The organism is Enterococcus crotali (genome assembly GCF_000633635.1).
Taxonomy (GTDB): Bacteria; Bacillota; Bacilli; order Lactobacillales; family Enterococcaceae; genus Enterococcus_L; species Enterococcus_L crotali.
In genome coordinates this window covers 1-57,671 of sequence record NZ_AYPQ01000008.1, presented here as the reverse complement: position 1 = coordinate 57,671, position 57,671 = coordinate 1, and the positions used below count along the sequence as shown (strand labels likewise).

The window sequence follows — 57,671 nt, the reverse complement described above, 5'->3', positions numbered from 1 at the left end:
ATGTATGTGCATATCGTAGAAAATAAAACCTATGGCAATTTAGCTTTCACAAATTTAAGTGAGCAGATGTCAAAAATTTTGCGGATGGGTGCCAATGATGAAAGTGTGATTGAACGCTTGATTTGGATGCGAGATGTTTTTGGACCGATCTTACGTGATGCAATGAAGCTGTGTACAGAAGGGATCGATTTGAAACACATGTTAGCACAAGCATTGCATATGGGTGATGAATGTCATAACCGTAATAATGCTGGAACGACCTTGCTGATTCAAGCCTTGACGCCATATATCATCCAAACAGACCATTCTATTGAAGAAATGAAAGAAGTTTTTGATTTTGTTGCTAGTAGTGATTATTTCTCGGGGCCAACTTGGATGGCAATGTGTAAAGCAGCTTTAGATTCTGCTGTTGGGATTCCTTATAGCACAGTTGTAACAACAATGGCCAGAAATGGAACGGAATTTGGGATCCATATCAGTGGTATTGAAGGGAATCCTTGGTTTGTTGGTCCATCTCAAAAAGTCATCGGCCCAATGTTTGCAGGATATAAACCAGAAGACGCAGGTCTTGATATTGGGGACAGTGCGATTACAGAGACGTATGGTATAGGCGGTTTTGCAATGGCTGCAGCACCTGCAATCGTCGCTTTAGTTGGTGGAACAATTGAAGATGCTTTACGTTTTTCTATGGAAATGCAAGGCATCACAACTGCGGAAAATCCGAATATCACGATTCCTACATTAGACTTTATGGGGATTCCATCAGGGATCGATAGTTTAAAAGTTATTCAAACGAACACATTACCGATCATTAATACAGCAATCGCTCATAAAGAAGCGGGAATCGGCATGATCGGAGCGGGTATCACTCATCCGCCGATGGAGGCTTTTGAAAAAGCTATTATTGCCTTTAGTGAACAACTATGAAAAACAGAAAGGAGGGAAATCATGGATACAGTAAAAGTAGATCAGCGCTTATTTCAAGCAATCAAATCTGGGCAAGTAGAACAGGTTCAGCAATTATTGAATGAAGGGTATACTGTTTCAACGACTGATGAGTTGGGGCGTTCTCCATTAATGTTGGCGGTGCAGTGTAATTCTTTGCCCCTGGTCAAAGAGCTATTAGCATTTGGTGCGGATGTGAATCAGCGTGATAATACACAACTTACTCCTTTCATCTGTGCTGCAGCAAACGGATTTGACGAAATAGTCAGCGAGATTCTTCAATCTGGACGTGCCGATTTAGCTTCAGTCAATCGCTTTGGTGGTACAGCTTTACTGCCATCTAGTGAAAAAGGCTATTTAAGAACGGTTCAATTATGCTTGGCTGCAGGTGTACCGGTCAATCACATCAATCGTTTAGGTTGGTCAGCCTTGTTAGAAGCGGTAATTTTAGGCGATGGCGGTTTCTTGTATCAAGATGTGATCCGTGAATTAGTTCAGCATCAGGCAGACATTACCCAAATAGATAATACTGGTAAAAATGCGCTTGACTATGCTAAAGATACAGCAAACGAATCATTGATTGCGATTGCGGAGAAGCAGGAAGTCGAAGCAATGATTTTCCGTGAGGTACGAGCTTATTTAAGAAAAGGAGAGTTGATGCAGGCGTTAAAAGTGTTAGAAGCGCAAGATCAAACGGATATAGAAGTTCTGTATTATCTTGGCTATACCTATCAACGCTTAAAAGAGTATCCGACAGCGATTTCTTATTATAAAAAAGGGTGGGTAAAAAGTGAGCAGTTTGCTTTCTATGTCGGAAATAGTTACCGTATGATGGGAGATATAGACCGCGCATTACAAACCTATGATCAAGCAATCAGCACAGATCGAAGCTTCTTTTACCGCTATCATAAATCTAATTTTTTAAGAGAATTAGGACGTCATGAAGAAGCTGTTAAAATGATGGATGACTTGTTGAAAGACTACCCAGAACGAGTTGATTTTTATTTCCATAAAGCAAATAGCCTTCGGAGCTTAAGTCGGCATCAAGAAGCCGTCGAAGCAATGGAACAAGCGATTCAACTCGATCCAGAAAATCCATTATTTTCAGAACACCTTGCACAATCACTTCAGTTAGTAAAAAACTAAAGAAATGTATTGGAGGAAAATACAATGGAATCAGTAGAAAAACAAGCCATCACGGATTCGCCGACCTATTCAGCAGAATTACTGCCAAAAACCGGGGCAGATAAAAACTGGGGAATCTTCAACTATGTGACGTTATGGATGGGTGCGGTGCATAATATACTTTCTTATATGACCGTTGCAGGCTTTTTCTTACTAGGTTTAAATACAAAGCAAGTGTTGGCGGCTGTTATGTTATCGGCTGTAATTGTGTCGATCTTCTATGTATTGAATGGTGTTGCATCGGCCAAGTATGGGTTGCCGTTTCCAATGTTACTACGTTCAGTTTTTGGCGTAAAAGGAGCGATCATTCCATCGTTATGCCGTGGGTTGATCGCAGGTGTTGTTTTCTTTGGGACTCAAAGTGTGGTGAGTGCTCAATCGTTAGATGTCTTGTTTAGTCGGATTTTTCCTAATTATATGACTATTGGCGGAGGAATGACGATTCTAGGAATGCCTGCGCCAACGATGCTGAGTTATTTGATTGTTTGGTGTGTGACAGTTGCCTTGTTTTTAGGTGGGACAAAAGTCTTGGACAAATTTGGTAACTGGTCTTCGCCAATCGTTTACGTGTTTATTATTGGAGCAGCTGTTTGGACGATTCAAATTGCTGGCGGTTTCGGTCCGATATTGGCTTATTCTCCAGCAAATGCGACAACGAGTCCGATTGTCTTTATTGCCTGTGTAAGTGCCTTGGTTTCAAATTGGGCAGGTCCGATCGTGAATATTGGTGACTTTACACAAAAGGCTAAAACACCGAGAGACATGATCATTGGACTGCCGTTAGGTTTTATTCTTTCATATATTTTGTTTGCGGTTACATGTGTTGGCTTGATTGCTGGAACGCAAATTGCATTCGGTGAACCGATCTTCAATATTGTGAATGCCTTTGATAAAATCGAGAATACATTTGCCGTATTCGTCTTGATTTTGGCCTTGAATATGGGGGCACTCGCTTTCGTTGTCTTCGGTAATTTATTTCCTGCAGGATTGCAAATGTCATCGTTATTTCCTAAGTTTCTAGATGTGAAAAAAGCGGGAGTTCTAACGGCTATCATTGGTACGATGATCCTACCATGGAAACTAGTGGAAAATGCCTCAACATTATTTTATTTCTATAGTTTTATTGGTTCAATGTTTGGACCGATCGCTGGAATCATGTTAGCTAGTTTTTATATTGAACATAAACAAGTCATCAAGCTAGAGGATATTTATGTTGAGAATGGTGACCTTGGCGAATTTAAATCTGGTTATAATAAAAAAGCGATGATCACTTTAGCAACTAGTTTTGTAATTACGATGTCAGGTGCATTTTTACAATCTGTTCCATTATTGAAAACGATCAATGATTTTGCTTTCTTTTCAGGATTGATCTTTTCGTTTGTTGTGTATAGCGTACTTAGTAAAGTGATGAAAGGAGAAAAATCATGAATTATATGAAAATGGCAGCAGATGCAACCGTTGCTGGGATGGAAAAGAAATTTGGAGGACCCTTTGGTGCAACGCTAGTTAGAAATGGTGAAGTGATCGTTTCAGTTAGTAATACAATGATGAGAGATACTGATCCGTCAGCACATGCAGAAATGGTTGCAGTGCGTGAAGCGTGTAAAAAGTTAGATACGATGGACTTATCCGATTGTGAAATTTATGCGACTTGTGAACCTTGTCCAATGTGCGTTGGGGCAATTTTATGGGCTGGAATCAAAACCGTTTATTATTCAAATACTAGAGAAGATGCGGCAAAACACGGCTTTTCGGATATGCATTTACGAAACTATTTAGATGGGACGGATCAGTCGCCGCTTGCGATGGTTCATACAGGAGGATGCCCTGAATGCGATTCGTTATGGCAAACATTTGATGAAATCAATTCAAACGATGTGGAGAAAGTTGGCGAAAAATGAAACGTGTAGTGGTAGCCTTAGGCGGAAATGCGATTTTGGAAAGTGATCCAACAGCAGCGGCACAGCAAAAAATCGTTCAAGAGACAGCTGAATCGTTAGCAAGTTTATTGACGGATGAGATGGAACTCGTGATTGTTCATGGCAATGGTCCTCAAGTTGGAAATTTAATGTTGCAACAAGCAGCAGCTGATTCGGTAGAAAACCCAGCAATGCCTTTAGATACTTGTGTCGCTATGACAGAAGGGAGTATCGGGTATTGGTTAGTCAATGCATTGACTAATGCCTTAGAAAAAAGAAAAATCACTCGTGAGGTTGCAGCGGTCGTGACGCAAGTTGAAGTATCGCAAGATGATGAAGGGTTTGCTCATCCAAGTAAACCAATCGGACCCTTTTTATCAGAATCCAAAGCGCAAGAATTGATGGAAATGACAGGTGCCTCATACATGGAAGACGCTGGAAGAGGATTTCGTAAAGTGGTGCCTTCACCAAGACCGATCGCAATCAAAGAGAGTAAGACCATTCGATTATTGCTTGAAAATGGAGTTGTAACGGTTGCTGGAGGTGGCGGAGGAATTCCAGTTGTTCAATCAGGAGATGGCTTACAAGGAATTGAAGCAGTCATCGATAAAGATCTTACAGCAGAAAAACTGGCGGAGCTAATTGAAGCTGATACGTTGATTATTTTAACTGGTGTAACCAACGTGTTTGTTCACTATAATCAGCCAAATCAAAAAGCTTTAGAAACAGTCAGTATTTCTGAAATCGAACACTATATCAAAGAAGGTCAATTTGCCTCGGGGAGTATGCTGCCAAAAGTTGAAGCAGCGGTTCAATTTGCTAAAAGAAGACCAATAAATAAAGCCGTAATCACGTCACTTGAGAATCTGAAAAACTTGGGTAAAGGTGAGCTCGGAACCGTTGTTGTTCAAAAAGAGCAGGTATTGAACCCTTAATCTACTGATGTAAAAAAATTGTGGGGATGTTACTATTTATCTAGAGTTCATGTGATTGGGAGATAGCTCAAAGAGTTATATTCCAATCACTTTTTTTGCTAAATTGAATTTTACAAGTTTTTACCACAAAAAAAGATACTCAGATAACGTATTCTCTAGAATATCCGCTTGTAATCTGCTACAATGGTTGAGAAGAATTTTTTAAGAAGTCTCTCTAGCTTAGAGGCACTACACTAACGTTTCGATCAGATGTTTTGGTCGAACCTTAAAGAAAGAGGAGAAAACAACATGATAGCAGTAAGCGATCTTAAAGCAGGTATGACTTTTGAGCAAGACGGCAAATTAATCCGTGTAATGGATGCTAGTCACCACAAACCTGGTAAAGGAAATACCGTTATGCGTATGAAATTAAAAGATGTTCGTACAGGAACAACCACGGATACTACAATGCGCCCAGATGACAAAGTAAAAAAAGCATTTATCGAAAACAAACCTGTACAATACCTATACAGCCAAGATGATACAGCCAATTTTATGGATTTAGAAACATATGAGCAATACGAAATTCCAACTTCTGTGATCGAAGAAGAACTAAAATATCTTTTAGAAAATATGGAAGTAAAAATTCAATTTTACGGATCAGAAGTAATCGGAATCACATTGCCAACAACGGTTGTTTTAAAAGTAAAAGAAACACAACCATCGATCAAAGGCGCAACTGTTTCAGGTTCTGGAAAACCAGCAATCATGGAAACAGGCTTAGTAGTCAATGTTCCTGATTTTATTGAAGCGGATGAATCATTAGAAATCAATACACAAGAAGGTACGTATTTAAAACGTGCTTCAAAATAATTAAATGCTATGCGCTGACAGGTGGTAAGTGACCTGTCAGTTTTTTGTTCTGCTTATAATAGGTGAATCTTTTTGTAACTACTAAATTTAGTTGCCATGGTACAATAAGTTATATGTTTTTTATAGTAGAGAGGGAGAGAAATATGGGTTTTTTGTTAACGTTGTGTCTGGTCTTATTATTTACTAAACTTGCTGGACATTTTTGTAATCGAGTAGGTATTCCTTCGGTGATTGGAGAGTTATTGGTAGGAATTTTAATTGGGCCAGCAATTTTAGGCTGGATCAAGCCAGATGATTTTATGCATTATTTTTCTGAAATCGGCGTTATTATTTTAATGTTTATTGCAGGTCTGGAAAGTGACTTGGAATTATTGAAAAAATATTGGCGGCCAGCTTATCAGTTGCCCTTTTAGGGATACTCTTTCCTGCGGCGATGGGTTTTGGCGTTGGAGAAGCCTTTCAGTTTTCCGTACAGAATTCAATTTTTTTAGGGGTACTTTTTAGTGCAACTTCTGTGAGTATTTCAGTACAGGTATTAAAGGATTTAAGAAAGATTGATAGTGAAGAAGGCGCGACAATTCTTGGTGCAGCTGTTGTGGATGATATCGTTGTGGTTTTGATCTTAGGGATCATGTTGAGTTTAATGAACCGCTCGACACCTGGTGGAAGTTTGCCGATGTGGGAAGTTTTACTGCTGAAGGTTTTCTTCTTTATTGTGATTTTTGCGGCTAGTAAATGGTTGGTCCCTTGGTTACTGAATTTGAGTAAAAAATTGATTGCGATCGAAGCAGTTTCGGCAATCTCTTTAGTTATTTGTTTAGGCTTTGCTTATTTCGCAGAAATGCTGGACATGGGTGCTATCATCGGAGCGTTTTTTGCAGGTGTGGCAATTGCACAGACAGATTATCGTAAGCGAGTAGACGAAAAATTAGAGACAATTGGCTATACTGTATTTATTCCGATGTTTTTTGTTTCTATTGGTCTAAATATGACCTTTGTTGGTATGTCGAAGCATTTTTTGTTTATCATTGTATTAACTGTAGTTGCAGTTTTATCGAAATTGCTAGGCGGTGCTTTGGGTGCACGCGTAACAGGTTTCAAAGGTGTTTCTACGTTGATCATTGGGTCAGGTATGGTTTCTAGAGGTGAGATGGCCTTGATCATTGCTCAAGTGGGCTTGACTTCAAGTTTCCTTTCAGAGGAATATTATTCTTCTGTGATCATTGTGATTATTGCGACAACGATCATTGCGCCGTTATTGCTAAAAGCAACGATCATGAAACAAGAAAAACAACTTAATTACTAGAATAAAAATAGTTTCCGTCAAAGCTTGTTTCATACGGCTTTGACGGAAACTGTTTTTTTAGTGGATAGATCCCATTAATTTTTTGATAGGATTTTTAGAAAGAATCAGGATAATACCAGCAATCACAGCTACGAATCCTACAATTCCAAAATACGCTGATTCAGTTTGTGGAGTATAAAAACGAGCGATTTGAGCATTGATTGCTTGTGAAGCAGCGTCAGCCAATAGCCAAATTGCGACCGTTTGCGATTCAAAAGCTTTAGGTGCAAGCTTTGTTGTAATCGACAATCCAACTGGAGAAATACACATTTCCCCTACGATCATAATGAAGAAACTAAAGAACAACCATAACGGACTAACTCTTGTATCAGTACCATAAAGCAATCCCGGCAGCATCAAAAGTACAAAAGACAGACCAGCAAAAACTAATCCCAATGAAAATTTGACCACTGTTGAAGGTTGCTTTTTCCCTAATCTTGTCCATAAAGTCACAAACACGGGGGTCAAAACAACAACAAAAATTGGATTTAATGATTGGAACCAACTAGGTGCAATGGAAAAACCGAATAAGGTGTCATTTGTCCGTTCATTCGCAAATAATGCTAAAATTGAAGAACCTTGTTCTTCAAGTGACCAAAAGACGATTCCTGCTAAAAATAATGGAATGTAACCAAGTACTTTTGGTTTTTCTTCAGCGGTCACATTTTTTGAAGTCAGCATCTTAATAAAATAATAGACAGGCAACAAAATTCCCAGCACACTAACGCTATTAATAAAGAAGCCAATCGTTAAGTGGCCCATAATATAGGCGCCGCCAAAAAGAACGATAACAAAAACAAGAGCAAGTAATAATGAGCGTATGAACTTTTTCCGTTCTTCTGTCCCGATGGGATTCGTTGGTTTTAAACCAATACCGTCTAGTGATTTTTTCCCTTGTAAATAATATTGTAACAAGCCGAAAAACATACCGAAAGCAGCTACTGAGAAACCAACATGATAGTTATACGTTTGACCTAATGTTCCAACGATAAACGGTGCCAGTAACGCACCGATATTGATTCCCATATAGAAAATAGAAAAACCAGCATCACGACGTGTGTCTGTTTTTGAATAAAGATGTCCGACCATGCCAGAGACATTAGGTTTTAGCATTCCTGTACCGATCACAATCAGAAGAATGGAAAGGAATAATGCAGCAATTCCAAACGGTGTCGCTAGAACAATGTGACCGACCATGATGAATACGCCGCCGAAGAAAACCGTTTTTCTAGCGCCTAACACTCGGTCAGAGATCCAGCCACCAACGATACTGGACATAAAAACAAGCGATCCATAAATCGACATAATTGCCAAAGCAGTTTCTTTTGGTAAACCTAACCCACCATTTGCGACCGTATCATAAATATAATACAGTAAAATTGCCCGCATACCATAGTAACTAAATCTCTCCCACATCTCAGTAAAGAAGAGTGTAGACAATCCTTTGGGCTGTCCCAAAAACGACTTGTCTAACTGCTGATCATCCATAAATAATAACCTCAATTCTTTTTAATATTCAGAAAATTCATTTAACCTAGTGTTTCTGAAAAAAGTATATAGCATATATTCTAAACTTTTACTCTTTTAAATATCATAAATTTTCATGAATAGACTATAAGAAAATTGATGTTTTTATTCATTTTCTTTTCATATAAGAATAGAAAGGAAGAGTTTTATTGAAAATAATAGCTCAAAGACAGCAAGAATGGCGTTCATTAAAGTATTTGATCTTATCAAAGTCCCAACCAGATTATAAAGCGATCAGGAGATTGTTTACGGATAATGAGTGGGATGAAAGAAAAGAACAGGCCTTTCGAGGGTATCTGCAGCACGCATTAGCTGAGCCGCCAAAAAAAGGTAATCTCTTAAATGCGTATCAACATGTTTGGGGGTATTTTAAAAACAAAGCAACAGAGACAGAGCGACAAAAATATGAAGAACTGATTGAAACATTTTCTATAGATCAGGATGAATTACGCCCTTTTTTAAAAGAACTCACGTTAAAATACCAAGAGTCATATCTACTACAGTCAAAACTTCTCTTTCCTTAATAGAACAAATAACTAAATAATCAGAAAAAAGTGATTCAAATAGCGGAATATAGTTTTAAGTTCGTTATAAGTGTTTGAATTCGCTTTTTTGTTTGTATAAATACGATTGTTTGTCAATACACGAATATTTATTGTTCAAATTGAAAAAACATATTGAAATTAGTTTATAAAATGAGTATACTGAATCAGTGGAAAAACGAACGAGGAGTGTATAAATGAACAAGAATGTTCCGTATTTTATTGTAGCACCTGGAATGATTTTATTACTATTTTTCTTAATGATTCCTTTGGTTACCAGTATTTTACCAACTATTTTCTCAGATCAAGGGGTAACATTAAGCAACTACCTCGATTTTTTTAAAGACGAATATAATCTATCGATCTTTTGGCGCACGATCAGAGTTTCGCTGATTGTTACGTTTATTTCAATTTTACTGGGGATTCCAACGGCTTATTATATCGCAGGAGTCAGTAAAAAATGGCGTGGGATATTAATGGCGATGACCTTGTTTCCGCTCTTGACCAATTCAGTGATTCGCAGTTTTGCTTGGATCAATATTTTAGGAAAAACCGGCGTGGTCAATTCGCTGCTGTTGAAAACAGGTTTGATCGCTCAGCCGCTGAATTTACTTTATACAGAATTTGCTATTATTATTGGCTCTGTTTATCTTTTTTTACCAACGATGATCATGACGCTTGTAGGCGTTATGGAAAATATTGAAGGGGAAATGTTGGAAGCAGCCGAAACGTTAGGCGCAAGTCCATTCACGGCTTTTCGGAAAGTTGTATTGCCGCTTTCGATTCCGGGAACGATTGTTGGAAGTATCTTAGTCTTTACTGGCACACTGACTGCCTACACCACACCGCAATTGTTAGGTGGGAATCAGAAAATGATGATGTCGACCTTTTTATATCAAAAAGCCAATACGTTAGGAGATTGGAAAGCAGCAAGTGTTTTAGCCTTGATTATGATCGTTGTAACGTTGATCGTTATGAAGGGACTTGATGTAGTCGCTAAAAAAGTTGATAGGAGAGAGGCAAACAATGCGTAAACAAAAAGGGATGACGCTGATTGCGATCCTAGTATTCTTATTTTTATTCTTACCACTTTGCTTGATTGTTGTTACGTCCTTTGGAACAGCTGCAGCAATTCAATTTCCAATCAAAGGATTCACATTAGATTGGTATGCAAAAGCCTTGCAATCAGAGACGTTTATGAGCAGTTTTAAATTGAGTTTGATCATCGGTGTGCTAGCGACTGTTTTAGCCTTAATTGTTGGGATTCCAGCTTCTTACGCTTTGGCACGCTATTCAGTTAAAGGAAGAAACTTTATTAAAAGTTTCTTTTTATCACCAACTGTGATTCCGGGAATTGTCGTGGGGTATACATTATTTCAATATATTGTCATTAAATTAGGTTTGCCAATTTTTCAAGGCTTATTGATTGGGCACTTTTTGATTAGTTTGCCGTATATTATTCGAGTGGTCGGTTCAAGCATGGAGCAATTGGATTATTCGATGGAAGAAGTTGCCTGGACCTTGGGGTGTACAAAAACACGAGCCTTTATTCAAATTGTTTTACCGAATGTTTCTTCAGGTATTTTTGCGGCTTTTATGTTGGCTTTTGTAAATTCATTTAATAATGTTCCAGTGTCGATGTTTTTATCTGGACCAGGAGTTACCATGTTGCCGACTTCTTTACTTAGTTATATGGAATACAACTATGATCCAACGGTTTCAGCCATTTCAGTAATGCTGATGTTACTGACAATGGGCTTGATGTTTTTGATCGAAAAAACATTAGGATTAGCTTCGATTGCGTAACTAATAGAAAGAGCAATCGTAAATTTCGGACTTAATAGGTAGAAAGAGGAGAAAATTTTGACTTTTGTTGATTTAAAAGAGATACGTGTCAGCTATGATGGCAAACAAGATATATTAAAAGATTTAAGCATTTCAATGGAAAAAGGGGAATTGGTTTCACTTTTAGGTCCAAGTGGCTGCGGAAAAACAACCACGCTTCGAGTGATCGCAGGATTGATCAAACCAAACGACGGCTCTTTTAAGCTAGATGAAGAGGATTTGACGAAAGTACCTGTGCATAAACGGAATTTTGGGATGGTCTTTCAAAGTTATGCTTTATTTCCACATTTGACGATTGCTGAGAATGTTGCTTTTGGGTTGAAATTAAGAAAAGAATCGAAAGCCAGTACAAAAGAAAAAGTGGAGAAAATGCTAGAAGTTTGTGGTTTAGAAAACCTTGGGGATCGTTATCCAAAGCAACTTTCAGGTGGACAAAGACAACGTGTTGCTTTAGCGCGTGCCTTGATCATTGAACCGAAACTATTATTATTAGACGAACCTTTAAGTAATTTAGATGCGAAATTAAGAGTAGCAATGCGAATCGAAATCAAACGGATCCAACAACAATTAGGGATCACAACCGTGTTTGTGACCCATGACCAAGAAGAATGTTTTTCTATTTCAGACAAGGTCGCGATCATGAATAATGGTGTGATCGAGCAATACGATTCACCGGAGATGATCTATCGTTTGCCAAGAACAAAATTTGTAGCACAATTTATCGGGTTTGAAAATTTCTTTGCTGTGACGAAAAATGCTGAAGGGCAATATAAAAGTGAAAATGGTCAACTGTTCACAACAACTAATCCACAGCCAGAAGTAACTGAAACTATTGCAACGATTCGCCCAGAAGACATTGAGCTTGTGAGCGCAACAACGCAAAATTCGATCGAAGGAACTGTTCTAGTTAGAACCTTTTTAGGGAAAAGTTATCAATATGAAATAACAACGCCGCTTGGAAAATTATTAGTCAATGGAACGAGTGAACAGATTTATGAAACAGGCGACAAAATCAACGTTGTATTTCCAGCAGATAAACTAGTTGTTTTAGAAAAATAAACGATAAGATGAAGGGGAGTAAATAAAATGAAAAAGAAACTAATGATCAGTGTTTTAGCAACAGCCACTTTGTTAATGGCAGCTTGTGGGAATAGTGAGGCAAACACGAAAGAAGAGAGCAAAAGTGGCAGTAAAGCACTTGTTGTTTCTACCTTTGGTTTAAGTGAAGATATTGTAAAAAAAGATATTATTGCACCTTTTGAAAAAGCAAACGATGCAAAAGTTACCTTGGAAGTAGGAAATAGTGCAGATCGTTATACAAAATTATTAAATAACCCAAATGCTGGAATCGACGTGATTGAATTAGCGCAAGCCAATGCAACACAAGGCGACAAAGAAGGCCTTTTTGAAAAAATCACAGAAAAAGAAGTACCGAACATTAAAGAGTTAACTGCTGGAGCAAAGGAAGTCTACGAAAGTGGAGCAGGTATCCCAATCGCAGTTAATAGTATAGGGATTGTCTATAACAAAGAAAAAGTCGGCAAAGAAATCACTAGCTGGGACGATTTATGGTCATCTGATCTTAAGGGGAAAATTTCTGTTCCAGACATTTCTACAACAGCCGGACCGTTGATGCTATACATTGCGAGTGATCACGCTGGGGTAGATATTACGACTGATAAAGGCAAAGCAGCATTTGAGGCAATGAAAGAGTTAAAACCAAATGTTGTGAAGACGTATTCCAAATCATCAGACCTTGCCAACATGTTCCAATCAGGTGAGATTGAAGTAGCAGTCGTTGCTGATTTTGCTGTAGACATCATTCAAGGAGCTTCTAAAGAGGCAACGTATGTTGTTCCTGAAAGTGGCACCTATGCAAATTTCAATACCGTAAATGTACCAAAAACTTCTAAAAATAAAGAATTAGCATATACATTTGTCAACGAGAGAATTAGCGAAGCGTCACAAAAAGCAAAAGCCATTTCACTAAACGAAGGCCCAACAAATAGTAAAGTAGAACTTGATGAAAAACAAGCAGAAAATAAAACCTACGGTAAAGTAGCAGATCGAGCAAAAACAGTTGATTTTTCATTCATTAATGACAACTTATCCAATTGGGTCGACCAATGGAATCGTACAATGAACCAATAAACAACAAGAAAGGCGATAAGTATGAACGTAGATATGATCATTCAAGATGTTTGGGTTTTCCAAACAGCAACACAATCCTTTATCAAAAAAAATGTCTCTGTTAAAGATGGAAAATTTTACTATATCAGTACTACAGAGATGAATAACTTAACGCCTGAAACAATCATCAAAGCCGAGAATCAGTATATGATTCCCGGCTTGATTGATGCCCATATGCATATTGAAAGTTCAATGACAACACCGACGATTTTTTCAAAAGCAGTATTGCGTTATGGTGTAACAACGGTCGTGGCAGATGCGCATGAGATGGCAAATGTCTTTGGTTTAGAAGGTTTAGAGGAGTTTATGAAGGCAGAAACTGAGTTGGATATTTTTCATGCGATCCCATCTTCAGTTCCTTCGACTACACCAGAATTAGAAACAACTGGCGGTATCATTGGACTTGCCGAAGTGGCAGAATTATTGAAAAACCCTAAGATTGTTTGTCTAGGTGAAGCGATGAATTTTAAAGGAATTGCCTACGAACCAGAGTCCTTGATCCGACAAATTATCGATTTATGTAAATCAGAGCGACCGACGATGCCATTAGAAGGGCATTGTCCAAAAATTTACGAGGAAGAGTTGGCCGCTTTTTTATTTAGCGGCATCACCTCGGATCATACGCATCAGTTTCCAGAATCATTAAAAGAAAAAATCGAGGCAGGCGTTTTTATCCAATTCCAAAATAAGTCGATCACGCCTGAAAATATGAAAGTTATTGTAGAAAATCAGTTTTATGAATATGCCAGCATTATTACAGACGATGTAATGGCAGATGATTTACTAAAAGGACATTTGAATGAGAATGTAAAAAAAGCCATAAAAGCAGGCTTACCAATTGAAAAAGCGATTTATATGACAACCTATACGCCAGCAAGACGGATGGGGTTTCATGATCGGGGAGAAATTGCACCGGGACGTGTAGCTGATTTTATTTTATTAAATGATTTGGAAGAGTTTACGTTTGATGCTGTTTATAAATCAGGCAAAAAAGTTTATGAACAAGGAGCAAAAATCGAATATCCTACTGTAATCGAATCATTTCCAGCGGAGTACAAAAAATCTGTCCACTGCAAACAACTAACAGCTACTGACTTAGTGATCAAAGTAGCAACTGACAAAGAAACTGTTCGCTGTAACGTGATCCAAAAACAAGAAGTAGGAACATTTACCGAGCGAATCACGAAAGAAATTCCAGTGAAAAATGGACTATTACAATGGCAAGAAGCAGACTGTGCATTATTGGTCGTAATGGAACGATATGGCAAAAATGGCAATATCTCAATATCACTGATGGACAAACCAATCACTGAAAAGGGCGCAATTGCCACAACTTGGGCCCACGATCATCATAATGTGATGGTCATGGGCAATACGGTAGAAGATATCGTGCTAGCGCAAAATGAATTGCTTGCGATCCAAGGTGGCTATATTGTTGTTTCAAATGGTGAAATCACAGGGAAATGTCCGTTGCCAATAGGCGGAATCCTCTCGCAAGCACCAATTGAAGAGCTAGGCGGAGATTTGCAAAAAGTCCGTATAAGTATGCAAAAATTAGGCTACAAAAATATGAATGAGATCATGTCTTTTTCTACATTATCTCTTCCTGTTTCACCTGCGATCAAAGTCACCGACATGGGGATGATGAATACGAAAACGCAAGAGTTCTATCCATTGATTTTTCCAGAAGACGGAGTGTTGTTGAATGAAGACACTTATTAAGAATGTTCATATCCTTTCAATGGATGAACACTTTTCAGAAGTGGAAGATGGGTTTGTATTGATCGAAGATGATTTAATTACAGAAATGGGGCCTGTTTCTGAACTTGTTTCAGTAACTATTCAGGCAGATAAAGTGATCGATGGAAAAAAAGGGTTACTGATCCCTGGTCTGATCAATACCCATACACATGCAGGAATGATCCCGTTTCGTTCTCTAGGAGATGACGTGCCCGATCGACTACGGCGCTTTTTATTTCCTTTAGAGCAACATATGACAAAAGAATTAGTAAGAGCGAGTAGTGATTATGCCATTGCTGAAATGTTGTTGAGTGGTGTGACGACATTTTGTGATATGTACTATTTTGAAGATGAGGTCGCAAAAAGTTGTAAGGAGATGGGCATCAGAGCCTTGTGGGTGAAACGATCATTGATATGCCGACTTGTGACAGTCCAAAACCATCTGGCGGCTATGAGTATTGCGAAGCTTTTTTAGAAAAATGGCAGAACGATCCATTAGTAACACCGATCATTGCGCCACATGCACCCAATACAAATAATTTGGAGATGCTGAAAAAAATCGTGGTACTTAGTGAAAAATACAATGCACCAATCACAATGCATGTAGCTGAAATGACTTATGAAATTGAGGAATTTCAAGAAAAATACAACCAAACACCAATAGAATTTTTACAAACATTAGGATACTTTGAACGCGATTTTATTTTAGCTCATTGTATTTTAACAACCCCAAACGATCTAAATATCATTGCGGCTTCAAATGGAAAAGCTCGTGTGGCTCATTGCATCGGTGCAAATACCAAATCAGCAAAGGGGATAGCCCCTGTCAAACAAATGCTTGAAAAAAATATTGTTGTCGGTTTAGGAACTGATGGGCCAAGTAGCGGGAATACCTTAGACTTATTTAGCCAAATGCGTCTATTTGCTAATATGCATAAAACCTATAATCAGGATCGCGCGCTTTTTCCTGCAAAAGAAATTGTTCGTCTTGCAACAATTGGCGGTGCAGAAACATTGGGTTTAGCAAATCAAGTGGGGTCGATCGAAATCGGAAAAAAAGCAGATTTAACCTTGATCGAAACCGAGTCAGTAAATATGTTTCCCATTTTTGATCCATATTCAGCCATTGTCTATTCAGCTAATGCCAGTAATGTAGATTCGGTTTGGGTAAATGGTCAGCAATTGGTGAGTGAGAAAAAAATGCTCAAACAAGAGTTGAACAATATTAAAAAAAAGTTATACCGAGAAATGAAAAACTTTGTCTTAGAAGCAAAAAAATTATCATAACAAGCATGAGATTGGGTCAGAAGTGGTTACTTCTGATCCAGCCTCATGCTTTTTCAGTTCATTTCGATAGGTAGGTTTCAATTGGTTTTTGATACTCCTGCCAATCGCTTTTGGCTTCATTGAAATAATGTGCTAATAGAAAGCCGATATATGGACCCGTTGTTAGACCAGAAGAACCTAATCCGCTAGCAACGACTGCGCTAGGGGCGTCTGGCAAATAATTAAAAAATGGGGCAAAATCTGATGTGTAGGCACGAGTTCCAACACGATAAGCAGCTGGATAATTTTCAAAAAAACTGGATTCAGTGAGATAAGGGGCTGTTTTTTGGCGAAGGAGAGAAAAAGCTTCTTCCGTTGGCGTTAAATCAAATCCACCCTCATTCTCATGTGTTGCACCGACAAGGATTTGCCCATCTTCAAACGGAATCAAGTCGCTTTCACCATCCAGCATTGCAACCGGCCAACTGCCGCTTTCTTTGAACGGTGTATCAAAAGCCAATAATTGTCCTTTTTGCGGTCGAATATCTGTCGTATAGCCGAGAGAATCTAATAATGTTGGCAAACCAGGACCCGCACACAATGCAACGGCATCGAATTGTTCAGGTTCTTCAGGTGTCTGAATAAGCCATTGTTCATGGATTCGACTGATATTAGCTGTATCAGTCTTTATGGTGATCATTTTTGATCGTGCACGTTGTCTTAATGTCTCTAAGTAGCTAGCACCGTCCAATTTGCCTCCGCCTGTGATAAATAAGGCAGGTTGTGCTTTTAATAAAGGCAGTTTTTCTGTGACTTGTTCGGCAGTTAATAACTGAATATCTCCGATTTCAGGTGCAGTCAGTTTTCTTTCTTCTGCCAGTTGCATCAGCGAGTCAAGCTCACCGTCTTTTCTAAGAATCAATGTGCCGGTTTGTTGATAAACATTATTCGGTAGAGAAAAGTCTTGGACTAATTTAGGATAAAATGCAGCGCCATCTTTTGCTAGTTGATACCATTTTTTATTGCGGCGCTTAGAAAGCCAAGGGGAAATGATCCCTGCGCTAGCTTTGGTAGCTTGTCCAACAGGATCATCGTAAATCGTTACACGATACTTCTCTAAATCAATATAGTTGGCTAAGGTCAAACCAATGATCCCGCCACCTATGATCGCTAATTTTTTCATGAGTTACTCCTTTTATCTCCTTATAAAATCAAGTAATTTATTTTCACATAAGTTTATAAAGGATGCAAGAAATTTTGTGGATCGAAGGGAAGGAGAGTATAAAAAAGTATTTATAAAAAATAAAATTTGATAAAATAATAACATGAATTTAATGAGAAAACGCTTATTTTTTATGGTATGATAAGGAGTGTTATATTTTTTAAAATTTCAATCGTGTAGGAGGTTACTAAATGAGCAATACAAAATTAGGGTATTTACTAGCTGCTGCAAGCTGCATTATTTTGCTTAGCGGATGCGGTTCTGGTAAAGAAAAGACTGGCGAAACTGGTCAAAAATCAGCAAACAACGAACAAACATTTTCAGTTGTAGCAAAACAAGAAATTCCATCGATCGATGCTTCGGTCACAAACGATGTTGTCGGGTGGGGTGTGCTAAAAAATACAGGTGAAGGATTATTCCGTGCAGATAAAGAAGGAAAACTGGTTCCAGCAGGTGCAAAAGAAATGCCGAAAGTCAGTGAAGATGGCTTGGTCTATACGTTTAAACTACGTGAAGATGCAGTCTGGTCAAATGGTGATCCTGTTGTTGCAAAGGATTATGTATATGGTTGGCAGCGGACAGTTGAACCAAAAACTGCTTCAGAAGTTGCGTATCTATTTGAATCAATCAAGAACTATCAAGCAATCATGGACGGTAAAACACCAGCAAAAGAATTAGGGGTCAAAGCATTGAACGACCATGAACTAGAAGTAACACTAGAATCACCTGTGCCATATATAGAATCATTATTGTCTTTACCACCATTTTTCCCGCAGAATGAAAAAATCATCAGCGAAAATGGGGAAAAGTATGCTAGTTCAAGTGATCATATGGTTTACAATGGACCGTTTGTATTGAGTGAATTTGAAGGAGCAGGAACAGATACTAAATGGGCATATGTGAAAAATGAGAAGTATTGGGACCAAGACAATGTGACGATGGAAAAAATCAATTTTGATGTCGTAAAAGAAGATGCGACAGCGTTAAATCTGTTTCAAGATGGCCAAACGGACGACATCGTTGTAACGGGTGAGCTAGCTCAGCAAATGGTAGATGATCCGGCATTTTTCTCACAAGATATGTCAAATGCGACATACGTAGAATATAATCAGACCAAAAAAGAATTCCAAAACGAAAATCTGAGAAAAGCAATTTCCTTTGCGTTAGATCGTCAAACGTTAGTCGACCAAGTCTTAGGTGATGGATCGATCGCAGCGACAGGCTTAGTACCGAAAAACATGTCGTTTAATCCAGAAACAGAAGCTGATTTCGTGAAAGATTCTGGTAATCATTTGAAATATGATCCAGAAAAAGCCAAAGAATACTGGGCTAAAGCAAAAACAGAATTAGGCATCGACACACTTAAAATCAATTTACTTTCATCAGATGCTGATTCTGCAAAAAAAGTGGTAGAATACATGCAAGGGGCCATTCAAGGAACCTTAAAAGGTGTGACTGTTGAAGTTTCATCTGTACCACTTTCGGTTCGCTTGGAACGTGGTAATAAAGGTGATTTTGATATGATTCTAGTAGGCTGGGGCGCGGAATACAATGATCCTAGCGTCTTTTTAGAATTATTTGTATCTGACAATATCAATAATAGTGGTAAATATAATAACAAAGAATTCGATCAATACTTGAAAGCGTCTGCTACAACAAATGCAGGTGATCCTAAAAAACGTTGGAATGATTTAATTGAAGCGGAAACTATTTTAATGGATACGATGGGCGTTTGTCCCGTTTATCAAAAAGCCGAAGCACATTTACGTAATCCAAAAATCAAAGGTATTTTACCTTCTGGCCCAGAGTACGATTATAAATGGACATCCATTAAAGAGTAACCGAAAATAGAAAAGAGGAATTTAAATGATTCATCGATATATCCAAGTGACAGGCACGGCATTTGAACGTGGCGTTGAAATCGGTAAGGTATTAAAAATGCAGATCGAAACAAACTTATCCAGTCAAAAATTATTTTACAAAGACCCTGCTGAAATCCTTGCTAAGTGGCTGGAAAAAGCGCAAGGTTATCTGGAATTCACAGAAAAATTCGCTCCAAATGTAGTCGCTGAAATGCGTGGCGTTGCACAGGGCAGCGGGTTGGATTTTCAAGAGATCCTCTATTTATATACGGTTTATGAACGATCCTTTTTTGATGAATTAATTAGCGATAAATGTACGTCGTTTGCTGTTAAGGGAAATGCGACTTTTGATGGTTCTGTGATTTGTGGTCAAACAAATGATGAGCGTCTTGATGAATATCGTTCTGAGGTTGATTGTGTTGTGCATCATATTGATCGTGACTCTGATTTTGAGGCATTGATTTACAGTCATCCAGGAATTCCAGCTTATATGGGAATGAACAATTATGGCTTAGCTGTAATGTGGACATATATCGATAATGGACAGCGTCAGGCAGGAATTCCAACTGCTGGAATCATCCGAGAGCTGATCAACAAAAAAAGTTTAAAAGAAGCACAAGAATACCTCTACAGCATTCCTCATGCTGTACCGAACCAATTTAGTTTATCTCATTCGACTGAAGGGATCGCAAGTTTTGAGTGTTTCCCAAATAAAATTTATGAACACGAGCCAGCAGATGTAATGATTCATGCCAATCATAATAGCATTGCCCTAGAAGAACCAGAAGAGGGCGGCTCCAAAACATCTCATTCTCGTTTTGAAGCAATGGAAGCAATCGTACATGAAAATGTTGGTATTATTGATGCAACGTTAGGCAAACAGTTTTTAGCTAATCATCGTAATTTTCCAAAAAGCGTTTGCAATCATCCGTCACCAGAACATCCCTTATCCAAGTCCTTGGCTTCGATGGTCTTCGATTTAGGGAAAGGTGAAATGCATTTAGCCTTTGGAAATGCGTGTGAGCAACCGTTTCATACTTATCAATTCAAGCAATGGTTTGGATAAAAAACAATCAATGTCTTTTTTGACATTGATTGTTTTTTTATCTTTTACGTTGCTTTAAAGTAGTAAGTAAGCGTGCCGTATGAAGCAATAATCCAGCATAATCAGCTTTTCTAATTTTTACATGGCCGTATAAACTATGCTCATATAAGGCTGTTAGTTGAATGAAGCTGCCATGAAATTCCGAATAATCCTGTTCAAACCGCTGAGCATAAAGCGCTAAGGGTTCTTCTGTGTCCCTAGGTAAAACATGTTCCACCTTACGCAATAATAGAACATAGGCGTTAGCAAATTGCTTAGGATGAATGTTGAGATATAGCCGAAAACGAAGCAAGAAAAAGTATTTTTTCAAAAAGAAACTGCCAACTACTGAGCCGATAATCAATAAGCCGATCCCGATGTTGCGTAAAATAGGAAGCCATTGTTTAGCCATAGAATCTTGCGGATTTTTTTTAGCTGATTGTTCTCTAGTGCTGCTAGAAGTAGTCACTGTTGAATTTTTTGTTTCAGAAGATGCAGATACGTCAGCTGAAGAGTTCGTTTGGCTAGTTGTGCTAGACGTACTAGATGCTGTGGACTGACTAACTTCATTGACAAAACTAGGTGTGGGCTCAAATGGAACCCAACCAAATCCTTCAAAATAAACTTCCGGCCAAGAATGGGCATCACTATTTTTAATCGTGTATTCTTGATAGTCTGAGTTTTTATTGTTGGTAATTTCCCCAGGAGAAAACCCCTTTGCCCAGCGACTGGAAATACCGATTGAACGAAGTAGGATCGTCATGGCACTGGAGAAATTGTCGCAGTACCCCACTTTTGACTCAAAAAGGAAATAATCAACATAATCTTCGTTTTGTGGAGTGAAAGGTGTGTCGGTTTTTGAATATCGGAAATCACCCTCTTGCTTTAGATAGCGTTCAATTGCTTTGACCTTATCGTAAAGCGTCTCTTGATCTTTGGTAAGTGAAATAGCCAGTTCTTCGACCCGTTTTGGCGTTGTAAGAGGAACGTGGGTATTTTTAGCATCTTGAGACGGCTGATAAGGAACTTGGGTTAGGGCTTCTTGGGTAAAGTTAGTTTTTTGCCAAGTAAGCTGGAGCGATGTAGGTTTCTTCAAAAAGTTGATTCGTTGCTTATCTTCGATTTGTTCTACTTGCCCAAGCTCATCTAAGGGAAGCGAAATAGTTCCGTAAGGATAAGGTAGATAATCATTTGGCGTATTAAAAGTCAATGTGATGTCAGTTTCATTAGCTAAAGCTCCTTGATATTCAGGATTAGTTGAAACGATCATCGGTTGCTCTACAGAAGTCGTGAGCAGTTCAGAAGTATTTTTCCAGCCTTTTCCTGTGTAATAATTTTTAGTTTCCACGCGCCAATAATGTTCACTCGTCTGTATTGCCGTAAAAAGAACGGTTTGATCATCAGACATTGGACCACCTAATTGGGCGTCATTTTCACTAAAACCAGCTTTAGATACAGTACTTTTACCATAGGCATCAATTTGATGGTAAATTCCTTGTCGATTTACATAATTACGAACGCCGGCAGTTTGAGTAAACAAAAAATTCTGTGATTGGGGAAAGAAAGCTAGGAAAAAATACGAGCACCCAACAAGCAGGACTAGAGCTGAGCCACTCACTAAAAATAATGCTCTTTTTTCTTTTCTAGCGACTAAATAAGGTGTCTGTTTCAATCCGTAAAAAAGCAAAGCAAAACTGATGATCAAAATGATTTGAAGACCTAAATTCACCTTATTAAAGACCGCTAACATAAGCAAATAGCCAATCAACAGCATAGAGCCGAATAACCAACGCTCATAGCGAATCAAAAGTCCGCTCAATAGGATCAGCAAAAAGAAAATAATTGCCAAAGCAAAAAAATCAGGCAAATAATTGATTTCACCACTGAGCATTTTCAGGTACGTATCCAGAATTTTCTGAACAAAATGCGCCAACCAAGACAAACCAAAAGAGTGGTGATCAGGAAAATAATAATAGAGCGTGAGCAAATAACTAAGTAAGTAAAATGGGAAAATAATTATTTGCTTTTTAACGAGTAAAGTCATAATACAAAGCAAAGCCAACATTCCAACAAAAAATATCGTCTTTTCTTGTGCTAGATTATAGACCTTTAAAAAAGGCAAACTAGCTGTTAGGAGTATGAAAAAACTCAGTACGGCAAAAGGCCATTTCTCTTTTAACCTATTTCTCAAGTATATGACCTCCTTTATTGATCACCTGCACGTGATCCTTCCAATATAAAGAAAGAGCTTCACCCTCAAATGAGATTAAAAAGACATTATTATTTCTAGTTAGAGCATATAGTTGTTCCATCAAATGCTCTGTTTTGTGTGGCGCAAAAATCACGATGTTTTTATTGGTCCAAACAGGTAAATCGTCTACTTCTGATAAAGGTGTTGCCGACGCCAGAATCATTTCTCTCGGTGTATCAGATGGAAAATCTGCTATGATTGTTTGTTGAAAAGACAACTTATTTTCAACTAGCTGAATAAATGAATAGTAAATAGATAGGACTTCCTCAAATTTTTCATGTGCGAAGCCATAAAATACAAAATGAGTATCTGTTTCCGATTCATGTTCATACTCTTTAACGATCAATTCATTTCTTTTTCCAGACTGCTTCCAGTCAACTAAATGAAAAGAATCACCTATTTGGTAGCTGCGAAAATTTCGAATTGAAAAGGTTTGATTTCCAAATGGGCTAGCCAAATCAGACGATAGATTCAATAGCTGCTGGTAAACTTGTTCCGCTAAATGTAACTGTAGCGCAGGCATGACCACAAAAGGACCTTTTGCTGTTGTCCTGATACGTTTGGAAAATAGTCGAAAAAGATCGGTGCTGACAAAATCAAAGGCAAGCTCTTGGAAAACGCCTCTTTGAGAAGGAGACCATTCAAAAATCAATTCCTGTTTTTGACCGGAATATAACGCTAGATAATGCGTGTTTGTTGAACTATTTGGACTGAAAAAAATCATTAGTGTTGGAATCGGCCAAAGGGTTGGACGATAACGAAAGACTTCTATTTCAATGCTGCTAGATTGGTCAACTCTGTAGATCGAGCGTTCTGTTGATTGAATCTGAATCTTTTTTAGCGATGGAAGTAAGGTCGCAAGATCCAACAACAACAGAAACGTCAAGAAGAAAAACAATAGCCAACCAGTTGAATTGTTAAAAATGATCGTATATAAAAAAGTGACAATGTAAAAAATAAGGATACCGATCATACGTATAAGGTTGTTACTTTTATAGCGTTTCATGGCTATTTCCTGATCGGAACAGGTACTCGACGGATGATCTGTTCAAAAATGTCTTGTAATTGTTCTTGCGAGGCTGTTTGCGTTCCTTTTAATAATAGTCGATGGCCAAAAGTAGCTGGTAAAATATACTGTAAATCATTAGGTGTGACGTACCCCCGACCTTCAGTCAAAGCAAAAGCTTTCGCTGCCCGAATGAACGAAACTGATCCACGGGGACTGACGCCAAGAGCTATTCCATCGTGATTTCGAGTAGCATGTACTAATTGGAGTGCATATCTAGCTACAATAGGGTCAACATAAATGTCCTCGATGATTTTCTTTAGCTGACTAATTTCAGAGGTGTTCAAAATTTGTTGTACGTGATTCAGTTCATTGCCAGTTTGCTTCAAAATCAAGTTTAATTCATCTGAAAATTCAGGGTAGCCGATGTGAAGCTTAAATAAAAAACGATCAAGCTGGGCTTCAGGCAACGGATATGTCCCTTCGTAATCCAAAGGGTTTTGTGTTGCTAAAACAAAGAAATGTTCATCCAATGGATAAGTATGATTATCGATCGTAACATGATTTTCAGACATTGCTTCTAATAAAGCGGCCTGAGTTCTAGGGGTTGTTCGATTGATCTCATCTGCTAATAGAACTGTTGAAAATACTGGTCCATGATGAAATTCAAAGGTTTGAGTCGCTGTATTATAGATAGAAACGCCTAAAATATCGCTAGGAAGTAAATCTGGTGTAAATTGAATTCGATTAAACTTGCCGTGTGTAGCTTTGGCTAATGTTTTTACCATCATCGTTTTCCCAACACCAGGAATATCTTCGAGTAAAACATGACCACTTGCTAAGAAAGCGGTCACAGTTAGTTGTATGATATCACGTTTCCCCAAGATAACTTTTTCCATTTCATCAATTAATAGCGTAATTTTTGTGTGTGCAGATTCAAGCATATTGTGTGATCTCCTTATCGTAAAAGTCATATAGACAAGTTTATAAAGCTAGATAATATGTGTATTTATTTTATTGTATCGGTAACATTCGTTCAGTGCAAGATGTCATAAGAGTTTCTTAAGATAGTCTAGAAAAGTTCTGATAAAGCAAGCAAATCAATATTAATCTTAAAAGATTGGGTTCATACTAGTGGATAAAGAACTAAACGGAGGGGAAACTTAATGGATGAACACAAACACATGAAGGTGGTCGGTTTTTTTGAAGGATTACCGATTACAGATGAAGCAAGTTTTATTGATGAACGCAGACACATACCGATTCCTGAACCCAGAGATATTCTTGTAAAAGTCAAAGCAGTTTCTGTAAATCCTGTCGATGCAAAATTAAGACAAGCAACGAAGAAGCAAAAAGAGTTAAAGATTTTGGGTTTTGATGGTGTTGGGGAAGTTGTCGCAATGGGTAAGGATGTAAAAAAATTTTCTGTTGGTGATCGCGTTTATTATGCAGGAACGACTCAACGATCAGGGAGTAACCAAGAATACCAGTTAGTACACGAAGCGATTGCAGCTCTAGCTCCTAGCCATTTGAATGATCAAAATGCAGCGACTTTACCGCTCACTTCATTGACAGCGTATGAACTATTGTTTGAAAAATTCGGTTTGATCCCGCAAGAAAATGCCAATCAAGGAAAAACGATTTTAGTGATCAATGGGGCCGGGGGTGTTGGATCGATTTTAACGCAACTGGCACACTGGGCTGGAATGACAGTATATGCTACAGCTAGCCCCAAAAATTTTGACTGGTTAATAGAAAATGGTGTAGATTATCCACTTGATTACCATAAAGATTTAAAGCAACGCTTCGCTGAGTTAGCAGTTCAGAACGTGGATCATGTTGCTGTTTTGTTTGATATCATTCCTTACTTTAGTGTAATCGCTGAATTAATCAAACCATTCGGGCACATAGGCACGATCGTTGGGATAGAAGAACCGCTAGACATCAGTATTTTGAAAAATAAATCTGTTAGTTTTGATTGGGAGTATATGTTTGCTAAAACGGATTATGGCTACCAAATGGAAACTCAAGGCGAAATCCTCGCTGTGATTGCTCAGCTGGCAGACGCAGACAAGATCACTCCAACTATTGGAAAAATATATTCAAGTGGGATCAATGCGGGAAACTTGAAAAAAGCAACGGCCGATGTAGAAGCAAGGCATATGCGTGGCAAAGTAGTTATTAGTGGGCCATTCAATGGGGAGATAGAAGAGCAACAATAAAGAAAGTTATAGTAACTTGACACTTTTTATGGGAAAATGATAGAAATGAACCCTTAGGAGAGTCAGGAGTGAGCGAGAATGAGTAAATTATATATCAAGCAAAAAGTGTTTAGTTTAGGCGGCCATTTTACTGTGAAAGACGAAATGGAACAAGACAAATACTTTGTTGAAGGCAGCTTTTTATCAATACCAAAAGTCTTTACGATCAAAGACTTGAATGGAAATACGATTGGTACGATCACTAAAAAAGTGTTTAGTTTATTGCCAAAATTTTTTGTTGCTGTAGACGGCAAAGAGCAACTAACGATCGAGAAAAAATTTACGTTTCTTAAAGCTCGTTACCTGATAGAGTCAGAAGATTTAGAGATTCAAGGTGACTGGTGGGACAAGCATTTCCAGATTACACAGCAAGGTAAAATTGTTGCTACGATCAATGAAAAATGGTTTACCTGGGGAGATACATTTGAAGTGGAGATCCATGATGAATCGCTAGAACACACGATCATCTCATTGGTGATTGCAATCGATTTTGTCAAACAAGAAGAGTCGGCAAGTTCATCAGGACAATAAAAATACAAAGGCGGACAAAAGGATACTTTCACTTTTGTCCGCTCTTGTATTTTTATTTAGTGAAGATCTATTTTTTTTGTTTCACTTTTTTTAAAACGTATTGATAATTAACGAATCCAATAAGCAATATACCTAGAAATAACCAAGCATAGCTTGATTGTTCACCAGTAGCAGGGAGTTTCTTTTTAGCTGAGGTATTTATTTTTGTCGCTTGGTTGTTGCTACTAGAAGGGATAGTTTCTTGTCCAATTGAATTTTTTGTGTCTTTTTCAGCACTTGGTGTGGTTGTTTCAGTTGTTTCGGAAGAGCTGGTAGATTCAGTAGAATCTGTGTTGTCTTCATCTTTGACATAAACATAAGTGACTTGCTGCTCTTCTTTAGTGAACGTACCTGTTGAGTTGCCGTTAACTTCTTTAAATGTATAGCCTTTAAAGACGAGTTGTTCCGTTGTAAAAGGGTTTCCGACTGTGCCGGTTTGTACTATTTCTTTAATTTCCTTACCGGTTGTATCTACATAATGAGCAACCACTGTTCCTTCTATTTCAATGATCGGTGCAGATGTCTTTTTGTAAACGAAGGTCACGATCTGTTCTTGATCAGAAAAATGGCCAGATGCGTTAGTAGGAATTTCTGTCAGCTCATAATCTGGGATTACTGGTGCTGGGATATCAAATGTTTGACCGACTAAACCGGCAAGCATTTCGCTTGGTAACAGCTCTTTTCCAGTAGTATCTTGATAATGGATCGTTACAGGCTGGCCATCATCAAGGACGTTGAATTGGTGTAAATAGGTTCCAGATGAAATAGCGTAAAAAGTAAATCCTGGCGGTTGAGCGTAGGAGCCTGCTGGATTATTTAAACGAGCATTGTATTCAAAGGTAGAAAGATTTGCAAACTCATCTTCTGTTACACCTGAAATAGTAATGCCTTGATCAGTGATTTGTAAACGACTTGCAGGTAATTGTGTGCCATTAAAATCAAGATAGGTATTGCTAGCAGAATTCGATGTTGTAAATGGTGGTACATAACCATCGAAATTTGTCATACGATTTGGCATCAGTGCAAAGGGAATGAACAATGTTTCTTGGTCAAAGTTATAATCTAAAGAAGAACGACCGATTGTTGTGGGTAAATCAGTGCGTCCTGTATTTTGTCCGAATGCTGCTAGATTATTAAGGACTGGAAACGCATTGATCACGGTAAAATCTGTGATCCCACAAAACTGCACAGAAAGTGACGTTAGATTGGGAAGTGCTTTAAAAGGTGCAATGGTTGTGATATTCATATTTGAATCCATGTAAATACGTGTTAATGAAGTCAGCTGGGCAATTTTAGGTAAAACATCATCATCAATACTGGTTGAGGCTACACTAAGATTTGTCAGTTCAGTATTCTTACTTAAATCAGGGAAGTTAGCACTAGTTAAACTTTTTGTTTGAAGCGTAACATAAGTTAGGGAAGATAATTGTTCTAAAGGACTAAAATCAGTGATACCATTGTCTGTATTCATATAGATAGAAGTTAAATTTGTAGCGTGTTCTAATCCAGAAAGGCTAGTAATTTGCGTTGAATTGAGATCAAGATAGGTTAGACGATCCATGTCTGCTTGCGTCAGTTCGCTATTTGCAGGTAATCCTAGCTTTGCTAGGATTGCTTGTTTTAAAATTGGATCAGCAATAGTGATCGTATCGGCTCTTGGTTCAACGGATTTTGCGGTAGCCTCTTCGCTTGTAGTGTCTGTTGTCGAAAGTGTTACTTCGCTCGCTTCTGGTATTGCGGTTGACTCATCTTTTTCTGGGGTAGAACTTTCTGCTGTTGCTGAAGAATCAGCTGTCGTATCTCCCGTCTCTGGATTTTCTTGAGGTTGAGAAGGACTGACTTGCTCAGTGTCAGCTGTATTATCTTCAGCGAATACAAGAGATGTTGTGAGCAAAGTGGGAGCCAAGAGCGCAAGCAGCATAACTGTGCGGATTGACGTCCGCTTATGTATTGGTGTGATGGGACTGTTTTTCATATGTGTTTCCTCCGTTTTTAATAATATGGTGTGTGATGATAACAAAAAAATATTGTTATCACACCATTCTATCATAAAAATATCTAAAAAATTAAATTATTTTTTCAAAATATATATATAATTAATAAATAATGACTTTGACTGTTTAAAATAAAGGAGGGGTTATTGTTTGTTTTGATTAAAAAAGATTAAAAAATTAGAAAAAGGATATAAGCAAAAAGGTGACAAGTTTTAAAAGGGTAGATTATAATAAGAGTGCCTTGTTAAGTAAAAGTTGAAGCAAAGCGGAACGTTGTTACTATATATTATCTAGCTTTACAGGCTAGCCTCTCGGGAAAAAGATGAAAAATAATTATGACCAAAAACGTCATTCTTATTTTCCCCTATTTTTCAGTCGGAGTTAAACGAGCCTGTTCAGCTTTTAAATTAAGGAGTATCTCATGTCATTAAAACAAAAAATCATAGCAGAGAGTAGACGCTTGGGGATCGATAAAATCGGTTTTGCTTCAGCAGAGCCTTTCTATGAACTGGAAGAGTCGTTAAAAGAGCAAAGAGAACGTGGTTTCAACTCTGGTTTTGAGCATCAGGTGATCGAAGAACGGATTTATCCGGAGAGAACATTTGAAAACCCGAAAACGATTATTTCGATTGCATTAGCTTATCCTACTAAAATAGATGGAAAAGTTCCGAGAGATGAAAAAAGAGGGATGTTTGCCCGCGCTTCATGGGGAATTGATTATCATGATGTTCTACGAGATCGGTTGTCAAAATTGATCGCATTTATTCAAACACAAGCTCAAGGTCTTGAAGAAACTGAAAGTTGGCGTTTTGCTCCTCAAGTGGATACGGGAGAATTAGTGGATGTAGCTGTAGCCCAGCGTGCAGGTTTAGGATTTATCGGCAGAAATGGATTATTGATCACGGAAGAGTTCGGCTCCTTTGTTTACTTAGGAGAAATTGTGACCAATATTGCTTTTGAAGTGGACAAGCCAGTACCATTTGGCTGCGGTGATTGTACACGGTGTGTTACAGCGTGTCCTACGCAAGCCCTTCTAGGAAATGGCAGCATGAATGCCAAAAAATGTTTGTCCTATCAAACGCAAACCAAAGATATGATGCCAGAAGAATACCGGAAAAAAATGCATAATGTGATCTATGGCTGTGATATCTGCCAGCTTGTTTGTCCATATAATCGTGGCAAGGATTTTCATTTTCATAAAGAAATGGAACCGGAAGTTGATACTGTTTACCCTAAATTAAAGCCGATGCTTAGCATTTCTAATAAAGAATTTAAGGAAACATTTGGACATCTTTCAGGATCGTGGCGAGGTAAAAAGCCGCTGCAAAGAAATGCTTTGATTGCACTAGCTAATTTAGGTGACCGCAGTGCGTTACCAGAGATTTATAAGTGTGCAACAGAAGACGTGCGTCCTGTGATCAGAGGGACAGCTGTCTGGGCAATTGGAAAATTAGGAAATAAAGAAGCAGAAAAATGGTTAGGGATTTTATATGATTTATTGAAAGTAGAGCCGGAAGAAGAGGTACTTGAAGAAATCAGAAATGCCATTAAAAAATTAGAAAAATAAATGTAAAATACAAGAAATCAAACTTATAGAAAAGAGGTTACTTCTGATCCCACCGTTTATTCGGATTTAAAGCCCTGTACAAAACTAAAAATTAGTTTTGTACAGGGCTCTTTTTAATCGTTAACTAAGAAAATTAAGCTTTCGCAGCTTCTTTAGGTTCGCGGCCCAAAATAGCTTGCAAGACTGTTAAGACACCATATGAAGCTAAAATTGTGTAAATCAAGCTAGAATATGTTGAAATATCAAAATCCCACGTTTTGTAAATAACTAAAACAATTGCTAAAACAATAGCTGCAAGAACGTTGAAGAATGCGAATGCCCATAGATTTCCATTTTCTTTACGAGAAAGATAATAGATCGAAAACCATAAACTTAATACACCCCAAGCGATGCAGACCAAAATAGCTGCCCAATAAATAATAAATGCTACCACGAAGTTTCACCTCACTTTTATACACTAAGTATTCTATCACGTTCTCTTTTGTTTGTCATGAAAAGACAGTGAAAAAGCTTGGCATAGATATCAAGTAAAGCAGTCAATTGTCTGTTATTATTAAAATGAGGGATAACTATAAGGAGTCAGGTTATTCTAGTTTTATTTTCATTTGATCCAAATAATTTTTTCTATCTAGTGACTATTTAGGCTATAATAAACCTATCGGGAGATGAAATGATGCAAACAATTGATGAGAAAAAAGCCATAAACCTGATCGAACAAGCACAGAAAATCGTATTTTTAACGGGTGCAGGTGTTTCTACAGCCTCTGGTGTACCAGATTATCGTTCATTATCTGGAATTTATCAAGGGATCGAACGACCTGAATATTTGCTAAGTCAGACGTGCATGAGTAATGAACCAGAGAAATTTTATTCATTTGTCAAAACAATGTATCATCCAAACGCACAACCAAATAGTATTCATCTGAAAATGGCAGAGTTAGAAAGAGTTAAAGCTGTTGGGGTCATCTCTCAAAATATAGACGGACTTCATAAGGCAGCAGGCACTCAGCATTTAGTCAATTTTCATGGAGATTTATATGAGTGCTATTGCCGGAAATGTGGACAGACGCTCTTAGCAAAGGAGTATTTATTATCGGATCAACACGCTCAGTGCGGCGGTCAAATTCGTCCAAATATTGTTTTGTACGAAGAAGGCTTGGACGAACAAGTGATAGCAACATCGATCAAAGAAGTCGCAGCAGCAGAATTGATCGTGATCGTTGGAACGAGTTTTCAAGTGCATCCATTTTGTGACTTGATACATTATGCCTCAAAGCAGGCTGAGGTATTAGTAATCAATCAAACAGCCATCCCATTAAATCAACAAGCCTATTTTCTAAAAGAAGATGCCATTCAGGTTTTTGAAAATCTAATGATAGAGGAGCTTTAATATGGAAGAAATTAAATCAGAACGACAAAAAATGATCGACGGTGAATTGTATTTTGCAGCAGATCCAGAATTAACTACTGCACGCAAGTTTGCCCGTGAACAAATGAAATTGATCAACAAGGAAGAAGATCGCTTGATTCGTAAACAATTAGTTGAAGAAACCTTTGGGACAACTGGTACAGGCAGTTATATTGAACCGACAATCAGCTTTGATTACGGATTTAATATTCATGTGGGGAAAAACTTTTATGCAAATTTCAATAGTATTTTTCTAGATATTTGCCCAATCACAATCGGAGATAATTGTATGTTTGGACCCAATGCCCAACTATACACAGCAACGCATCCATTACATCCAGTTAAAAGAAATAGCGGGTTAGAATATGGTAAGCCGATTACTTTAGGAAACAATGTTTGGCTTGGCGGTGGCGTTGTGATCACGCCTGGCGTAACGCTAGGGGATAACGTCGTCGTAGCAGCTGGAGCTGTCGTGACTAAATCATTTCCAGATAATTGTGTGATTGGCGGCAATCCTGCGAAGATCATCAAAGAAATCGAATTAGACGAAAAACGTTCCCCACTAACGATTCAACGAGATAAAATCAATGCGTTGGATAAACAGATCGCCGCTTTATTAGAAGAGCGTTTGACCGTAGTCGACGCGATTGCAGAAATCAAGAAATCAACAGAGCAACCAGTCTTAGATACGTCAAGAGAACAAGAAGTCTTAGAGACGATCAGTGGTTATGTTGGGAATGAACGTTACAAAGAAGCCGTCAAAGAAACTTATCAAGGAATCATGGATGTATCAAAACGATTTCAACAGCAGCAGATGGATTAAACTGACAGGAGGAAAATGAATGGACGGAGAACAAAGACGGACTTTGATTTTGCTTGAGTTAGAAACAGCAGAAAAACCAGTTAGCGCTAGTCGTTTTGCTGGCAAGTTCAATGTCAGTCGCCAGATCATAGTTGGTGATGTGGCACTTTTAAGAGCCTCAGGTCATGAAATCATCGCGACCGCTCGCGGCTATTTACTGGAAACAGAGAAAGCAAGGCAAGGGATCACTCTAAAAATCGCTTGCCAGCATATACCTGAACAAACGGCAGATGAATTGCAGACGATTGTTTCTTTAGGTGGAGAGATCATTGATGTGGTAGTGGAACATCCAATTTATGGTGAGTTAACTGGTGGGTTGCACATCCGTACAACAAAAGAAGTAGAGGAATTTATCAAAGCGTATCAAAATAGCCGTGCTTCTTTGTTATCTGAGTTAACGGCTGGGATTCATTTACACACGATTCGTTGTGAAAATGAAGAGATGGTAACGACGATTAAACAAGCATTGGAGCAAAAAGCTATTTTGTATAAAGGGTAAAAAAAGGAATTAGATGCAGACAAACTTTTACGATGTCTACATCTAATTCCTTTTTTGGTCTTATTTAAACATGGATACAATAAAACAATGAATTTCAGTGGCCTTCTTCAAAGCTATTCGCAATCCAAATTATACTTTCACTATTATTGTTGGCCGTCGTCAAGCTTTTAAGGGAGTCCTTACATTTATTCCCTTCATTTGTTTAGGAGTTTTGATATAGACCAATGTTGATTGTTTTAAAAATACGTATAAAATATCCAACTTCTATTTACTTTTATGTTTTTATAGATATAATGTAAGCGTAACCAAAAAATAAGGAGTGATTTTTTAGTGAGTAGACCAATCGATATTTACAACACGACGGATGATGCTTATCAATTGTATATTGACGGTAAATGGACAAAAGGTTCAGGAGATCGACTGATCACAAGTTACAATCCCAGCAATGGTGAAAAATTGGCCGATTTTGTTGATGCAACGCACGCGGATGTTGATCAAGCAATCGCAGCAGCGCAAGCTGCATTTGTGACTTGGAAAGATGTGGATGTTACTACACGTAGTAAGCTATTGTTGGAAATAGCTGATTTGATCGATGCAAATACAGAGCACTTGGCATTAGTAGAAACGTTGGATAATGGTAAACCGTTGCGTGAAACTTTATCGATTGATGTTCCAGCCACAGCGGATCATTTCCGGTATTTTGCTGGTGTGATTCGTGGAGAAGAAGGGACCGTAAAAGATTTTGATCAGGATACACTGTCTCTTGTGATCAAAGAACCAATTGGTGTTGTAGGGCAGATCATTCCATGGAATTTTCCATTACTAATGGGTGCGTGGAAGTTAGCGCCTGCTATTGCTGCTGGGAATACAGTGGTCATTCATCCTTCTTCGACAACTTCTTTAAGTTTACTTGAATTATTTAAATTACTGGATCAGGTTTTGCCAAAAGGTGTTGTGAATTTAATCACAGGTAGAGGCTCCGATTCTGGAAATTACATGTTGGAGCATCAAGGATTTGATAAATTAGCCTTTACTGGATCGACAGAAGTTGGATATACGGTAGCTAAGGCTGCGGCTGAGAAATTGATCCCGGCAACGTTAGAATTAGGCGGGAAATCCGCCAATATTATTTTTGATGATGCAAATTGGGAGCGGGCTTTAGAGGGCGTTCAACTAGGTATTCTATTCAATCAAGGACAGGTTTGCTGTGCGGGTTCACGTGTCTTTGTTCAAGAAGGAATCTATGACGATTTTGTCGCAGCGCTAAAAGAACGATTCGAAAAAATAAAAGTAGGACTTCCTTGGGAAGAGGGCGTACAAATGGGCGCTCAAATCAATGAGAAACAACTAAAAGATATTTTAAACTATGTCGAGATTGGTACAAAGGAAGGCGCTAAGTTAGTTACTGGAGGACATAAAATTACCGCAGACGGTCTAGATAAAGGGGCCTTTTTAGAGCCGACCTTATTAGCTGATGCCAATAATGCCATGTGTATTGCACAAGAAGAAATATTTGGGCCTGTAGCAACTGTTATGAAGTTTAAATCCGAAGAAGAAGTAATTGCTTTAGCGAATCAATCTGATTATGGATTAGGTGGAGCAGTCTTTTCACAGGACATTAATACGGCACTACGTGTAGCCCGTAAGGTTAGAACTGGGCGGATGTGGGTCAATACGTATAATCAATTGCCTGCTGGAGCTCCGTTTGGTGGGTATAAAAAATCTGGTATTGGGCGTGAAACACATAAATCGATGCTGGATGCGTATACTCAAATGAAGAATATTTATATTGTGACCAAAGAAGAATCGGATGGTTTGTACAATTAACGAAAGAGGTTGCTTCTGCTACCATCGTTTATTCAGATTTAGAGCCCGGAACAAAACTGATTTTTTAGTTTTGTCCTGGGCTCTAAAACCGAATAAACGGCGAGAAAAAAGCAGCTCCTTCGGAAATAAGCTGGAATTCACAAAAATTTGAAGAGCAATTTTCGTAAATTCCAGCTTATTTCTCGGAGCTAAACACTTTTGTCTCGGCCTCTCTTTAGACTTAATTATTTTCAGCTTCAAATTTTTCAAAAGCAGATTTGATCACTTCTTTTAACGCATTTGCAGAAGCATTCATACGATCTTTTTCTGAATCAGTCAACGGAATTTCAATGACTTGCTTGATACCCTGACGGTTGATCACAGCTGGTGCACCGATATAGATATCATTTTGTCCATACTCGCCATCTAAATAAACAGAAAGTGGGAAGACAGAATCTTCATCATCTAAAATCGCTTTGGTAATACGTGCTAAGGCCGCAGCGATTCCATAGAATGTCGCGCCTTTTTTCTCGATGATCGAATAAGCTGCATCTCGTACGTTAAAGAATAGATTAACCATTGCTTCTTCATCGACATCTGGATTATTTTTGACCCATTCGTAAATTTGTAAGCCGGCCACATTAGCGTGAGACCAGACTGGAAATTCAGTATCACCATGTTCGCCTAGAATATAAGCATGGACGTTACGAGCATCCACATCAACTAATTCAGCGATTGCTTGACGGAAACGAGCGGAATCAAGGGATGTTCCAGAACCAATAACGCGTTCCTTTGGAAATCCTGAGAATTTCCATGTAGAATAAGTTAAAATATCAACTGGATTGGCAGCGACTAAGAAAATACCGCTAAAACCAGAATCAACGATTGCTGTGACGATTTGTTTGTTGATCTTTAAGTTTTTATGCACTAAATCAATACGTGTTTCGCCAGGTTTTTGTGCGGCACCAGCGGTTAAAACAACAAGATCAGCGTCATGACAATCATCATAAGTAGCTGCATAAATCTTTTTAGGAGAAGTAAAAGCTAACGCATGAGATAAATCAGCGGCATCTCCTTCAGTTTTCTTTGTATCTATATCAATAATACCAACTTCTTGAGCAATATTTTGAGTGACTAAGGCAAAAGCGTAACTAGATCCGACAGCGCCATCTCCAACTAAAATTACCTTTTGGTGGTCTTTGTTTCCTACTGCTGCAGTCATGTGTATCATTCCTTTCAGATAATTGTTTTATCACAATGATAATACCACCGTTTGTGAGGTTTGTCACGTTTTTTGTTTATTTAAATAATACAGTTTTTAGAGGTGTTTCATAAGAAAACTCTTTCATGTGCGATAATTCACTATTTTAGGATTTTAATGACTTTTGATTAGGTCAAATAAAGCTTACGGCTTTTTTAAGAATTTAAAAGATTCGGAAAACATCTATTTTATGGTATAATTGTAAAAAAACTGGGCAGAGGATTTTCCTGCTCGGGTATTTTGTGTTGGAGAATGAATATTTGGTGCAAAGCACCTTTTGTTAAGGAGAATATAGATAAATGAAAATGATCGTTGGATTAGGCAATCCAGGCAGTAAGTATCGAGAAACAAAACATAATATTGGCTTTATCACTTTGGATGAAATTGCTCATCGCTACAATGCTACCTTTAACAGTAGTCAATTTGAAGCAGATATCGCTGAATTTTTTATAGGAACAGAAAAGATCATGTTGGTCAAACCTCTCACATTTATGAATGAGTCAGGTCGTTCTGTTGGACCTTTAATGACATATTACGGAGTTGAAGACGAAGAGTTGATCGTGATTTATGATGATTTGGATTTAGAAATCGGTAAAATTCGTTTACGTGAGAAAGGCAGCGCTGGCGGACACAACGGGATTAAAAGCTTGATTGCCCATCTGGGAACAAATGTATTTCCGCGCATCAAAATCGGCATTGGCCGACCGATCGGCAGTAATACTGTTGTTCATCATGTTTTGACAGGTTTTCCCAAAGAAAAACACGAAGAAATTTTGCTAGCAGTAAAAAACGCAGCTGATGCAGCAATCTATGCTTGTGAGGGACATACATTTGTAGACACAATGAATCAGTTTAATGGGAAATAAATAGAAGCTTTGATTGGTTTTAAGAGCTATCCTCTCGAGAAAAAGATGAAAAATGAATGTGGTAAAAAGCATCTCATTCTTTTTTCTCTATTTTTCAGTTGAGACTAAACGAGCCCACTACGCTTTTAAATTTAGGAGGAGTCTAACGTGAACATCATTGAACGAATTGGTGCAAGTGAATTAGCCCGAGATTGGCAAATGCAGTTAACAGGAAATGCCCGCCAATTGATTACAGGCTTAGCTGGCTCAGCCAAAACATTGGTCATGACCAGTGGCTTTAAACAACAAAATAAAAAAGTCGTTGTGGCAGTTCCAAATCTTTATTATGGAAACCAGCTAGTTGAAGACTTTCGTAATATTTTATCGGACGAAGAAGTATATTTATTTCCTGTGGATGAAGTGTTATCAGCTGAGATGGCTTTTTCTTCCCCTGAAGCAAGAGCAGAAAGAGTCGCAGCACTTAACTTTCTTCTAACAGATCAAGCGGGAATCATAGTGGTCCCGGTGGCTGGTTTAAGGAAGTATTTACCGAGTAAACAAACATGGGAACAAGCTCAACTTCACTGGGAACTAGGTGGAGAAATTGAGTTGGACACTTTAGCACAGCAGTTAGTATTAATGGGCTATGAGCGTGAGTCTCTAGTTGGCAAACCAGGAGATTTTAGCATTCGAGGAAGTATTGTGGATGTCTATCCGCTGAATTCTGAATATCCAGTTCGAGCAGAATTATTTGATATCGAAATTGATTCTTTGCGCTACTTTGAGGCAGATACACAACGATCAGTTGGCAATATTGAATCTGTGACACTATCTCCAATGACCGATCTAGTCTTTTCAAAAGCGGATTTGGTTTATGGTGAAAAACAGCTGACAAATGCACTGGAAAAAAGAGTAGCGGTTGCTAAGGATGCGACTGAAAAGGAATTTCTGCAAGATTATTTTGGTCAACTAGCAACGTCATGGGGTCAAGGAATTCCAACTGATACAGCCCATTACTACACTGACTTATTATATGAAACAAAAACAACATTGCTTGATTATCTACCAGAAGATAGTTTGATATTTGTTGATGATTATGCTCGCATTTTAGAAGCAGAACGCGAGATTATTCGTGAAGAAAATGAGTGGCAAGTACTTAAATTAGAAGAAATGCGGGTTTTTCCTGAACAGACTTTTGGTTTAGAATTTCATGACCAAGTAAGGAAAATGACTTTTGCAACAACGTTCTTTTCATTGTTTCAAAAAGGGATGGGCAATCTGCGTTTTCAAGCTGTCCATAACTTTCAATACCGCTCCATGCAGCAATTCTTTGGACAAATGCCGCTATTAAAAACTGAAATGGATCGTTGGCAAAAACAAGATCAGACAGTTGTAGTATTTGTTCCAACGAAAGAACGTAGTCAAAAAGTGGAAGAGCTGTTTCGTGATTTTGATATTTCAAGTGTGACAGCTTCAGCTGATAAACTAATAGAAGGAAAAATTCAAATCGTTGAAGGTTCCTTGCAGTCAGGTTTTGAATTGCCTGTTGAAAAAATCGTTGCCATCACCGAAAAAGAGATTTTTCATACAACAACGAAAAAAAGAGCAAGACGTCAGACTGTTTCAAATGCAGAACGATTAAAAAGTTATAGCGATCTAAAAAACGGTGACTATGTTGTCCATGCAAATCACGGGATCGGTAAATATATTGGGATGCAGACCTTGGAAGTTGATGGCGTTCATCAAGATTACATCACGATTTTATATCAAAATGACGATAAGTTGTTCATTCCAGTGACTCAATTGAACTTGATTCAAAAATTTGTCGCTTCGGAAGCAAAATCACCGAAAGTCAATAAATTAGGTGGCAGTGAATGGAGTAAAACAAAACGTAAAGTTACGTCTAAAATCGAAGATATCGCAGACGATCTGATTCAATTGTATGCATCAAGAGAATCCGAAAAAGGCTACGCTTTTCCACCTGACGATGCGTATCAAAAGGAATTTGAAGACGCGTTTCCATACAGTGAAACGGATGATCAATTACGAAGTACGGCTGAAATCAAGCATGATATGGAAAAAACACGACCGATGGATCGTTTATTGGTCGGAGATGTGGGGTATGGAAAGACTGAAGTTGCTTTGCGTGCAGCATTTAAGGCTATCAATAATAATAAGCAAGTTGCTTTTTTAGTTCCTACCACGATTTTAGCGCAGCAACATTATGAAACGATGTTGGATCGTTTTGAAGGGTTTCCCGTTGAAGTGGGCTTGTTAAGTCGCTTTAGAACGAAAAAACAGCAAAGCGAAACCATCGAAAAAATCAAACATGGTCAGGTGGATATTGTCGTAGGCACCCATCGCTTACTTTCCCAAGACGTGAAGTTTAGCGATTTGGGTCTACTGGTAATCGATGAAGAACAGCGCTTTGGTGTTAAACATAAAGAACGATTGAAACAATTGCGGGCACAAGTCGATGTTTTGACCTTGACGGCAACGCCAATTCCAAGAACCTTGCACATGTCGATGCTTGGCGTACGCGATCTTTCAGTAATTGAAACACCACCGGAAAACCGCTATCCGATCCAAACCTATGTGATGGAAAATAATCCTGGAGCAATCAGAGAAGCAATCGAAAGAGAAATGGCACGAGATGGTCAAGTTTTTTATTTGTATAATCGTGTAGATACAATCGAGCAAAAAGTTGAAGAGATTCAAGCATTGGTACCAAATGCTAGAATAGCTTATGCTCACGGGCAAATGACAGAGGTTCAACTAGAAAATACGTTGTTTGATTTTATTGAAAGACAATACGATGTGTTAGTGACAACAACGATCATTGAAACGGGTGTTGATATTCCTAATGCCAACACGTTGTTTGTAGAAAATGCTGATTACATGGGCTTATCTACTTTGTATCAATTACGAGGTAGGGTGGGACGAAGTAATCGTGTAGCGTATGCTTATTTTATGTATGAACAACAAAAGATTTTAAATGAAGTCAGTGAAAAACGTTTAGAAGCAATCAAGGATTTCACTGAATTAGGTTCTGGGTTTAAAATTGCGATGCGGGATCTATCGATTCGCGGAGCAGGGAATTTATTAGGAGCGCAGCAACATGGCTTTATCGACTCTGTCGGTTTTGATATGTATTCACAAATGCTTTCAGAAGCTGTTGCCCGTAAACAAGGGAAAAACATTCAAGATCAAAAGACATCTGTTGAGATCGATTTGGGAATTGATGCTTACTTGCCAACCGATTATATTTCAGATGAGCGTCAAAAAATTGAAATTTACAAACGAATTCGTCAGTTAGAAAATATGGACATGTATGATGAACTTGAAGCAGATTTACTTGATCGCTTTGGAGAGTATCCAGATGAAGTAGCTCATTTACTGACTACAGGACAAATCAAAATGGACGGCGACCGTGCTTTGGTTGAAACGATTCGCAAGCGACAGCAGGAAATCACTTTTACCTTAAGTAAAATCGGTACAAAAACATATAACGTTGAGCAAATCTTTGAAGCGTTATCTCATACACAACTAAAAGCGGATCTTGCTGTTGATAAAGAAAAAATGTCTGTTCGTTTGAAAGTGCCTAAAGATATGAAAGAAGCTACTTGGTTACAGGAAGTAGCGTTGTTTACTACAGCGTTGAGACAGGAAAAGTATAAGACGATTGCTGTTGAAGAAGAATAAAAATTGCGGACTACTAAACTCTCGGGAAAAAGATAAAAATAGAGTGAGGTAAAAAACACCTCAATCGATTTTTCCTATTTTTCAGTCAGAGCTGAATGAGCTCATTACGCTTTTAAACTTATCTAGCTTCATGAGCTAGTCTCTCGGGAAAAAGATAAAAATAGAGTGAGGTAAAAAAACACCTCAATCGATTTTTCCTATTTTCCATTCGAGACTAATCGAGCTCATTACGCTTTTAAAATAGGAGGTCAACGAATGGCACACAAAGAGATGCGGTCGATGATGCAAGGGGCGGCTATTTTAACTGTTGCATCGTTTATTGCTAAAGTACTAAGTGCGGTTTATCGAGTGCCTTTTCAAAACTTAGTTGGTGATGAAGGGTTTTATGTTTATCAACAAGTGTATCCAATTTATGGTATCGCGATGACTTTAGCTTTATCAGGATTGCCGCAGTTTATTTCTAAAATTGTAGCGGAACAATCGGAAATTAGTGGGCAGAAAAAAGTGTTACAACAGCTATTTCCTTTTGTTTTTATGGTCGCCGGTTTTTGTTGGGCATTTTTCTTTTTTGGAAGTCATGAAATTGCCTTTATGATGGGAGATTATCACTAGCGTCTTTAATTCAAGTTGTTTCTTTTACATTTTTATTAGTTCCTATCTTGTCGTTTTACCGTGGCAACTTTCAAGGCCATCTAATGATGATTCCAAGTGCCGTTTCCCAAGTGATCGAACAGCTTGTACGTGTAGGCGTGATCTTAGTTGCGGCATATTCTTTTAGCAAATTCGGTTGGTCGGTCTATCAGACAGGGACGATCGCAATGGGTGGTGCTTTATTCGGTGGTGTCGTTGCGGCAGGGATTCTTTGGTATTATGATCGGAAAATTCGTGTAGGCAGCTCAGCGTATCTTACTCAGTGGAAAGTTGAAAAAGGGTCCGGGAAATTATTTGGACGCTTATTAGTAGAAGGTGGGATCGTCTCTTTATACAGTGCGTTTTTGATCTTCTTTCAATTAATTGATTCTTTTTTGTTAAGAACTCCTTGGTTGCGGCAGGCATCAACGACTCAGCCGCAAAAATCGATAAAGGAGTCTATGATCGTGGTCAGCCCCTAGTTCAATTAGGTTTAGTTGTTGCGCTGGCATTGAGCTCAAGTTTTTTACCTGCGTTGACAAAATATTTCATGAGCAAAGAACATGGACGCTTTTTACAAGCGGCTAAAATCTTTTTACGTTTGACTACAACGATTGCAGCAGCAGCTTCAATCGGTTTAGCGTTATTGTTGCCATATATAAACTTTGCTTTATTTAAAGACTATAAAGGCAATGGTGTTTTAGGGATATATGTGTGTGCGATTGCATTTATGGCAGTCATTCAAGCGTACCAAAGTATTTTACAAAGCCGAAATCAATTTCTCACAGCCATGGTTTCAGCTGGAATCGGTTTATTGACCAAGCTTTGTTTAACAAGTTATTTGACCTACGTCTGGGGAACGCTTGGTGCGAGTGTTTCAACGATTGCAGGCTTGTTAGCTACATTACTTTTATTAATAGTTTTTTCGAAAAAGGAAATCAATCGTTTTATTGTAGAAAACCATTTCTTGAAAAAGTTAATTCTTAGTTTAGCAACGATGGGAATTATGTTACTCTGTTATCAAGGGGTAATTGCTATTCTTTTAGGAACTGTTGCACATCGTGGGCAGGCATTAGTTATTGCGATAATTGGGGTCTTAATTGGTGGTGCAACGTTTATTTATATGATTATTAAAATACAACTATTTACAATTCGGGAATGGTTGACATTGCCGTTTGGAGCGAAAATATTAAGAATGAAGAGGTAAGATAGATGCGTTTAGATAAATTTTTAAAAGTTTCACGTATTATTAAAAGAAGACCTGTAGCTAAAGAAGTTGCGGACAAAGGTCGGATTCAAATCAATGGTATCTTAGCCAAGTCGTCAAGTAACGTAAAAATTGGTGATCAAGTGAAGATTCAATTTGGCAATAAAATCTTAGAAATAGAAGTACTTGAACTTCGTGATTCAACGAAAAAAGAAGATGCCGAAAAGATGTATCAGATTATTTCTGAGAAAAGAGTCGAAAATAGTGATAATTTAGATTAGACAAGCTTCTTAGATGTTGGTATAATAAGACAGACAAACCAAAAACGAGTGGAGCGGAAAACATGGGAAAAAAGAAAAAGGACGTGGAGAAAGTTGCTGCATTAGATAATGAGTATACAAAAGAACAGTATGCCGAATTTCAAAAACAGCAAAAGCAGTTGATTTTTAGACGCCGCCGTCTAGCAGTGGTTTTTCTCGTGGCGTTTGTGATCTTTATCGTTTCAGGTATTCAGCTAATGAAAGATTACCAGCAACTAAGTGCCTTCAAAAAGCAGCATGAAGAAGCTGTAGCTGAGTCAGCAGAAGCTGATAAAAAGTTAAATCGTTTAGAACAAGATGTTACTCTTTTAAGAGATGAGGATTATGTGGCGAAATTGGCCCGCAGTCGCTACTTCGTTTCAAAAGATGGCGAACAAATTTACAACATTCCAGAGTTAGGCGGAACGACTAATTCTAGTAATGAGCAAAAGCAATCATCGCAAGAGAGTCAATCACAGTCTCATTCATCTGATTAAACAATCAGACGGATGGCTGCAGATATAATAGGGTAAATAATAGGAGGAACATTTTTTTTATGTCAATTGAAGTAGGAGCGAAGTTGCCAGGAAAAGTGTCTGGTATCACTAATTTTGGTGCCTTCATCGATCTAGGTGAAGGGAAAACAGGGTTGGTTCACATTAGTGAAGTATCAAATGGATTCGTTAAAGATATCCATGATGTATTGACCGTAGGGGATGAAGTAACGGTAAAAGTTACCTCAGTCGGTGATGATGGCAAAGTAGGTTTGTCTATTCGCAAAGCACAAGAACAAGCGGCAGAACCAAAACGTGAATATCAACGTCGCGATAACAATGAGCATCAAGGAAATCGTGATCGCAACTCACGTCCAGCGCCTAAAAAACAATTTACAAGAGCACAACCAATGAATTCAAAACAAGATTTTGATTCATTAATGAGCTCATTTTTAAAAGATAGTGATGATCGTTTAACTTCGTTAAAACGTAACACAGAAGGAAAACGTGGCGGTCGTGGCGGTCGCCGTAACTAACAAATAAACAATTGAAGCTGAGCGAAAGCTCGGCTTTTATGTTTTGTGAATTTTTTAAATGACGATTTATGAAGCAAAGAGGTGAACAGATGTTTCAAGAATTTTACGATCATTGTAAAAGAAATGACTACTGGCAACCACACCAAAAAATATTATTGGCGATTTCCAGCGGGGTCGATTCAATGGTACTATTGAATTTAATGCAAAAAGCAGCTGAAAAAGATCAGCTAAAAATAGCAGTCGCTCATGTCAATCATCAATTGCGTGTAGAATCAGAGGCAGAAGCAAGTTATTTGAAAAACTATTGCCAAGAGCAAGGACTCGTTTATTACAGTAAAGTATGGTCAGCGCCGGACAAAAGCAATAATACCGAAGCGCGTGCTCGTGAATTTCGTTATGAATTTTTCACTGAAATCATGAAACAAGATGGCTATTCGTTATTGTTTACTGCTCACCACAACGATGATCAAGCTGAGACCATTTTGATGAAACTGACGAGAGGAAGTGCCCTGCCTAACTTAGTGGGGATTAGAGCAAGGCAGTCATTTGCGATAGGGGAATTGATTCGTCCTTTCTTAATTTTTTCAAAAGAACGCTTGGAACAATTCGCTAAGTGCGCAAAAATTGTGTATTTTGAAGATAGCTCAAATCAGAGTGATGCTTACATGCGGAATCGGATAAGACATCAGGTAGTGCCGCTTCTAAAAAAAGAAAACCCACAATTTCTACAGCATATCACTGATTTCACTGAACAAATTGCATTAGCTGACGAGCTCATTCAGTTGGTTGTCGAGCCTAAATATAAGCGCTGGGTGAAAAAGACAACAGAAGGTTGGACGGTTCAACTTGCTGAATTAAAACAAGAAAAGACAAGTATCCAAACATTTTTCCTAATGATGTTGTTTCAACGAACAATCATAGTGGAGGGAATAGCCGTTAGCCATCTACAGGTGCAACAGTTGTTGATGCTTATCAAACAGCAAGCACCTCAATCAACGATGGATCTTGAACAGGGCTGGCAGGTTGTGAAAGAATACGATTTGATGTATTTAAAAAAAAGTCAGTTGAAGCAGGATCAAAAAATAGCTTATTTAAATGAAAATGAATCTATTTTTCTCTCAAAAAATGAATGGCTTGGCTTAGAAACTCCAACGGCTACTCTGGATATACCTGAAGCAGTGAAAAACTGGACTGAATTTTCCTTACCGATAAGCGGACAAACCACGTTGCCGCTAACAATTCGTCATCGAAAAGCTGGAGACAGAATAGCGTTGACGCCGACTTTAACAAAAAGATTAAATCGCCTATTTATTGATCGAAAAATACCCAATTCAACTAGAGAACAGGCGTGGATCATTCTTTCTGCGCAAGAGAAGATTATTTGGGTTCCTAAAATTGCAAATTCATGTTTGAGTATTCCCAAAGAAACTGATAAAATACTCTACAGGCTCCTTTATAAAATAAAAGAGTAAAGACCGAAAATTACTTTTATTCAAAGAAGCAAAACAACATAAAATAATAACTAAGGACCTCAAAGGAGAAGGAGAGCAATATGTTAGAGAACGATATTAAACAAGTTTTGATCACAAAAGAACAAATTCTTGAAAAATCAACTGAACTTGGAAAACAACTAACAGAAGACTATAAAGGGAAGAATCCTTTAGTAATTGGCATTTTAAAAGGTGCAGTACCGTTCATGGCGGATATCACACGCTGTATTGACACTCATTTAGAGATGGATTTTATGGCAGTATCTAGTTATGGAAATGCAGCGGTGTCTTCAGGTGAAGTTAAAATCATTAAAGATTTAGACACAAATGTTGAAGGACGCGATATCTTGATCGTAGAAGATATCATCGATAGCGGCCGCACATTAGCGTATCTAGTGGATCTTTTTAAATACAGAAAAGCTGCATCTGTGAAGATTGTCACGTTGTTGGATAAACCAGAAGGACGTGTCGTTGATATCGTTGCAGACTATGTTGGTTTCGATGTACCAAATGAATTTGTTGTAGGTTACGGATTAGATTATGCAGAAGCTTACCGGAATCTTCCTTATGTAGGCGTATTAAAACCTGAAATCTACGAATCAAATTAATATCTCTCTTAGATTTAGTTATGTTACAATGTAAAGGTCAGAATTGATAAAAATAAACCGTAAAATTAAATTACGCGCAGTAATCAAAGGAGGACAGGCATGAATAAAAAGAATAGTGGCATGAAAAATGGCCTTTATTACGTATTGCTGATTTTGGCGATGGTCATGGTTGTTTATTTCATTTTTGGAAATAGCAATTCTCAATCACCAGATATCGAATACTCAACCTTCAGTACCCAGTTAGAAAAAGGTAAAGTGAAGGAACTGACGATCCAACCAACGAATGGTGTGTACAAAATCACAGGTCAGTACAAAGAAAAACAAGAAATCAAAAACACTGGTGGTCTTTCTTTATGGGGATCAACAGAAGTTTCTACAAAAGCATTTACAACCGTTGTCTTGCCAAGTGATATCACATTATCAGGTATCCAGGATATGGCTAAAGAAAACAATGTGAAACTTACAGTAAAAGAACAATCATCAAGTGGTGCTTGGCTTTCTATCTTATTTAGTTTCTTACCGATCGTATTGTTCATCTTCTTGTTCTACATGATGATGGGACAACAAGGCGGCGGCGGTAGCGGTGGCGGCCGTGTCATGAACTTTGGTAAATCAAAAGCCAAAGAAGCAGACAAAAAAGCCAACCGTGTACGCTTCTCTGATGTAGCAGGAGCAGAGGAAGAGAAACAAGAATTAGTCGAAGTGGTTGAGTTCCTAAAAGATCCTCGCCGTTTCGTTGAGCTAGGTGCTCGTATTCCAGCAGGTGTTCTATTAGAAGGACCTCCAGGAACTGGTAAAACTTTACTTGCTAAAGCCGTTGCCGGTGAAGCAGGCGTACCGTTCTACTCTATCTCAGGTTCAGACTTCGTTGAAATGTTCGTTGGTGTCGGTGCGAGCCGTGTCCGTGATTTATTTGAAACAGCGAAGAAAAATGCGCCAGCAATCATCTTCATCGATGAAATCGATGCAGTTGGTCGTCAACGTGGTGCAGGTATGGGCGGCGGACACGATGAACGTGAACAAACCCTTAACCAATTGTTAGTTGAAATGGATGGATTTGATGGCAACGAAGGTGTAATCGTTGTTGCCGCAACAAACCGTTCAGATGTATTAGACCCAGCGTTATTACGTCCAGGTCGTTTTGACCGTCAAATTTTAGTTGGTCGTCCTGATGTGAAAGGCCGTGAAGCGATCCTTAAAGTTCATGCCCGTAACAAACCGTTGGCAGATGACGTTGATTTGAAAGTCGTAGCACAACAAACACCAGGTTTCGCTGGTGCTGATTTAGAAAATGTCTTGAATGAAGCAGCTTTAGTTGCCGCTCGTCGTAATAAAAAGAAAATCGATGCATCTGATGTGGATGAGGCAGAAGACCGCGTAATTGCAGGACCTGCTAAAAAAGATCGTGTTATCAATAAAAAAGAACGCGAAATGGTTGCTTACCACGAAGCTGGTCATACCATTGTTGGTTTAGTCTTAAGTCGTGCTCGTATCGTTCATAAAGTAACGATCATTCCTCGTGGACGTGCTGGCGGCTACATGATCGCTTTGCCAAAAGAAGATCAATTCTTAATGACTAAAGAAGACATGTTTGAACAAATCGTTGGATTACTTGGTGGACGTACAGCGGAAGAAATTATTTTCGATGTTCAATCAACCGGCGCATCTAATGACTTTGAACAAGCAACTGGTATTGCCCGTAGTATGGTAACTGAGTATGGAATGAGCGACAAACTAGGTCCAGTTCAATATGAAGGAAACCACCAAGTCTTTGTTGGCCGTGACTACGGTCAAACGAAAGCTTATTCTGAGCAAGTAGCATTTGAAATCGATCAAGAAGTACGTCGTATCTTGATGGAAGCTCATGATAAAGCACGTGAAATCATTGAATCTCACCGTGCACAACATAAACTAATTGCTGAAAAACTGTTAGAGTATGAAACATTAGATGCTCGCAGCATCAAGTCGTTGTTTGAAGAAGGCGTTATGCCACAAGATGTTATCGACAGCCAATTCCCTAGTGAAAAAGCTCAAACATTCGAAGAAGCAAAACGTGCGCTAGAAGAAAAAGATGCGCAAAGACAAGCTGAAGAAAAACAAGACTTTGAAGAAGCGAAAAAAGAACTAAACGATGAAGCTGAAGAAGTAAAAGCGGACAGCGAAAAAACAGAAGAAAAAGTTCAATCAGAAGTAAAATCTGATGAAGAACGCAAAAATGATTCTGAATATGACCGTAACAACTTTGATAATCGTTACAAATAAAGACTTAGAGCATCCCGTTTAAGGGGTGCTCTTTTCTTAAAGTTGAAATTATTTAGTTGAAAAAATAGCCAAACACTAGTATTATCTGATAATGAGTTAGAAAAAGTCCCGAGTGAGAAGAGGAAAATAAACATGGAAGATTACTTAGTAAAAGCATTATGTTATGAAGGATCGATTCGCGCCTATGCCGTTTGCGCAACAAATACAATTTCAGAAGCACAAAAACGTCATGATACATGGAGTTCATCAACAGCTGCATTAGGTCGCACTATGGTAGGTTCTTTATTATTAGGCGCTACCTTAAAAGGAGACGATAAGTTAACTGTAAAAGTTCAAGGAAACGGGCCCGCAGGAAGCATTGTTGTTGATAGTGATGGTAGTGGAAACACTAAAGGCTACATAAAAAATCCTCATGTTAGCTTAACGCTAAATGAAAGTGGTAAAATCGATGTTCGCGGAGCAGTCGGAACAGAAGGCATCTTCACTGTAATCAAAGATTTAGGCTTGAAAGAAACATTTTCAGGACAAACACCAATTGTTTCTGGTGAAATTGGCGAAGATTTTACATACTTTATGGCAGTGTCAGAGCAAATCCCGTCAGCAATCGGTTTGAGTGTTTTAGTCGATACAGACGAAAGTGTCAAAGCGGCAGGTGGATTTATGATCCAAGTCATGCCAGGTGCAGACGAAAAAACGATTGACTTCATTGAACAACGTTTGCAAGAAGTACCGATGATTTCTCGTTTGATTGATGAAGGCGAATCACCTGAAGGGATTTTGGAGCGTCTGCTTGGTAAAGATGAAATCGAAATTTTAGAAAAAATGCCTGTTCAATTCAAATGTAACTGTTCAAAAGAAAAATTTGGTACAGCAATCATCGCCGTAGGTTTAGATGAAATCAACGCAATGATCGAAGAAGATCATGGAGCTGAGGCTGTTTGTCAATTCTGTGGCAATAAATATCACTATAGTGAAGCAGATCTAATTGAATTAAGAGACGAAGCAATCAAGAATACCCGTGAAAAATAGGAGAGTGCCATATGTGGAAAATAGGCAACATTGAAATTCCCAATCGTGTCGTTGTAGCCCCGATGGCTGGTATCAGTAATGCGGCTTTTCGTGTAACTGTCAAAGAGTTTGGCGCAGGGCTTGTTGTCTGTGAAATGATCAGTGACAAAGGAATCCAGCAAAGAAATAAAAAAACGTTAGACATGCTTTATATAGATGAGAAAGAATACCCGTTAAGTGTGCAAATTTTCGGTGGAGACAAAGAGAACTTAGTTGAAGCTGCAAAATTTGTAGAAGAAAATACAAAAGCTGCAATCATCGATATCAACATGGGCTGTCCTGTAAATAAAGTGATCAAAGCAGAAGCGGGCGCAAAATGGCTTTTAGATCCGAATAAAGTGTACGAAATGGTAGATGCCGTTTCTTCAGCGATAAGCTTACCTGTCACCGTTAAGATGCGTACTGGCTGGGACGAAGACCATTTATTTGCTGTTGAAAATGCGTTAGCTGCTGAAAAAGCAGGAGCTTCAGCGATTGCTATGCATGGTCGAACAAGGGTTCAAATGTATGAAGGCCAAGCAAATTGGGATGTGTTAAAAGAAGTCAAACAGCATTTGACCATTCCTTTTATGGGAAATGGGGATGTACGTACACCGGAAGATGCAAAACGTATGTTGGACTATGTCGGAGCAGATGGTGTGATGATTGGAAGAGCTGCATTAGGAAATCCATGGATGATTCAACGGACAAAACAATACCTTGAAACTGGAGAACTAATACCAGAACCAACACCGCATGAAAAGATTGAAACGGCGAAAGTTCATTTGCAACGTTTAGTTGATTTAAAAGGCGAAAAAATTGCAACCAGAGAATTTCGCCAACACGCTTCTTACTATTTAAAGGGAATCCCGCGTGCAGCTAAAGTAAAAATGGCAATCAATCAAGCGGAGACGCAACAAGCAATGGTAGATTTGATGAATGCATTTGAAGAAAAAGCAGAAAAATACGCAGAAAAAGAAATAATTGAAACAATCTAATAAAAAAAGCCGGCCGAAACTAAAATACGGCTTGCTTTTTTTGTTTTAATGTGGCATTATAGGGGTATGTGATTTCAGAATGGAGGAAGCAAAGTGGCAGATGAACAACAAGCGCACCAAGAAGATCTAAACGATCAAATGCTTGTGCGTCGTGAAAAAATGGAAAACTTACGTGAAGAAGGGATCGATCCTTTCGGGAAGCGTTTTGACCGAACACATAATTCTAAAGAACTACATGAACAATTTGATCAACACTCAAAAGAAGAGTTAAATGAAATGGATTTATCAGCAAGTGTTGCAGGACGCATGATGACAAAACGAGGAAAAGGAAAAGCTGGTTTTGCTCACTTACAAGATCGTGAAGGACAACTTCAGATTTATGTACGTAAAGATCAAGTGGGTGATGAAGCCTATGAAATATTTAAACACGCAGATCTAGGCGATTTCTTTGGTGTAACTGGACAAATTATGAAAACTGATACAGGGGAAGTAACTGTTAAGGCGAAAACCATCGTATTGTTAACCAAAGCATTACGTCCATTACCAGATAAATATCATGGCTTAACCAACATCGAACAACGTTACCGTCAACGCTATTTAGATTTGATCAGTAACAAAGATAGCTTCGATCGTTTCATGAAACGCAGTCAAATCATTAGCGAGATTCGCCGCTATCTCGATAGCAACGGTTACGTAGAAGTGGAGACACCTGTGTTGCATAATGATGCCGGTGGTGCTGCTGCACGTCCGTTTATCACCCATCACAACGCATTAGACATGGACTTGTATTTACGAATTGCTTTGGAGTTACATTTAAAACGATTGATTGTCGGCGGTATGGAAAAAGTTTATGAAATCGGTCGAGTATTCCGTAATGAGGGAATCGATACAACACATAATCCAGAATTCACTATGTTAGAAGCGTATACTGCATATACAGATTACAAAGATGTGATGGATCTAACAGAAGGAATTATCCGCAATGCCGCAGAAAAAGTTCTAGGAACAACAACGATCACTTATGATGGACAAGAAGTTGATCTAGGTTCTGAATTTAAACGTGTGCATATGGCAGATGCAATCAAAGAACAAACGGGTGTCGATTTCTGGCAAGAAATGACAGTGGAAGAGGCACGTGCTTTCGCAAAAGAACATAATGTAGAAATCAATGATAATATGTCTGTTGGTCATATTTTAAATGAATTCTTCGAAACTTTCGTTGAAGAAACACTTAAACAACCAACGTTTGTTTATGGTCATCCAGTAGAAGTATCTCCTTTAGCGAAGAAAAATCCAGAAGACGGACGTTTTACTGACCGTTTTGAATTATTTATAGTAGGAAAAGAATTTGCAAATGCATTTACAGAGTTGAATGACCCAATCGATCAACGTGAACGTTTTGAAGACCAAGAAAAAGAACGTGAGCAAGGAAATGATGAAGCTCATGGTGTGGATGAAGACTTCATCGAAGCTTTAGAATACGGATTACCGCCAACCGGTGGTTTGGGAATCGGAATCGATCGTCTAGTGATGCTTTTAACTGACGCTCAGTCAATTCGCGATGTCTTGTTATTCCCAACGATGAGATAAACTTGCAAGAGTAGACTATTTAACGATAATCTACTCTTTTTTATTTTCTGAAAAACATCAGAAAATAACGATCAAAACAGGCTGAGATAAGCTCAAAAACGAACAATAAAGAACGAAAGCGATAAAATAATCGGTAACGAAAAAAACTTTAAAAAAAGTGCAAATTTTAGTTGACCTAAGCCTAGAATCTTGGTATATTATATCTTGTCGCAAGGCACTGAGGTAACACGCTAAACGACAAACATAATATAACAATCCAAAGACGAAAAAAACTTTGGAAATCAGAAAATTAGTTGTTGACAAACAATGGCTAACCTGATAAACTAGTGAAGTTGTCGCAAGAAACACTGACGACRGAACGARAATAGAATAACAAATCAAGTTCAAAAAAACTTGAAAAATCAGGAAGAAAGTTGTTGACAAATAACAAACRACCTGATAAACTAATGAAGTTGTCGCGAAACATTCGATAACATCAAGCAGAAAAAAACTTGAAACTTTTTTTAAAAAAGTGTTGACATCAAATCGAAGATTTGATATGATATAAAAGTTGCTGCGAGGTAACACAGTAGACCTTTGAAAACTGAACAAAGTAAGACGAACCAAATGTGTAGGTTGTTTTTACAACGGTAAAAACAAACAACAATTTTTAACAAAGCGAAGCAATATGCTAGCAAACAAATGAGCTTAACAATCTTCGGATTGTGTTCAACTTTTATTATGAGAGTTTGATCCTGGCTCAGGACGAACGCTGGCGGCGTGCCTAATACATGCAAGTCGAACGCTTCTTTTCTACCGAGTGCTTGCACTCATTTGAAAAGAGGAGTGGCGGACGGGTGAGTAACACGTGGGTAACCTACCATCAGAGGGGGATAACACTTGGAAACAGGTGCTAATACCGCATAACAGTCGACACCGCATGGTGTTGATTTGAAAGACGCTTTCGGGTGTCACTGATGGATGGACCCGCGGTGCATTAGCTAGTTGGTGAGGTAACGGCTCACCAAGGCCATGATGCATAGCCGACCTGAGAGGGTGATCGGCCACACTGGGACTGAGACACGGCCCAGACTCCTACGGGAGGCAGCAGTAGGGAATCTTCGGCAATGGACGAAAGTCTGACCGAGCAACGCCGCGTGAGTGAAGAAGGTTTTCGGATCGTAAAACTCTGTTGTTAGAGAAGAACAAGTAGGAGAGTAACTGCTCTTACCTTGACGGTATCTAACCAGAAAGCCACGGCTAACTACGTGCCAGCAGCCGCGGTAATACGTAGGTGGCAAGCGTTGTCCGGATTTATTGGGCGTAAAGCGAGCGCAGGCGGTTTCTTAAGTCTGATGTGAAAGCCCCCGGCTCAACCGGGGAGGGTCATTGGAAACTGGGAGACTTGAGTGCAGAAGAGGAGAGTGGAATTCCATGTGTAGCGGTGAAATGCGTAGATATATGGAGGAACACCAGTGGCGAAGGCGACTCTCTGGTCTGTAACTGACGCTGAGGCTCGAAAGCGTGGGGAGCAAACAGGATTAGATACCCTGGTAGTCCACGCCGTAAACGATGAGTGCTAAGTGTTGGAGGGTTTCCGCCCTTCAGTGCTGCAGCTAACGCATTAAGCACTCCGCCTGGGGAGTACGACCGCAAGGTTGAAACTCAAAGGAATTGACGGGGGCCCGCACAAGCGGTGGAGCATGTGGTTTAATTCGAAGCAACGCGAAGAACCTTACCAGGTCTTGACATCCTTTGACCACTCGAGAGATCGAGCTTTCCTTCGGGGACAAAGTGACAGGTGGTGCATGGTTGTCGTCAGCTCGTGTCGTGAGATGTTGGGTTAAGTCCCGCAACGAGCGCAACCCTTATTGTTAGTTGCCATCATTCAGTTGGGCACTCTAGCGAGACTGCCGGTGACAAACCGGAGGAAGGTGGGGATGACGTCAAATCATCATGCCCCTTATGACCTGGGCTACACACGTGCTACAATGGGAAGTACAACGAGTCGCTAGGCCGCGAGGTCATGCAAATCTCTTAAAGCTTCTCTCAGTTCGGATTGTAGGCTGCAACTCGCCTACATGAAGCCGGAATCGCTAGTAATCGCGGATCAGCACGCCGCGGTGAATACGTTCCCGGGCCTTGTACACACCGCCCGTCACACCACGAAAGTTTGTAACACCCGAAGTCGGTGAGGTAACCCTTGTGGAGCCAGCCGCCTAAGGTGGGATAGATGATTGGGGTGAAGTCGTAACAAGGTAGCCGTATCGGAAGGTGCGGCTGGATCACCTCCTTTCTAAGGAATATTACGGAAACTTACACATTCGTCGACACTTTGTTCAGTTTTGAGAGGTTTACTCTTATAAAAAGAAGCTAATCATTGGATTTTCTTTCTTATTATATAGTTCTCTCAAACGAATTGTTCATTGAAAACTGGATATTGAAGTAAAAAAAGTAATCAAAACAAACCGAGAACACCGCGTTGAATGAGTTTTTTAAGTAAAATAGTTCGAATGCTTATTTTATTGGTGACGCCTCTATCGCTAGAGAAACGAACCAAACAATTGACCGTAAGGTCATAAGGTTAAGTGAATAAGGGCGCACGGTGGATGCCTTGGCATTAGGAGCCGATGAAGGACGGGACTAACACCGATATGCTTTGGGGAGCTGTAAGTGAGCTATGATCCAGAGATTTCCGAATGGGGAAACCCAACATCTTTTATAGGATGTTACTTTCCAGTGAATACATAGCTGGTTAGAGGTAGACGCAGAGAACTGAAACATCTTAGTACCTGCAGGAAGAGAAAGAAAATTCGATTCCCTGAGTAGCGGCGAGCGAAACGGGAAGAGCCCAAACCAACAAGCTTGCTTGTTGGGGTTGTAGGACTCCGTTGTGGTAGTCTGTCAAGATAGTCGAAGRACCTGGAAAGGTTCGCCAAAGTGGGTAATAGCCCCGTAGACGAAATGTTGGCAACACCTAGGAGGATCCTGAGTACGGCGGAACACGAGAAATTCCGTCGGAATCCGCGGGGACCATCCCGCAAGGCTAAATACTCCCTAATGACCGATAGTGAACCAGTACCGTGAGGGAAAGGTGAAAAGCACCCCGGAAGGGGAGTGAAATAGATCCTGAAACCGTGTGCCTACAACAAGTCAAAGCCCGTTAATGGGTAATGGCGTGCCTTTTGTAGAATGAACCGGCGAGTTACGATTGCATGCGAGGTTAAGGTGAAGAGCCGGAGCCGCAGCGAAAGCGAGTCTGAATAGGGCGAATGAGTATGTAGTCGTAGACCCGAAACCATGTGATCTACCCATGGCCAGGTTGAAGGTGTGGTAAAACGCACTGGAGGACCGAACCCACGTACGTTGAAAAGTGCGGGGATGAGCTGTGGGTAGCGGAGAAATTCCAAACGAACTTGGAGATAGCTGGTTCTCTCCGAAATAGCTTTAGGGCTAGCGTCGAAGTTAAGAATGATGGAGGTAGAGCACTGTTTGGACTAGGGGCCCATCTCGGGTTACCGAATTCAGATAAACTCCGAATGCCATTCATTCATATTCGGCAGTCAGACTGCGAGTGATAAGATCCGTAGTCGAAAGGGAAACAGCCCAGACCACCAGCTAAGGTCCCAAAATAACTATTAAGTGGAAAAGGATGTGGGGTTGCACAGACAACTAGGATGTTGGCTCAGAAGCAGCCACCATTTAAAGAGTGCGTAATAGCTCACTAGTCGAGTGACCCTGCGCCGAAAATGTACCGGGGCTAAATAGTTTACCGAAGCTGTGGATTACACCTCTGGTGTAATGGTAGGAGAGCGTTCTAAGGGCGTTGAAGGTCGATCGTGAGGACGGCTGGAGCGCTTAGAAGTGAGAATGCCGGTATGAGTAGCGAAAGACGGGTGAGAATCCCGTCCACCGTATGACTAAGGTTTCCTGGGGAAGGCTCGTCCGCCCAGGGTTAGTCGGGACCTAAGCCGAGGCCGATAGGCGTAGGCGATGGACAACAGGTTGATATTCCTGTACCAGTTGTTTTTGTTTGAGCAATGGAGGGACGCAGGAGGCTAAGGAATGCATGCGACTGGAAGTGCATGTCCAAGCAGTAAGTCTTGAGTAGAGTCAAATGCTTTACTCTATACGGACAAGCTGTGATGGGGAGGGAAATAATAGTACCGAAGTTCCTGATGTCACACTGTCAAGAAAAGCTTCTAGTGAGAAAACAACTGCCCGTACCGTAAACCGACACAGGTAGTCGAGGAGAGTATCCTAAGGTGAGCGAGCGAACTCTCGTTAAGGAACTCGGCAAAATGACCCCGTAACTTCGGGAGAAGGGGTGCTGACTTCGGTCAGCCGCAGTGAATAGGCCCAAGCGACTGTTTATCAAAAACACAGGTCTCTGCAAAATCGAAAGATGAAGTATAGGGCTGACGCCTGCCCGGTGCTGGAAGGTTAAGAGGATGGGTTAGCTTCGGCGAAGCTCAGAATTGAAGCCCCAGTAAACGGCGGCCGTAACTATAACGGTCCTAAGGTAGCGAAATTCCTTGTCGGGTAAGTTCCGACCCGCACGAAAGGCGTAACGATTTGGCACTGTCTCAACGAGAGACTCGGTGAAATTTTAGTACCTGTGAAGATGCAGGTTACCCGCGACAGGACGGAAAGACCCCATGGAGCTTTACTGTAGCTTGATATTGAGTGTTTGTACCACATGTACAGGATAGGTAGGAGCCGATGAACCCGGAACGCTAGTTTCGGTGGAGGCGCTGGTGGGATACTACCCTTGTGTTATGAACCCTCTAACCCGCACCACTTATCGTGGTGGGAGACAGTGTCAGGTGGGCAGTTTGACTGGGGCGGTCGCCTCCTAAAGAGTAACGGAGGCGCCCAAAGGTTCCCTCAGAATGGTTGGAAATCATTCGCAGAGTGTAAAGGCAGAAGGGAGCTTGACTGCGAGACTTACAAGTCGAGCAGGGACGAAAGTCGGGCTTAGTGATCCGGTGGTTCCGCATGGAAGGGCCATCGCTCAACGGATAAAAGCTACCCTGGGGATAACAGGCTTATCTCCCCCAAGAGTCCACATCGACGGGGAGGTTTGGCACCTCGATGTCGGCTCGTCGCATCCTGGGGCTGTAGTCGGTCCCAAGGGTTGGGCTGTTCGCCCATTAAAGCGGCACGCGAGCTGGGTTCAGAACGTCGTGAGACAGTTCGGTCCCTATCCGTCGCGGGCGTTGGAAATTTGAGAGGAGCTGTCCTTAGTACGAGAGGACCGGGATGGACTTACCGCTGGTGTACCAGTTGTTCTGCCAAGGGCATTGCTGGGTAGCTATGTAGGGAAGGGATAAACGCTGAAAGCATCTAAGTGTGAAGCCCACCTCAAGATGAGATTTCCCATTTCTTTAAGAAAGTAAGACCCCTGAGAGATGATCAGGTAGATAGGTTGGAAGTGGAAGTGCAGTGATGTACGGAGCGGACCAATACTAATCGGTCGAGGACTTAACCAAAGAAACGAAATAAAAAAGGTTTTTCGGAATTTGATTACTTACTTCAATCCAGTTTTGAGTGAATAATCACTCAACTTAATAGTTACAACACCCAGTGTGGTGGCGATAGCGAGAAGGATACACCTGTTCCCATGCCGAACACAGAAGTTAAGCTTCTTAGCGCCGATTGTAGTGAAGGGTTTCCCTTTGTGAGAGTAGGACGTCGCCACGCTAAACGTGTTGTATTGGAGGTTTAGCTCAGCTGGGAGAGCACCTGCCTTACAAGCAGGGGGTCGGCGGTTCGATCCCGTCAACCTCCATTTTTTGAGCCGTTAGCTCAGTTGGTAGAGCATCTGACTTTTAATCAGAGGGTCGCAGGTTCGAGCCCTGCACGGCTCATAGAAATATTTTGCGGGTGTGGCGGAATTGGCAGACGCACTAGATTTAGGATCTAGCGCCTTACGGCGTGGGGGTTCAAGTCCCTTCACCCGCATTTTAAGTCTCGTTTTTAACAAGGCGAACATACGCCGCTTAGCTCAGTTGGTAGAGCATCTGATTTGTAATCAGAG

The 57,671-nt window shown here is 39.4% G+C and carries 40 protein-coding genes, 3 tRNA genes, 3 rRNA genes and 3 pseudogenes (1 of these 49 running past the window's edge); 41 read left to right on the top strand and 8 right to left on the bottom strand.

Annotated features, from left to right (window positions below; all coding sequences use genetic code 11):
- The 7 genes and pseudogenes from V192_RS0116585 to V192_RS20530 form a co-directional block, all read left to right on the top strand.
- Positions 1-927 carry the 3' portion of a YlbE family protein gene (locus V192_RS0116585; RefSeq protein ID WP_025873419.1) on the top strand. 498 nt of this gene lie to the left of the window's left edge, so 927 of the gene's 1,425 nt are visible here — the last part of the coding sequence; its start codon lies beyond the left edge, outside the window; it ends in the stop codon at positions 925-927.
- Between the two features lie 21 nt (positions 928-948).
- On the top strand, positions 949-2,091 hold the full coding sequence (locus V192_RS0116580) for an ankyrin repeat domain-containing protein (RefSeq protein ID WP_025873418.1): 1,143 nt from the start codon (positions 949-951) through the stop codon (positions 2,089-2,091).
- A 24-nt stretch (positions 2,092-2,115) separates the two neighbouring features.
- The gene (locus V192_RS0116575; RefSeq protein WP_025873417.1) at positions 2,116-3,558 is read left to right on the top strand and encodes a cytosine permease; all 1,443 of its coding nucleotides are present in this window, start codon (positions 2,116-2,118) and stop codon (positions 3,556-3,558) included.
- A complete protein-coding gene (locus V192_RS0116570; RefSeq protein WP_025873416.1) occupies positions 3,555-4,031 on the top strand; it encodes a nucleoside deaminase in 477 nt (158 codons plus the stop codon). Before V192_RS0116575 ends, V192_RS0116570 begins: the two co-directional genes overlap by 4 nt.
- Positions 4,028-4,984, top strand: a complete 957-nt coding sequence (arcC, locus tag V192_RS0116565) for a carbamate kinase (protein WP_025873415.1) — start codon at positions 4,028-4,030, stop codon at positions 4,982-4,984. Before V192_RS0116570 ends, arcC begins: the two co-directional genes overlap by 4 nt.
- Before the next feature lie 288 nt (positions 4,985-5,272).
- Positions 5,273-5,836, top strand: a complete 564-nt coding sequence (gene efp, locus V192_RS0116560; RefSeq protein ID WP_010772247.1) for an elongation factor P — start codon at positions 5,273-5,275, stop codon at positions 5,834-5,836.
- 143 nt (positions 5,837-5,979) lie between these two features.
- A pseudogene (locus V192_RS20530) lies at positions 5,980-7,142 on the top strand (cation:proton antiporter).
- Between the two features lie 57 nt (positions 7,143-7,199).
- Here V192_RS20530 and V192_RS0116550 read toward each other — a convergent pair.
- Positions 7,200-8,669, bottom strand: coding sequence for a peptide MFS transporter (locus tag V192_RS0116550; RefSeq protein WP_025873414.1), 1,470 nt, complete (start codon positions 8,667-8,669; stop codon positions 7,200-7,202).
- A gap of 188 nt (positions 8,670-8,857) precedes the next feature.
- Here V192_RS0116550 and V192_RS0116545 point away from each other — a divergent pair, with 188 nt between their 5' ends.
- The 7 genes and pseudogenes from V192_RS0116545 (at position 8,858) to V192_RS20525 (ending at position 16,312) form a co-directional block, all read left to right on the top strand.
- Positions 8,858-9,232, top strand: coding sequence for a YbgA family protein (locus tag V192_RS0116545; protein WP_051581975.1), 375 nt, complete (start codon positions 8,858-8,860; stop codon positions 9,230-9,232).
- Positions 9,233-9,447: 215 nt separating this feature from the next.
- On the top strand, positions 9,448-10,284 hold the full coding sequence (locus V192_RS0116540; protein WP_025873412.1) for an ABC transporter permease: 837 nt from the start codon (positions 9,448-9,450) through the stop codon (positions 10,282-10,284).
- A complete protein-coding gene (locus V192_RS0116535) occupies positions 10,277-11,056 on the top strand; it encodes an ABC transporter permease (protein WP_025873411.1) in 780 nt (259 codons plus the stop codon). Before V192_RS0116540 ends, V192_RS0116535 begins: the two co-directional genes overlap by 8 nt.
- Before the next feature lie 57 nt (positions 11,057-11,113).
- Complete coding sequence (locus V192_RS0116530; RefSeq protein WP_025873410.1) at positions 11,114-12,154, top strand: ABC transporter ATP-binding protein; 1,041 nt, start codon at positions 11,114-11,116, stop codon at positions 12,152-12,154.
- 27 nt (positions 12,155-12,181) lie between these two features.
- Entirely contained in the window at positions 12,182-13,246 is a 1,065-nt protein-coding gene (locus V192_RS0116525; RefSeq protein WP_025873409.1) for an ABC transporter substrate-binding protein, read from the top strand.
- Positions 13,247-13,267: 21 nt separating this feature from the next.
- Positions 13,268-15,007, top strand: a complete 1,740-nt coding sequence (locus tag V192_RS0116520) for an adenine deaminase (protein ID WP_029948317.1) — start codon at positions 13,268-13,270, stop codon at positions 15,005-15,007.
- Positions 14,991-16,312: pseudogene (locus V192_RS20525) on the top strand (amidohydrolase). The gene V192_RS0116520 and the pseudogene V192_RS20525 overlap by 17 nt, the downstream one beginning before the upstream one ends.
- Before the next feature lie 58 nt (positions 16,313-16,370).
- Here the strand turns inward: V192_RS20525 and V192_RS0116510 are convergent.
- A complete protein-coding gene (locus V192_RS0116510) occupies positions 16,371-17,474 on the bottom strand; it encodes an NAD(P)/FAD-dependent oxidoreductase (protein WP_025873408.1) in 1,104 nt (367 codons plus the stop codon).
- A 230-nt stretch (positions 17,475-17,704) separates the two neighbouring features.
- Between V192_RS0116510 and V192_RS0116505 the strand changes: the two genes are divergently transcribed.
- Both V192_RS0116505 and V192_RS0116500 read left to right on the top strand, forming a co-directional pair.
- Entirely contained in the window at positions 17,705-19,354 is a 1,650-nt protein-coding gene (locus tag V192_RS0116505; protein ID WP_025873407.1) for a peptide ABC transporter substrate-binding protein, read from the top strand.
- Between the two features lie 25 nt (positions 19,355-19,379).
- Positions 19,380-20,441, top strand: a complete 1,062-nt coding sequence (locus tag V192_RS0116500; RefSeq protein WP_025873406.1) for a C45 family autoproteolytic acyltransferase/hydrolase — start codon at positions 19,380-19,382, stop codon at positions 20,439-20,441.
- Between the two features lie 37 nt (positions 20,442-20,478).
- On the opposite strand, the gene V192_RS0116495 is transcribed toward V192_RS0116500, so the two are convergent.
- Genes V192_RS0116495 through V192_RS0116485 form a run of 3 tightly spaced genes read right to left on the bottom strand, consistent with a single transcriptional unit; the run spans position 20,479 to position 24,660 of the window.
- Positions 20,479-22,650: a DUF4129 domain-containing transglutaminase family protein gene (locus V192_RS0116495; protein ID WP_025873405.1), complete on the bottom strand. Its 2,172-nt coding sequence runs from the start codon at positions 22,648-22,650 to the stop codon at positions 20,479-20,481.
- On the bottom strand, positions 22,640-23,716 hold the full coding sequence (locus V192_RS0116490; RefSeq protein WP_025873404.1) for a DUF58 domain-containing protein: 1,077 nt from the start codon (positions 23,714-23,716) through the stop codon (positions 22,640-22,642). The genes V192_RS0116495 and V192_RS0116490 overlap by 11 nt, the downstream gene beginning before the upstream one ends.
- Positions 23,717-23,718: 2 nt before the next feature.
- The gene (locus tag V192_RS0116485) at positions 23,719-24,660 is read right to left on the bottom strand and encodes an AAA family ATPase (protein ID WP_025873403.1); all 942 of its coding nucleotides are present in this window, start codon (positions 24,658-24,660) and stop codon (positions 23,719-23,721) included.
- 222 nt (positions 24,661-24,882) lie between these two features.
- Between V192_RS0116485 and V192_RS0116480 the strand changes: the two genes are divergently transcribed.
- The gene (locus V192_RS0116480) at positions 24,883-25,938 is read left to right on the top strand and encodes a zinc-binding alcohol dehydrogenase family protein (RefSeq protein WP_025873402.1); all 1,056 of its coding nucleotides are present in this window, start codon (positions 24,883-24,885) and stop codon (positions 25,936-25,938) included.
- A 78-nt stretch (positions 25,939-26,016) separates the two neighbouring features.
- A complete protein-coding gene (locus V192_RS0116475) occupies positions 26,017-26,508 on the top strand; it encodes an LURP-one-related/scramblase family protein (RefSeq protein WP_025873401.1) in 492 nt (163 codons plus the stop codon).
- A gap of 67 nt (positions 26,509-26,575) precedes the next feature.
- Here V192_RS0116475 and V192_RS0116470 read toward each other — a convergent pair whose 3' ends face one another.
- A complete protein-coding gene (locus V192_RS0116470) occupies positions 26,576-28,522 on the bottom strand; it encodes a MucBP domain-containing protein (protein ID WP_025873400.1) in 1,947 nt (648 codons plus the stop codon).
- Positions 28,523-28,962: 440 nt separating this feature from the next.
- Between V192_RS0116470 and queG the strand changes: the two genes are divergently transcribed.
- Complete coding sequence (gene queG, locus V192_RS0116465; protein ID WP_025873399.1) at positions 28,963-30,108, top strand: tRNA epoxyqueuosine(34) reductase QueG; 1,146 nt, start codon at positions 28,963-28,965, stop codon at positions 30,106-30,108.
- Positions 30,109-30,241: 133 nt separating this feature from the next.
- On the opposite strand, the gene V192_RS0116460 is transcribed toward queG, so the two are convergent.
- The gene (locus V192_RS0116460; RefSeq protein ID WP_025873398.1) at positions 30,242-30,541 is read right to left on the bottom strand and encodes a hypothetical protein; all 300 of its coding nucleotides are present in this window, start codon (positions 30,539-30,541) and stop codon (positions 30,242-30,244) included.
- A 240-nt stretch (positions 30,542-30,781) separates the two neighbouring features.
- Here V192_RS0116460 and V192_RS0116455 point away from each other — a divergent pair, with 240 nt between their 5' ends.
- The 4 genes from V192_RS0116455 (at position 30,782) to V192_RS0116440 (ending at position 34,704) form a co-directional block, all read left to right on the top strand.
- On the top strand, positions 30,782-31,498 hold the full coding sequence (locus V192_RS0116455) for an NAD-dependent protein deacylase (RefSeq protein ID WP_025873397.1): 717 nt from the start codon (positions 30,782-30,784) through the stop codon (positions 31,496-31,498).
- Position 31,499: 1 nt separating this feature from the next.
- The gene (locus V192_RS0116450; protein ID WP_025873396.1) at positions 31,500-32,339 is read left to right on the top strand and encodes a chorismate mutase; all 840 of its coding nucleotides are present in this window, start codon (positions 31,500-31,502) and stop codon (positions 32,337-32,339) included.
- A gap of 19 nt (positions 32,340-32,358) precedes the next feature.
- Positions 32,359-32,877, top strand: coding sequence for a transcription repressor NadR (locus V192_RS0116445; protein WP_025873395.1), 519 nt, complete (start codon positions 32,359-32,361; stop codon positions 32,875-32,877).
- 330 nt (positions 32,878-33,207) lie between these two features.
- Positions 33,208-34,704, top strand: coding sequence for an aldehyde dehydrogenase family protein (locus V192_RS0116440; protein WP_025873394.1), 1,497 nt, complete (start codon positions 33,208-33,210; stop codon positions 34,702-34,704).
- 220 nt (positions 34,705-34,924) lie between these two features.
- On the opposite strand, the gene V192_RS0116430 is transcribed toward V192_RS0116440, so the two are convergent.
- Positions 34,925-35,905: an L-lactate dehydrogenase gene (locus V192_RS0116430; protein ID WP_025873392.1), complete on the bottom strand. Its 981-nt coding sequence runs from the start codon at positions 35,903-35,905 to the stop codon at positions 34,925-34,927.
- A 338-nt stretch (positions 35,906-36,243) separates the two neighbouring features.
- Here V192_RS0116430 and pth point away from each other — a divergent pair, with 338 nt between their 5' ends.
- From pth to V192_RS0116340, 18 genes and pseudogenes are all read left to right on the top strand, one after another.
- Positions 36,244-36,810, top strand: a complete 567-nt coding sequence (gene pth / locus V192_RS0116425) for an aminoacyl-tRNA hydrolase (RefSeq protein ID WP_025873391.1) — start codon at positions 36,244-36,246, stop codon at positions 36,808-36,810.
- Between the two features lie 147 nt (positions 36,811-36,957).
- Positions 36,958-40,491: a transcription-repair coupling factor gene (gene mfd / locus V192_RS0116420; protein ID WP_025873390.1), complete on the top strand. Its 3,534-nt coding sequence runs from the start codon at positions 36,958-36,960 to the stop codon at positions 40,489-40,491.
- Between the two features lie 255 nt (positions 40,492-40,746).
- Positions 40,747-42,328 (top strand): annotated as a pseudogene (locus V192_RS20515) (putative polysaccharide biosynthesis protein).
- Between the two features lie 5 nt (positions 42,329-42,333).
- Positions 42,334-42,609, top strand: a complete 276-nt coding sequence (locus tag V192_RS0116410) for an RNA-binding S4 domain-containing protein (protein WP_010763793.1) — start codon at positions 42,334-42,336, stop codon at positions 42,607-42,609.
- Positions 42,610-42,671: 62 nt separating this feature from the next.
- The gene (locus V192_RS0116405; RefSeq protein WP_025873389.1) at positions 42,672-43,124 is read left to right on the top strand and encodes an FtsB family cell division protein; all 453 of its coding nucleotides are present in this window, start codon (positions 42,672-42,674) and stop codon (positions 43,122-43,124) included.
- Between the two features lie 59 nt (positions 43,125-43,183).
- Entirely contained in the window at positions 43,184-43,657 is a 474-nt protein-coding gene (locus tag V192_RS0116400; protein WP_025873388.1) for a S1 domain-containing RNA-binding protein, read from the top strand.
- An 89-nt stretch (positions 43,658-43,746) separates the two neighbouring features.
- Positions 43,747-45,129, top strand: coding sequence for a tRNA lysidine(34) synthetase TilS (tilS, locus tag V192_RS0116395; protein WP_025873387.1), 1,383 nt, complete (start codon positions 43,747-43,749; stop codon positions 45,127-45,129).
- Between the two features lie 80 nt (positions 45,130-45,209).
- Positions 45,210-45,755: a hypoxanthine phosphoribosyltransferase gene (gene hpt / locus V192_RS0116390; protein WP_025873386.1), complete on the top strand. Its 546-nt coding sequence runs from the start codon at positions 45,210-45,212 to the stop codon at positions 45,753-45,755.
- A 99-nt stretch (positions 45,756-45,854) separates the two neighbouring features.
- A complete protein-coding gene (gene ftsH, locus V192_RS0116385) occupies positions 45,855-48,017 on the top strand; it encodes an ATP-dependent zinc metalloprotease FtsH (RefSeq protein ID WP_025873385.1) in 2,163 nt (720 codons plus the stop codon).
- 132 nt (positions 48,018-48,149) lie between these two features.
- The gene (hslO, locus tag V192_RS0116380; RefSeq protein WP_025873384.1) at positions 48,150-49,046 is read left to right on the top strand and encodes an Hsp33 family molecular chaperone HslO; all 897 of its coding nucleotides are present in this window, start codon (positions 48,150-48,152) and stop codon (positions 49,044-49,046) included.
- A gap of 11 nt (positions 49,047-49,057) precedes the next feature.
- Positions 49,058-50,062 carry a tRNA dihydrouridine synthase DusB gene (gene dusB, locus V192_RS0116375; RefSeq protein WP_025873383.1) on the top strand — a complete coding sequence of 335 codons (1,005 nt, stop codon included), beginning with the start codon at positions 49,058-49,060 and terminating at the stop codon, positions 50,060-50,062.
- Positions 50,063-50,155: 93 nt separating this feature from the next.
- Positions 50,156-51,652 carry a lysine--tRNA ligase gene (gene lysS, locus V192_RS0116370; protein WP_025873382.1) on the top strand — a complete coding sequence of 499 codons (1,497 nt, stop codon included), beginning with the start codon at positions 50,156-50,158 and terminating at the stop codon, positions 51,650-51,652.
- Between the two features lie 716 nt (positions 51,653-52,368).
- Positions 52,369-53,927: ribosomal RNA gene (locus V192_RS0116365) — 16S ribosomal RNA — on the top strand.
- A 286-nt stretch (positions 53,928-54,213) separates the two neighbouring features.
- Positions 54,214-57,123: ribosomal RNA gene (locus V192_RS0116360) — 23S ribosomal RNA — on the top strand.
- Between the two features lie 95 nt (positions 57,124-57,218).
- Positions 57,219-57,334: ribosomal RNA gene (gene rrf, locus V192_RS0116355) — 5S ribosomal RNA — on the top strand.
- Together the 16S, 23S and 5S rRNA genes with 3 tRNA genes alongside form the textbook arrangement of a ribosomal RNA operon.
- A gap of 15 nt (positions 57,335-57,349) precedes the next feature.
- Positions 57,350-57,422: transfer RNA gene (locus V192_RS0116350), tRNA-Val, on the top strand.
- A gap of 6 nt (positions 57,423-57,428) precedes the next feature.
- Positions 57,429-57,501, top strand: a tRNA-Lys gene (locus V192_RS0116345).
- Between the two features lie 12 nt (positions 57,502-57,513).
- Positions 57,514-57,595 (top strand) — tRNA-Leu (locus tag V192_RS0116340).
- The last annotated feature ends 76 nt before the right edge of the window (positions 57,596-57,671 follow it).

Excerpts from the sequence above, each read along its gene's own strand:
- hslO (WP_025873384.1), top strand. The coding sequence starts at position 48,150 with ATGGAAGATTACTTAGTAAAAGCATTATGTTATGAAGGATCGATTCGC.
- V192_RS0116405 (WP_025873389.1), top strand. The coding sequence starts at position 42,672 with ATGGGAAAAAAGAAAAAGGACGTGGAGAAAGTTGCTGCATTAGATAAT.
- V192_RS0116510 (WP_025873408.1), bottom strand. The coding sequence starts at position 17,474 with ATGAAAAAATTAGCGATCATAGGTGGCGGGATCATTGGTTTGACCTTA.
- V192_RS0116450 (WP_025873396.1), top strand. The coding sequence starts at position 31,500 with ATGGAAGAAATTAAATCAGAACGACAAAAAATGATCGACGGTGAATTG.
- V192_RS0116400 (WP_025873388.1), top strand. The coding sequence starts at position 43,184 with ATGTCAATTGAAGTAGGAGCGAAGTTGCCAGGAAAAGTGTCTGGTATC.
- V192_RS0116540 (WP_025873412.1), top strand. The coding sequence starts at position 9,448 with ATGAACAAGAATGTTCCGTATTTTATTGTAGCACCTGGAATGATTTTA.
- V192_RS0116445 (WP_025873395.1), top strand. The coding sequence starts at position 32,359 with ATGGACGGAGAACAAAGACGGACTTTGATTTTGCTTGAGTTAGAAACA.
- V192_RS0116480 (WP_025873402.1), top strand. The coding sequence starts at position 24,883 with ATGGATGAACACAAACACATGAAGGTGGTCGGTTTTTTTGAAGGATTA.
- V192_RS0116520 (WP_029948317.1), top strand. The coding sequence starts at position 13,268 with ATGAACGTAGATATGATCATTCAAGATGTTTGGGTTTTCCAAACAGCA.
- queG (WP_025873399.1), top strand. The coding sequence starts at position 28,963 with ATGTCATTAAAACAAAAAATCATAGCAGAGAGTAGACGCTTGGGGATC.
- V192_RS0116430 (WP_025873392.1), bottom strand. The coding sequence starts at position 35,905 with ATGACTGCAGCAGTAGGAAACAAAGACCACCAAAAGGTAATTTTAGTT.
- V192_RS0116525 (WP_025873409.1), top strand. The coding sequence starts at position 12,182 with ATGAAAAAGAAACTAATGATCAGTGTTTTAGCAACAGCCACTTTGTTA.
- ftsH (WP_025873385.1), top strand. The coding sequence starts at position 45,855 with ATGAATAAAAAGAATAGTGGCATGAAAAATGGCCTTTATTACGTATTG.
- tilS (WP_025873387.1), top strand. The coding sequence starts at position 43,747 with ATGTTTCAAGAATTTTACGATCATTGTAAAAGAAATGACTACTGGCAA.
- V192_RS0116505 (WP_025873407.1), top strand. The coding sequence starts at position 17,705 with ATGAGCAATACAAAATTAGGGTATTTACTAGCTGCTGCAAGCTGCATT.
- V192_RS0116485 (WP_025873403.1), bottom strand. The coding sequence starts at position 24,660 with ATGCTTGAATCTGCACACACAAAAATTACGCTATTAATTGATGAAATG.
- V192_RS0116535 (WP_025873411.1), top strand. The coding sequence starts at position 10,277 with ATGCGTAAACAAAAAGGGATGACGCTGATTGCGATCCTAGTATTCTTA.
- V192_RS0116410 (WP_010763793.1), top strand. The coding sequence starts at position 42,334 with ATGCGTTTAGATAAATTTTTAAAAGTTTCACGTATTATTAAAAGAAGA.
- V192_RS0116455 (WP_025873397.1), top strand. The coding sequence starts at position 30,782 with ATGCAAACAATTGATGAGAAAAAAGCCATAAACCTGATCGAACAAGCA.
- V192_RS0116490 (WP_025873404.1), bottom strand. The coding sequence starts at position 23,716 with ATGAAACGCTATAAAAGTAACAACCTTATACGTATGATCGGTATCCTT.
- dusB (WP_025873383.1), top strand. The coding sequence starts at position 49,058 with ATGTGGAAAATAGGCAACATTGAAATTCCCAATCGTGTCGTTGTAGCC.
- V192_RS0116575 (WP_025873417.1), top strand. The coding sequence starts at position 2,116 with ATGGAATCAGTAGAAAAACAAGCCATCACGGATTCGCCGACCTATTCA.
- V192_RS0116470 (WP_025873400.1), bottom strand. The coding sequence starts at position 28,522 with ATGAAAAACAGTCCCATCACACCAATACATAAGCGGACGTCAATCCGC.
- V192_RS0116475 (WP_025873401.1), top strand. The coding sequence starts at position 26,017 with ATGAGTAAATTATATATCAAGCAAAAAGTGTTTAGTTTAGGCGGCCAT.
- pth (WP_025873391.1), top strand. The coding sequence starts at position 36,244 with ATGAAAATGATCGTTGGATTAGGCAATCCAGGCAGTAAGTATCGAGAA.
- efp (WP_010772247.1), top strand. The coding sequence starts at position 5,273 with ATGATAGCAGTAAGCGATCTTAAAGCAGGTATGACTTTTGAGCAAGAC.
- V192_RS0116550 (WP_025873414.1), bottom strand. The coding sequence starts at position 8,669 with ATGGATGATCAGCAGTTAGACAAGTCGTTTTTGGGACAGCCCAAAGGA.
- hpt (WP_025873386.1), top strand. The coding sequence starts at position 45,210 with ATGTTAGAGAACGATATTAAACAAGTTTTGATCACAAAAGAACAAATT.
- V192_RS0116580 (WP_025873418.1), top strand. The coding sequence starts at position 949 with ATGGATACAGTAAAAGTAGATCAGCGCTTATTTCAAGCAATCAAATCT.
- arcC (WP_025873415.1), top strand. The coding sequence starts at position 4,028 with ATGAAACGTGTAGTGGTAGCCTTAGGCGGAAATGCGATTTTGGAAAGT.
- V192_RS0116500 (WP_025873406.1), top strand. The coding sequence starts at position 19,380 with ATGATTCATCGATATATCCAAGTGACAGGCACGGCATTTGAACGTGGC.
- V192_RS0116570 (WP_025873416.1), top strand. The coding sequence starts at position 3,555 with ATGAATTATATGAAAATGGCAGCAGATGCAACCGTTGCTGGGATGGAA.